Below are 55,059 nucleotides of genomic sequence, written 5' to 3' on the forward strand. Positions count from 1 at the left end.
GAGGGCGCGGTGGGGTCCCACTCCCACAGACGCTGGCTGGCGCTCGGGCGGATGCAGTTCGACTACCTGAGGGAGCACGGGCTCAAGCCGGAGTTCCGGATGCTCGAGATCGGCTGCGGCAACCTGCGCGCCGGCCGGCTGTTCATCGACTATCTCGACCACGGCAACTACTACGGCATCGACATCTCGCCCGACATCCTGATCGCCGCCCAGGACACCATCGTCGAGCACGGCCTGCACGACAAGCTGCCGCACCTGACCGCGGTGCGCGATCTGCGCTTCGCGTTCCTGCCCGACGGCCACTTCGACGTCGTGCACGCCCACAGCGTCTTCTCGCACTCGCCGCCGGAGGTCATCGAGGAGTGCTTCGCCCACGTCGGGCGGGTCATGCGGGCGGGCGGTTGGTTCGACTTCACCTTCGACCGCACCGTGGGCAAGGAGCACCAGGTGCTGCGCGAGGACTTCTACTACCGCACCGAGACCCTCGTGGCCATGGCCGACCGCCACGGCCTCGACGCCGTCTTCATGGACGACTGGGAGCGGCTGCCCCACAAGCAGTCGAAGATCCGCGTCACCAAGAGAATGTGACGTTCTCGCGCGCCGCTGTCGATTCCGGCCCGGCTCGTCGGTCGTAGGGGAAGAAGGGGTTCCGTCAACGACGTATGGAGGCGTACGAGATGTCCGAGCGGTTCGAGGTGCGGTGGGAGGGCGAGCTGCCCGCCAGCCCGCGAGAGGTGTGGGACGCGTTCACCGTCCACACCGCCGGCTGGTGCTGGAAGATCAGTTATGAGCCGTGGGCCGGTGGCGCCGAACAAGGACTGACCAGCGGAGGCACCGTCAGCGTCTGGGATCCGCCGCGCCACTTCACCACCCGGTCGGCCGACGGCTCCAACGAGCTCGACTACGTGCTGGAGCCGAGCGCGGCCGGTGCCTTCCTGCGCTACCGGCATCGCGGCGAGACCGCCGAGAATCACGAGCGGGAGCTCGACGCCTGCCAGCGGCACACCGCGTTCTACTACCACTCGCTCGGCGAGTACCTGCGGCATTTCTCCGGGCGTGACGCGGCCTACGTGAGCGCGGAGGCGCCCGAGTCGTCGGCGAAGGGCGGTTTCGCGGCGCTACGCCGGGCGCTGGGCCTGCCCGGCGACCTCGCCGTCGGCGACCGGGTACGGCTGAGGCCGGCCGGGCTGGAGCCGATCGACGGCGTCGTCGACTACGTGACCTCCGCCTTCCTCGGCGTGCGCGGTGACGACGCCCTCTACCGCTTCTACGGCCGCGACGTGTGGGGGTGGCCGGTCGGGGTGGCGCACCATCTGTTCGCGGCCGGGGCCGACGAGGCGCACCACACCCGCGCCTGGAGTGCCTGGCTGGACGGCGTGTTCGCGACGGAGGCGGGGTGATGGCGCGGTGAGCGGTGCTCATCTTCGGCGGTCCGATTTATGACATCATGTCGGAATGACTTGGACTGCTCCTGAGGTGACCCGGGCCGGTGGGTCACTGGTCGCACCCGAGCCCGAGCTGTTGCGGGGCCTGCTCGACTGGCATCGCTCGACGCTGCCGTACAAGTGCGCCGGGCTCACCGGCGAGCAGCTCGCCCTGACGCCCATCCCGCAGTCCAACCTGTCCCTCCTGGGGCTGATCCGGCACCTGTCGAAGGTGGAGCGCAACTGGTTCCGGCGCTTCCGCGGGGAGCCGATCGACAACCTGTACTCGACCCCGGAGCGGCCCGACGCCGATTTCGAGGACCTCGACCCGGCGCGGGCCGAGGCCGAGTACGCCACGCTGCTCGCCGAGCAGGACCTGGCCCGCCAGGCCGTGGCCGGCGTGCCACTCGACTCCACGCTGGTCCGGCCCGGCGGCGGCACGTACTCGTTGCGCATGGTGTTCGTCCACATGATCGGCGAGTACGCCCGGCACAACGGGCACGCCGATCTGGTGCGGCAGTGCGTGGACGGCGTCACGGGAGCCTGAGTGACCACTCCCCCGGCGCCTGACCGGACTCGCGCCGGGCCGGCTGCGCCCGCCATCGGGTCTGGCACCCATATGCGCTGGTGGACGGCATGTAGACAACGTCTGAGCCGTCGTGTCAGCGCGGCGCGCAATGCGGTGTGGCCCGCATGGACAAATACCCTCACCAGCGGTGAGGCTGGATACATGACCGCACCAGCGAACAGGCGCACGATGCTGGGGGCCCGCGCGAGCCGGCTCGCGCGCACGCCTGCCTCGGCCTTGTTCTGGCGGATCGTCGTGATGAACGGCCTGCTCTTCACCATCGGCCTGACCGTGCTGGCGCTGTCGCCGGCGACGGTCTCCTCCCCCGTGCTGCTCACCGAGGTGCCGATCCTGGTCATCGGACTGGCCCTGATGATCATGGTTAACGCGTTCGTGCTGCGCAACAGCCTCGCGCCGCTCAGCGCCCTCACCACGCTGATGGAACGGGTGGACCTGGTGCGTCACAGCGACCGCATCGCCCACAACGGCAACGGTGACCTGACCACGCTCATCGCCACGTTCAACTCGATGCTCGACCGGCTGGAGGCCGAACGCAGCGCCAGCACCGCCCATACCCTGGCCGCCCAGGAGGCCGAACGCCAGCGCATCGCCCGCGAGCTGCACGACGAGATCGGACAGAGCCTCACCGTCGTCCTGCTCGGCCTCAAACGCGCGGTGGACCGTGCCCCCGACGACCTGCGCGAGGAACTGCACACCGTGCAGGAAACGGTCCGCGCCAGCCTCGACGAGGTCCGTCAGGTCGCCCGCAGGCTGCGGCCAGGCGTGCTGGAGGACCTGGGGCTGCTCAGCGCCATGAGCGCGCTGGCCAGCGATTTCTCCCAGATGAGCGGCGTGCCGGTGGCCCGCGTGTTCGACCCGCGACTGCCCGAGGTGAGCGGTGACGTCGAGCTGGTGATCTACCGCATCGCGCAGGAGGGCCTGACCAACGTCGCCCGCCACGCCCACGCCTCACGCGTGGAGCTGTCGCTGTGCGCCGACAACGGTCACGTGGTGCTGCGCATCACCGACGACGGCGACGGCGGGCCGATCCGCGAGGGCGCCGGCATCCGCGGCATGCGCGAGCGGGCCCTGCTCGTCGGCGCCGACCTGACCGTCGAGGAGGCGCCGGAGGGCGGGCTCCGGGTTCGCCTGGCCGTACCGGTCACGAAGGAGCGAGCGTGAGCGAGATGAAGGTGAGCCCGGAGCAGCGGCAGACCCGGATCCTGCTGGCCGACGATCACGCGCTGGTCCGTCACGGGCTGCGGCTGATCCTCGACGCCGAGCCGGACCTGACGGTGGTGGCCGAGGCGGGCGACGGCGCCGAGGCCATCGAGATCGCCACCCGCTCCGGCATCGAGGTCGACCTGGCCATCCTCGACATCGCCATGCCCCGCCTGACCGGCATCCAAGCGGCCCGCGAGATCTCCCGGCGGGCGCCCGGCATCCGGCTGCTCATGCTGTCGATGTACGACAACGAGCAGTACTTCTTCGAGTCGCTCAAGGCGGGCGCCTCCGGCTACGTGCTGAAGTCGGTCGCCGACCGTGACCTGCTGGAGGCGTGCCGGGCCGCGATGCGCGGCGAGCCGTTCCTCTATCCCGGGGCGGTCACCGCCCTCATTCGCGACTACCTGCAGCGCCACGAGCAGGGCGAGACCGTCCCCGACAGCCTGCTGACCCCGCGCGAGGAGGAGATCGTCAAGCTCATCGCCGAAGGACACTCCTCCAAAGAGATCGCCGACCTCCTGGTGATCAGCGTCAAGACCGTCGACCGGCACCGGGCCAACGTCCTGGGCAAACTGGGCCTGCGCGACCGCCTCGACCTGACCCGGCACGCCATCCGCGCCGGCCTGGTCGAACCCTGACACCGGCTCAGCGGAGCAGGCATGTCACCAAGGATGACTCCACCAGCCGCCGGCTCCCGTTGACGCGCCTCAGTACGATCAACACCGATGCTCTGGGCTCCGTCTTGCAGGCTGTGGGCGACCTGTGGCCGCGTGTGTCGTGAAGGGAGTGTCAATGCTCACCATTGGCCAATCGACAGAACGCTGGCGAACGAAATGCGCGAGCTTGGCCGGCACCGCCGGCGCATCGCCGAGCTGGCAGCGGGTGACCGGCTGTTCGTACCTGACGAGGTGGCGCAGATCCTCGAACGTCAGCGTGCGCTGGGCTTAAGTGAACGGATGGTACGCATCGAACGCGACATATGGATCATCATTGCCGCCCCTTCCCCGGAGTCGATCCACGAATCCGTCGCGACGAAGAACGCCGCTCTCGACGACCCCGAATTCGTCCGTCCGCATCTACCAGGCCAGCGACGGGCTGTCGCACATCAGGTGGTCGACCGCTACGTTCACGCGCCGAGTGAGGTCAGTGCCCGGCGAGTGACGCCGGCCGGGGCTGCGGCGATGACGCCGTTGAGCGCGTCCATGGAGGCCTGAAGGTCGGTGATGGCCCGAGCGATGCGGTCGCGCTCCTGGTAGAGGTCGGCGAGCAGGTCTGAGCAGGTGGGGACGAGACGGTCGCCGGTGTCCCGCAGGCACGGCAGAACCGTGGTGATCGTTGAGGTGCTCAGGCCGGCAGCCAGCAGGCTGCGGATGCGGCGGACGATGGCAACGTCCTCCTCGGCGTATTCCCGGTAACCGCTGGGGCGCCGCTGCGGGTGGAGCAGACCTTGCTCCTCGTAGTAACGCAGCAGGTGCACGGCCACGCCGGTCCGCCGGGACAGCTCACCGATGCGCACGAGGACCTCCTGATGGCCGGGCGGACATTGTCCGCCCGGCTTGACTCTCATACCGATATGAGACTTTAACTTATGCGGCATGAACGTGAACAAGGGTTTCGCGACGCTTGCGGCATTGTGCGCGAGTGTCTTTGTCGTGGGTACCTCGGAGTACCTGATCGCCGGGCTGCTGCCCCAGGTCGGAGCCGATCTGGACGTCTCCGTGGGAACCGCAGGACAAGCGGTGACCGCATACGCGCTCGGAGTGGTGGCCGGAGGGCCAGTCATGGCGGTTCTGACCGCGCGACTGCCGCGTAAGGGGCTCGCCATCAGCCTGATGCTGCTGTTCGCGGCGGGCAGCGCGATCAGTGCCGTGGCGCCTTCGTTCGGCCTGCTCCTGGTGGGCCGCGTGGTGTCCTCGCTCAGCCACGCCGCCTTCCTGGCCCTGGCACTGGTGACGGCGACCCGGGTGGTCCCGGCCGAGAAGACGGGCTCGGCCATCGCCACTGTCGCGTCCGGCTTCACCGCGGCCACGCTGCTCGGGGTGCCTCTGGGGGCGCTGCTCGGGCAGAGCGCCGGGTGGCGGGCTCCGTTCGCCGTGCTGACCGCTCTTTCTCTGGCGGGCGTCGTGCTCCTGGCCGCGGTGCTGCCCAGGCAGGAGGCGCCGACCACGCGACTGCGTGACGAGATACGCGTGGTGGCGCGTCGGCCGGTCCTGCTTGCCATCGTCACCACCGCGGTGGGCTTCTCCGGGGTCGCCACAGTGTTCACCTACATCGCCCCGCTGCTGACCCGTGTATCCGGCTTCTCCGCCGCGGCGGTCTCCGGTCTGCTGCTCGCCTACGGCGCGGGTAGCTTCCTCGGCAACCTCACTGCCGGAAAGCTGACCGACAAGTCGATGAGCGCAACCGTACGTGGGGTCTTCGGCGGGCTGACGGGGACGCTCCTGCTCATCCCGTTCGCCGCGGTGTGGCAGCCCACCGCCGTGGCCGTGGTCCTCGTGCTCGGGCTGCTCGCCACCGCGACCATTGCCCCGCTGCAGGGACTGATCCTGCACCACGCGGGCGCCGCTCCGACTCTGGCCGTGTCCGCCAACGTGGGTGCCTTCAACCTCGGCGCCGCAGCCGGCTCGGTTATCGGCGGCGTGATCGTCACCGCCGGTGCTCTGCGCTGGACCGGCCTGGCGGGTGCGGTGCTGAGCCTGATCGGATTGGCCCTCACCTATCTCGTCCTGCCCCGGACACGGACGTCAGCGCGGGACGCCGAACCCGAAGTCCCCATCGCTGTCTGATCCCCATCTACTCACTCCGCAAAGGAGGTCGCCATGCACGCGATCCAGATCGCTCGCCACGGCGGGCCCGAAGTCCTGTCCGTCCGGGAAGTTCCCCAGCCCGCTCCAGGAGCTGACGAGGTGCTCATCCGTACCGCCGCAAGCAGCCTGAACCCGGTGGATTGGAAGACCCGCGCATGGGAGGTCGGGCCCGAACTCCCCGCCACCTTGGGGTGGGACCTGGCCGGAGTCGTCACCGCCACCAACCACCCCGGCTACCGCCCCGGGGACCAGGTGATCGCGATGTCCGCGCAGATCGCCACCGACCCGTGGTACCTGGGCCGGGCAGGTCGCCCTGCCCGCCCGGCTGCTGGCGGCCGCCCCCATCACGGTTTCGCTGGTGGATGCCGCGGCACTCCCGCTGGCCGGAGTGACGGCGCTGCAGGCCCTCCAGCGGGCAGCAGTCACCGACGGAGACCACGTTCTGATCACCGGCGCGGCTGGTGCCGTGGGCGGCATGGCCGTCCAGCTCGCCCGCCACACCGGGGCCACTGTCGACGCCCTGGTCTCACGCTCCGAGCACCTCGAAGCGGCCCTGGAACTAGGCGCCGAACGCGTCTGGCACACCCTGGCCGATCTCCCTCGCCGTACGCCGTACCTATACGGCAGTACTGGACATCGCAGGAACCGCCGCGGGCCGCGTCAAGCTCTGACGGTCACCGGCGACGCGTCCTCCGGCTCAGCCAGGATCGCGGCCGAGGGCGTCCGGGGTAGCGGCCGGGGGCGTCCGGGGCATCGTGGCGGCGGCCACGAGAAGGGCGGCCAGGTAGAGGCCGGCACCCGCCAGCAGAGCCGTGGTGTAGCCGGTCGTCAGTGACGCCGGGAGCGCGTGGTCGGCGGTGGCGGCGGTGGCGGCGGTGGCCACGGCGGCCAGGACGACGAGGCCGAGGGCGCCGCCGATCTGCTGGCTGGTGTTGACCAGCCCGGAGGCGATGCCGGTGTCGCGGGCGGCGACGCCCCGTACGCCGCCGATGGTCGTGGTGACGAAGCCCAGGCCGAGCCCGACTCCGGCGACGAACTGGGCGGGCAGCAGGACGGCGGCGTAGCCGGTCTCCGGGGTGAGCAGGGCGAGCCACGCCATGCCGGCGGTCGCCAGGGCCAGGCCGATGACGGTGACCGTACGTTCGGACAGGCGGCTCAGCAGGCGGGGGCCGATCGCGCCGGCCGCCCCGCCGATGCCGAGCGCGAACGGAAGGTAGGCCAGCCCGGTCTGCATCGGGCCGTACCCCTTGATCGTCTGCATGTAGAGGGTGAGGAAGTAGAACGTGGCCATCATGCCCGCGCCCATCAGGAGCATGACGGCGTTCGCGCCGGCTCGGCCGCGGTCGCGCAGGATCGCGGGCGGGAGCATCGCGGCCGGGCTGCGTCGCTGCACCAGCAGGAACACGGTCAGGAGCAGCGCCGCGGCGGTGAAGAGGCCGACGGTGACCGGCTCGGTCCAGCCGTGGGAGCCGGCCCGGTTGATGGCGTAGACGAGGGAGCCCAGGCCGAGGGTGGCGGTCAGCGCGCCGGGCAGGTCGACGCGGCCGCGATCACGCCCGCCGTCGACCAGCACGCCGGTGCCGGCCAGCACCGCGATCGCGATCGGCACGTTCACGTACAGGACCCAGCGCCAGTCGAGGTATTCGGTGAGGGCGCCGCCGAGCAGCAGCCCGACGACCGAGCCGAGGCCGCCCATCGCCCCGTAGACGCCGAGCGCCCTGGTGCGGGCCGGTCCGGCGGGGAAGGTGGTGGCCAGCAGGGACAGCGCCGTGGGCGCGGCGATGGCGGCGCCGACGCCCTGCAGCGCCCGGGCGGCGATGAGCACCGCGCCGGTGGGGGCGAGTCCGCCGAGTAGCGACGCCACGGTGAACACGACCAGGCCGAGGCGGAAGACGCGGCGGCGGCCGAACAGGTCGCCGGCCCGCCCGCCGATGAGCAGCAGGCCGCCGAAGGCCAGGGCGTAGGCGGTGAGCACCCAGTTCAGGTCGGCCTGGGCGATGCCCAGGGAGCTCTGGATGCTGGGCAGGGCGACGTTCACGATGGTGCCGTCGAGGACGAGCATGAGCTGGGCGGCGGCGATGACCAGCAGGGCCAGGCCGGGGCGCTCGCGGGCGGGTGCGCCGGGCAGGGCGCGAACTTCGTCGTGCACGGACATGAAAGGGCTCTCTCGGAAGTGAGGTGTCAGGGGGTCAGGAGTAGAGGCGCAGGCCCGCGTACGCGGCGCGCCACTCGTCCTGGTAGGCGGCCACCACCGGGGACGGCATCCGGCCGAGAACGCGCGCGACCGTCTCCGGGCCGGCGTCGTCGAGCAGCCAGGGCAGGTAGCGGGGCGCGTTGCCGCCGACCCGGTCGCGGTGCACCTCGGCGAAGTGCTGCCACTGCTCGCCGGTCAGGGTGGCGTCGATCAGCGCGAGGCCCTCGGACTCCTCGTGGCGCAGGTGCCCGCCCAGGCTGGTGACCAGGGCGTCGACCAGTCCCCCGAGCCGGTCGGCGCCGTGGTCGCGGTCGGTCAGCGCCTCGTCGACACCGGCCAGCAGGGGGTCGATGGCGGCGTGCTCGTCCTCCATGGCGTCCAGCAGGGCGAGGTCGTCGGGACGGCCGGCCAGCGCCTGCCGCATGGCGGGCCACAGCGTGATGTCCTCGGACGTGTGGTGGACCACCAGGAAGGTCTTGAACAGCTCCCAGCCAGCGGCGGTCCGCAGCACCTGCCGGGGATCGTCGCCGGTGCGGGCGGCGACCTTGGCGATGCGCTCCAGCTCCCGCCGGAGGGCGTCGTGCATCGCGAACATCATCGTCATGTCGAGGGTGAAGGTCATGCCTTGGCTCCGTAGGGCATGGGCGCGCCAGGTCCGGCGCGCGGCGAGGGTCAGGGGGATTTCCGCGCCCAGACATCCGGCGCGGTATCAAGTACGCTAACCATCCACTATTTAACTGTCAATCTGCCAACTGTTTTTCCGCTTAACCATCACCGCTTCGGTAAGCTGCCGGGCGGAGGTGCACCAGTGGACGACAGGCCGGCCACGACGGCGACCCAGGAAGCGGTCGGCAAGCTGCTGCGCCGGGTCTACGCCCGGTTCACCGCCGAGGCGGTGCGCGACGACCCGCAGGCCCGCGACTACGTCGTCCTCGACACGCTCGCCGACCAGGACGCCGACTCCCAGCACGAGCTGGCCGAGCGGCTCGGCATCAACCGCACGATCATGGTCCGGCTGGTCGACCGGCTGGAAGACGCCGGCCACGTGACCCGCACCCGCAACCCGGCCAACCGGCGCTCCTACATGCTGTCGATCACCGAGGAGGGCCGCCGGGCCCGGGACGCCATGCGCCGGCAGGTCGCCGAGCGCGACGCCCGCATCACCGCTCCCCTGACACCGGCCGAGCGGCAGCGTCTCAACGAGCTGCTGAGCCTGCTGCTCCCCGAGCCCGAGCCGCTCCAGACCACCGCCTTCCTCGTCGCCCAGGCCCACTACCGCCTGCGCCGCATGGGCGACGCGCTGCTGGCCGGCTCAGGGTTGCGCACCCGGCACTTCGGCTCCCTGACGGCGATCGACGAGCTGGGCCCGTGCCCCCAGCAGCGGTTCGCCCAGCACCTCGACATCACCGAGCCCGCCGCCGCCCAGGTGGTCGACGAGCTGGTCCAGCTCGGTCTCGTCGCCCGCGGCCGCGACCCCCACGACCGCCGCCGCTACGCCCTGGAGCTCACCGACCTCGGCAGGCAGCGTCTCGTCGTGGTCCACGACGCGCTGGACCGCCTGCAGGCCGAGATCCTCGACGTCCTCGGCGCCGCCGCCGAGCGCGAGCTGCGGGCCCTGCTCGGCAAGCTCCTGCCTGAGGAATGAGAAGCCTGCCGCTTCAGCAGATCCGGGACGCTTCAGGCACGGCGTACCAGAGCGCGAACGCTGATCGCGAACCCGAGCGCGCACCAAACCAGCAGCACGGCGAAATCCTGCCAGTGCACGCCGTGGCCGCCCGACAGCAGCCCCGCGCGGAGCAGGTCGGCGGCGGGCCGGAACGGGAGCACGTCGTGGACCGCCTGGAACCACTCGGGTAGCTGGCTCGCCGGGAAGGTGATCGGCGAGAACAGCATCACGAAGAACACCAGCACCTGCGTGATGAGCTGAGCCAGCAACGGGGGCAGGAGCACGGCGATCGCATAGCCGACCGCGGCGGCCATCACCGCGGCCAGGACGGATGCGGCCACCAGCACAGGCCAGTCGAAGGTGTAGCTGAAGCCGTATCGCAGCTGGGCCACCACCATCGCGACGGGGATGCCCGGCAGGGCGACGGCCAGCCACACCGTCAGGTCGGACAGCAGCAGCAGCGGGCGCGGCACCGGCAGCGCGCGCATGTAGGTGAACGTGCCGCTGGTGCGTGCTTGTGCCACGCCCTGGGGGACCATGACGAAGCCGATGACCATCAGCAGCACGGTGGGCGCGCCCGTGGACAGGAACCGGGCGGCGGGGGTGTCGATGTCGGGGATGAGGAATCCGAACCCGATGATGATGCCCGCGGCGAGCAGCGCCTGGACGACGATGAACAGCGGAAGCATCACGCCGATCTGGGCCATCGTCCAGCGCAGCAGGCTCCCGTAGGTCGTCCAGAGGCCGGTGCGCGGCGGGACGCCGGCGGGCACTCGCGCCGGCGGCGCGGAGGTGATCGACTCATACATCGGCGGCTTCCTTCGTGGTGGTGGCCGCGCTTGCGGCGGCGCTGGTGGTGACGGCGAGATAGACGTCTTCGAGGGTGGCGGGGGCCAGTGCGTAGCCCTCGATGCGCCCGTCCGAGCGAAGAGTCGTGGCCCAGGCGACGGCGGCCTCGGCGTCGGCCGCGCCGAGGGTCAGCAACACCCGCCGGCCGGCGCGGACACGGCGAGCGATCGGGATCGGCACATCGGCGGGGAACTCGGATGGGTCGGCACCATCCGGATGCAGCGAGAGTTCAAGCCGCAGGTCGTGGTCGCTCGCCCCGCGGAGCTGACTCGGCGACCCGGCGGCGACGACCCTGCCTCGGTCGAGCACCACGAGCTCGTCCACCACTCGTTCGGCCTCCACGACGTTGTGGGTGACGAGCAGCACCCCCGCACCGTCGTCGCCGAGCCGGCGGACGGTCTGCCACAGGAGCCGCCGCCGGGCCGCGTCGACATCGTTGGTCGGTTCGTCGAGGATGACCAGCGGCACCGGGGCGACCGCGGCCATGGCGAACGCGGTCAGGCGGCGCACGCCGCCGGACAGTCCACCGCCGTCCGGTGTGGCCCGCCGGTCGAACCACTCGCGGATGTCCAGCTCGTCGGCCAGAGTGCGCGCGGCAGCCCTCGCGTCCGTTGCGGACATGCCGCGCAGTCGGCCGGCGATCTCGATCGCCGCCCTGGGCGTCAGGCCATCTATCGGCGCCTGCGCCTGCGCCTGGAGTGCCACGCAGCGGCGCGCCGTCGCCGGATCCGCGATCGCGTTCACATCGGCCACCCGGATCGACCCGCTGTCGGGCCGGAGCAGCCCGACGACCTGCGAGACCAGCGTGGTCTTGCCGGCGCCGTTGTGCCCCAGCAGCCCGACGACCTCTCCCGCCCTGACCCGCAGCCTGACCTGCTCATTCGCGACAACCGAGCCGAACCGTCTCGTGAGGCCCTCGACCTCGAGCACTGTGCCACTCATAGCGATCCTTCCATCACCGGTCATTGAGATACCGTTGGTATTAAGATTCCATTGGTATCGTGATGCCGACGGTACGTCAATTAGGATGTCGGTCATGGATCGACGCCACTCCACGCCAGCACCCCGGGTGCGGCGCAGCCGTGCCGAGCTGAAGCAAGAGACCCGCGATGCGCTCACCGCGGCGGCGCTGGCAGCGTTTTCCCGCGACGGCTATCACGGAGCGAGTCTGGAGGGCATCGCCAACGAGGCCGGGTTCTCCAAGGGGGCGGTCTACTCCAACTTCGGCGGCAAGGCGGAGCTGTTCTTGGCGGTGATGGACTACAACCTGGAGGCGTTGCGTGGCGAGGGCTGGGATCCGTTCGCGACGCCGGCGACGAGTGACGCCGGCGCGCCGGAGTCGAGAGCCACCCGTGACGAGGACGCAGCGGAGATGGTGCGCGGGTTCGGGCTCGCGACGCTGGAGTTCATCACGACCGCCGCCCGCGACGAAACGCTCACCCACCTGCTCCGCGAACGGGTTCAGGTGCTGCTCGACGCCTACGGCCGGGTCGCGGCCGCAGGCCGGCCTGCGGGCGAGGATCTGCCGGTCGATGATGTCGCGCAGCTCATGACCGCGCTCGATCAGGGAGTGTCGGTGCTCGCGCTCAGCGGCGTCGCCTCCATCGACGGTGCGCTCTTGCGTGCCGGCCTGCGCCGGCTCGCGGATCCGGCGAGCGCCGCGAACGAGCCGTCACTGGCGCGAGACGACCACGCCGCGCCGCTGCCGGACGTCGAGCGGGTGCGGCGACTGATCCGCGACACGCTCGACTCCTGAGTCTCCGTGGCAGCTCGCGCGCTTCGCGTCCCGCTTCTGCCCGTATTCCGGTGGCACTCCGAGGGTTCGGATGGGACCGTGTGCGAACTGCACGGTGATGGACAAGCCGCATTCGGGGCGTGCGCTGGTTCGAAGGAGTACATCGAGAACCAGAAGCGGCCAGGCTGAGCTACCCACAGAGACCGACCGTCAGAGCGCCGCTCGCCTGGAGGCCCTCCCGCGCCGGCGTTTCCTCCCGGGCGTAAACGCCTGGGGTTCCACGCCAGATCACGCTGAAATTCTGCCGTCGGCCACGGACACGTAGGAAGTGAAAGCCCGCAGCGTTCGGAAGGTCTGACGAGGATGACGCGTGAGTGAACAAGACGACCGGTCCCGGTTTGAGGCGGTGTACCGGCGAACCTATGAGCAGATCCTCGGATACGCCGTGCGGCGGTGTTCCTCTCCCGAGGACGCCGCCGACGTGGTGGCCGAGACCTATGTGGTCGCCTGGCGGCGGATGGCCAAGCTCCCCGATGGCGAGGCCGGCAAGCTCTGGCTGTACGGCGTGGCCCGTCGGGTCCTGGCCAACCACCGCCGTAGCGAGCGGCGCAGGCTCACCCGGCACACCGAACTCACCGACGAGATCGAACACCTTTATGCCGCCCCCTCCCACCACAGTGAGCGAAACGGCGTGGGCGAAGCCATGGACATGCTCGCCGACAGCGATCGTGAACTGCTGGCACTGAACCTTTGGGAGGGGCTCGACCCCGGCGAGATCGCCACAGTGCTGGGCTGTTCCCGTAATGCCGCCCGAATCCTCCTGCACCGGGCCCGCAGGCGCTTCGCCAAGGCTCTGGAGAAGACCCGCCCATCGGCCGCTGGTTTCACATCACGGCCGCTCATCGAGAAGGAGTCAGGGTGAACAACGACCAGATCTTCAAGGACCGGGCCAGGGTGCTGGATGAGGACCTGGCCGGCCGGGCGTCCATCGCGGGGGCGGACGCGCTGCTGGCGGAGATCGTATTGCTGGAGCACGCCCCGGCCCGGCGACGGCTCTTGCCCTCTCCTCGCCGCGCCCTGCTCGGCCTGGCCGCGGCCGCCGCCCTGGCCGGAGCCATTGTCGTCGGGCCGTCCCTGTTCGGGGCCTCCGAGCAGGTGTACGCCAGTCAGGCCGTGACGATCGACCGGGTCGGCGACGAGTACGCCTTCTACATCACCGACGGCGATCCCGACCCCGCCGAGTTGGAGAAGGCCTTCCGCAAGGTCGGCCTGGACAACGTCACGGTGAGGCTGATCCCCGTCTCGCCGCAACAGCGAGAGCCCGTCGTCGGATTCGACCTCGGCAAGGCCGAGCCCGGTGCGCATATGTCGTCCACCCTCTCCAACTGCGCCGAGCGGGTCGAAGGGTGCCTGACGGCCTTCCGCGTCACCGCGGACCTCAAGGGACCCGCGCAGTTCCAGTTGGGTCGCCCGGCGAAGCCCGGCGAGAAGTACGCCCACCCGGCCGACGCGAGCTGGCCGGGTGAGGCGCTGGCCGGCGTGAAGCTTCAGGGACGATCCGCGGGTGAGGCGGCCCGCGTCGTGCGCGAGCACGACCTGAAGGTGGCTTACGCGCTCGACTGGCCCCTGAGGAGCGGGGAAGAAGGCTTCAAGGGCGAGGAGAACGTACCCGCTTCCCGTATCGATCCCGGCTGGTCGGTGGCGACAGCGGAAACCTACAACGACGGAGTGATCATCCTGCACGTCACGCCGGGCCCGGACGCGACCCCGCCGCCCGGATTCTGACCAACCCGGTGTGATCGATACGCACGCGCGGACATGACGTCCTCCAGGAGTGAGGCTGAGCCAGAGCAGGTGGGTAGTCGTTCGCGCGAACGACTACCCACCTCGGCACGCTGATGGCACGGGCACTCTGCGTGCCATAGGTGCGCAAGTAGCAGCTTGTCGACAGCGGCCGCGACCCCACGACCGCCGCCGCTACGCCCTGGAGCTCACCGACCTCGGCAGGCAGCGTCTCGTCGTGGTCCACGACGCGCTGGACCGCCTGCAGGCCGAGATCCTCGACGTCCTCGGCGCCGACGCCGAGCCCGCTGCGCGGTTTGCTAGGCGAGCTCCTGCCTGAGGAATGACAAGGCTCCCGCCCGAGGAGTCCTCCTTTTCACCGGCGATTCGCGATGGGGCGCCAGAAGCACAGGGGCACGCGTGGCTCCGGCCTCACGCGTGCGCCCGCTTCGGCAAGGTGAGGATCTCGGCTCCGTCGCCGGTGATGGCGATCGTGTGCTCACTGTGTGCCGTCCGGCAGCCTGTGGCACTTCGGAGCGTCCACCCGTCGGCGTCGGTGACGAGTTCGGCGGTGTCCGCCATGACCCACGGTTCCAGTGCCAGCAGCAGCCCAGGGCGCAGTCTGTATCCGCGGCCGGGCCGTCCGGTGTTCGAAACGTGCGGGTCCTGGTGCATCGTTGATCCGACGCCATGACCTCCGAACTCGGTGTTGATCGAATACCCCGCGTCGTTGAGGGTTGAGCCGATGGCATGGGAGATGTCGCCGATGCGAGCCCCAGGGCCGGCAGCGGCTATCCCCGCGTACAGCGCGCGTTCGGTCGCGCTGATCAGCGCGACGCTCTGCGGGGGCTTTGAGTCGCCCACGATGAAGCTGATGGCGGAGTCTGCGACGACTCCGCCGCTGGAGACGGCGAGGTCGAGCGACAGCAGATCGCCGTCGGCGAGCGTGTAGTCGTATGGCAGTCCGTGGAGCACGGCGTCGTTGACGGACGTGCAGATGTAGTGGCCGAACGGCCCGCGTCCGAAGGATGGCTCGTAGTCGACGTAACAGGACAGCGCACCAGCCTCGACGATCATGGTCTCGGTCCACCGGTCGATGTCCAGGAGGTTGGTGCCTACTGCGGTGCGGCTCTTCAGCGTCTGCAAAATGTCAGCGACCAGGGCACCTGCCTCCTTCGCTCGGGCCAGTTCGGTGGGGTTCAAGATCTCGATCATGTGGCGCCTTTCTCACCCAAACCAATAACTATCCCGGCCATATTATCCCGGTACTAGTAGGATCAGAGCCATGGTCAGGTTGCCGCTCACACCCGCAGAGGTCGAGCGCGGACAGCGCCTCGGTGCCCTGTTGCGTCGCGCCAGAGGGGCGCGTTCGATGCTCGATACCGCGCTGGACGCAGGCGTCTCGCCGGAGACCCTCCGGAAGATCGAGTCGGGCCGCGTAGCGACCCCCGCCTTCCCGACCATCGCGGCGATCGCTGATGTCCTCAGTCTTTCCCTTGATGCGGTGTGGGCCGAGATCAAGCAGCCTGACGGCGGGACCGAACCCACGAGATCAGGTCGCGACGCACGCGAACGGTTGGCCTCGTGAGCCCCGAGCCCACAGCGGCGTAGCGCAAGATCTTCGCCTGCCCCGGAGCCGTTCTAGCGCGGAAGCACCCAGCCCGGCGCCCAGGTCCCGGCGGCGTCGTGGCCGGTCGCTGTGGCGGCGAGGTGGGCGCGGAGGGCGGCCAGCCCTGGGGGGGGTTGTCGCGGTGCCACAGGAGCGAGTGCGGGTAGACGGGCGTCGGGTCGGTCACCGGGATGCGGCGCAGGCCGTGGTCGGCGGGCCAGACCAGGCGGGTCTGCTCGCTCTTGACATCCTCCCGGCTATGAAGAACCGGGATTCCAACCGTCGCCGGTTGGGCTTCCTGCTTCACCGCCGGTCGCCCGCCCGAGAGAGGACTCTCGTTGAGGTCTTACACCGGCGCCACAGGCGTTTCACCTCTCCGCAAGCCCTGCGGCGAGGATGCTTCTGATCGTTCGCCCGGTGGCTTGGTCATCGCCACCGTCGAACACACTACCGAACCCTGCGGTGTCGGGCGGCGTTTCGACGGCGGTCCGCCTGGCGGCGAATCGCCTGCCCCTGCTCTGCTCCGCAGGGGGTCCGATTCCTCCCCCGCCTGAAGGCGGGGGTCTCCTCGGGTTCCCGATGAAAGTGGCCAGGGCCGGGGTGTCGGCGATGGTGCCGGGCATCCAGATCCGGTGCCCGGCGAGCTGAGCGACGGTCACCGACCGGGCGCCCGCCAGCGCGTGGTGCTCGCCGTCCTCATGCTCGGCGACCTCGGGTTCGCACCCTGGCAGTACGGCCTCGCCGGCCTCACCGGTCCCCGCACCGCGATCGCTATCGCCGGTCTCCTCCTCCTGACGACCCCGTTCCTCCTCCCTCGACACGACCGCACGCTCCAACTCAAGAACGCCGACGAGGTGCCGCCGGAAAGGCGACCGCTCACATGAGCACCGCCCCCGCGCTCGACCCCGCACGAAACCGCCGAGTCGCACACCCTCCTGCGGGCCGCCTGACGCCGGCCACGCCCGCCCGGCGTGGCACGGCCCGTGACTTCCGAGGACTGTCCGGGGTGGAGAGATTACTCTATGTAAAGGGTTTTGGCCGGTTGCCTGTCACCGCCGTTGGTAGATACACGACATGGTCAACGAGCGAACGGCCGAGGAACCCAAGGAGGGGGCCACGACGGCCCTCCTGCAGATCGGACACTTCTTCAGCCGGGGCACCTACTCCGACGACCTGAGGGACGTGTCCTACCGGGGTGGGCGGGCGGGCGAGGTCTTCTACCGTGACCGCTGGGCGCACGACAAGATCGTACGGTCCACCCACGGAGTCAACTGCACGGGCTCCTGCTCCTGGAAGGTGTACGTCAAGGACGGGATCATCACCTGGGAGACCCAGGAGATCGACTATCCGACGGCGGGCCCCGATCGTCCCGAGTACGAGCCCCGGGGCTGCCCGCGCGGCGCGGCGTTCTCCTGGTACACCTACCACCCGACGCGGGTGCGCTACCCGTACGCGCGCGGCGTGCTCGTGGAGATGTACCGCGAGGCCCGCAGGCGGCTCGGCGACCCGGTCCGGGCGTGGGCGGACGTCGTGGGCGACCCGGAGCGGCGGCGCCGCTACCAGCAGGCGCGCGGCAAGGGCGGGCTGGTGCGCACCACCTGGGACGAGGCGCTGGAGATGATCGCCGCCGCGCACGTGCACACCCTCAAGGAGCACGGCCCCGACCGGATCGCGGGGTTCACCCCCATCCCCGGCCAGTCGATGCTGTCCCACGCGATCGGGACCCGGTTCCTGTCGCTGATCGGCGGCCAGGCGCTGACGTTCTACGACTGGTACGCCGACCTGCCGGTGGCCTCCCCGCAGGTGTTCGGCGACCAGACCGACGTTCCGGTGTCCGGCGACTGGTGGGACGCGGCCTACCTGATGATGTGGGGCTCCAACGTCCCCGTCACCCGCACGCCCGACGCGCACTGGATGACCGAGGCCCGCTACAACGGCCAGAAGGTGGTCGTGGTCTCCCCCGACTACGCCGACAACAGCAAGTTCGCCGACGACTGGCTGCACCCCCATCCCGGCACCGACGGCGCGCTGGCCCACGCGATGGGTCAGGTGATCCTGCGCGAGTACTTCGTCGACAGGCAGGTGCCGTACTTCCTCGACTACGTGCGCCGCTTCACCGACATGCCGTTCCTCGTCCGGCTGGAGGAGAAGGACGGCGCGTACGTCCCGGGACGGTTCCTGCGCGCCACCGACCTCGGCGGGGCGCACGCCGCGGCCGAGCACGCCGAATGGCGAACCGTGCTGCTGGACGAGGCCACCGGCAACGTGGTCGTCCCCTCCGGCGGCGTCGCCGACCGCTGGTCGCACGAGGACGGACGCTGGAACCTCGACCTCGATGGCGTCCTGCCCCGGCTCACCCTGCACGGCCTGCCCGACGCCGAGGGCGCCGAGGTGCTGCTGCCGCGGTTCGACACCGCCGACGGTTCGGGGGCGGTGCTCCGGCGCGGCGTTCCGGCCAGGCGGCTGACGCCCGGCGGGCCGCTGGTCACCACCGTGTTCGACCTGATGCTGGCCCGCTACGGCGTCGGCCGGGACGGCCTGCCCGGCGACTGGCCGTCCGGCTACGACGACGCGGCGTCCCCCGGCACCCCGGCCTGGCAGGAGACGATCACCTCGGTGCCGGCCGCCGCGGCCATCCGGACCGCCCGCGAGTTCGCCATGACCGCCGAGAGCACCAACGGCCGGTGCATGATCCTCATGGGCGCCGGCACCAACCACTGGTTCCATTCGGAGACCACGTACCGCAACTTCATCACGCTGCTGCTGATCACCGGCTGCATAGGACGCAACGGCGGCGGCTGGGCCCACTACGTCGGCCAGGAGAAGTGCCGCCCGCTCACCGGGTGGACCACGCTGGCCACCGCGAACGACTGGAAGCGGCCGAGCCGGCAGATGATCGGCACCGGCTTCTACTTCCTGAACACCGACCAGTGGCGCTACGACCACTTCCGCGCCGACGGCCTGTCCTCGCCGCTCGGCAAGGGACTCTTCGCCGGGATGACGGCGGTCGACATCCTGGCCCAGTCGGCCCGGCTCGGCTGGATGCCCTCCTACCCCACCTTCGACCGCAACCCGCTGGACCTGGCCGACGAGGCCCGCGCCTCCGGCCGGGACCCGGGCGAGCACATCGCCGGGGAACTGGCGGCAGGCCGGCTGAAGTTCTGCGCCGAGGACCCGGACCATCCTGACAACTGGCCACGCATCCTCATCGCGTGGCGCGCCAACCTGCTCGGCTCGTCCGCCAAGGGCGCCGAGTACTTCCAGCGCCACCTGCTGGGCACGCTCAGCAACCTGCGGGCCACCGAGGCGCCCGAAGACGTCCGGCCACGCGACGTGCGCTGGCGCGACCCCGCGCCCGAGGGCAAACTCGACCTGCTGCTCTCGCTGGACTTCCGGATGACGTCCACGACCCTGCTGTCCGACATCGTGCTGCCGGCCGCGACCTGGTACGAGAAGCACGATCTGAACGCGACCGACATGCACCCGTTCGTGCACTCGTTCAACCCGGCGGTGGAGCCGCCCTGGCAGGCCCGCACCGACTTCGAGATCTTCAACGACATCGCCGACGGCGTGTCAGATCTGGCCGGCCGGCATCTGGGCACCCGGTACGACCTGGTGGCCACCCCCTTCCAGCACGACACACCCGGCGAGCTGGGCAACCCCACGGGCGCCGCGCAGGACTGGCGGGCCGACGGATCGACGCCGGTCCCCGGCAGAACGATGCCGAGCGTGACCATCGTCGAGCGGGACTACACGGCGATCGCCGCCCAGATGCGCGCCCTCGGCCCGCTCGCCGAGTCCAAGGGCGTGCCCTGCAAGGGCGTCAACTACCAGGTGGATCACGAGGTCAGACTGCTGGGCCAGGCGAACGGCGTGGCGCGCGGCGGCCCCGCCGACGGCCTGCCGCTGATCGATACCGGCAAGAAGGCGTGCGAGGCGATCCTGGCGCTGTCCGGCTCGACCAACGGGCGCCTCGCCGACCAGGGATTCCGCACCCTGGCCCGGCAGGTGGGCGCCGGCAACGGGCTGGCCGACCTCGCCCGCTCGGACGCGGACCGCCGCATCACCTACGCCGCCACCCAGGCGCACCCGCAGACCACCATCACCAGCCCCGAATGGGCGGGCATCGAGACCCCCGAACGCCAGTACAGCGCCTTCACCATCAACACCGAGCACGACAAGCCCTGGCACACCCTGACCGGGCGCATGCACTTCTTCCTCGACCACGACTGGATCGCCGAGTTCGGCGAGAACCTGCCGACGTACCGGCCGCCGCTGAACATGCACCGGCTCTTCGGAGAGCCCGTACTCGGCTCGGACGGCTCGCGCGAGGTGACCGTGCGCTACCTCACCCCGCACAACAAGTGGTCCATCCACTCGGAGTACCAGGACAACCTGATCATGCTGTCGCTGTCACGGGGCGGCCAGGTCATCTGGATCAGCCCGCAGGACGCCGAGGCCATCGGCGTCGCCGACAACGACTGGATCGAGGCGGTCAACCGCAACGGCGTGGTGGTCGCCCGGGTCATCGTGTCCTACCGGATGCCGGCCGGGACGGTCTACATGCACCACGCCCAGGACCGCGTCATCGGCGTCCCCAAGAGCGAGACCACCGGACGGCGGGGCGGCATCCACAACTCGCTGACCCGGGTGCTCGTCAAACCCACTCATTTCATCGGTGGTTACGCCCAGCTCTCCTTCTTCCCCAACTACATGGGTCCGGTCGGCACCCAGCGTGACGAGATCACGGTGATCCGGCGGCGGGCGCAGAAGGTCGAGTACTGATGCGAGTCATGGCCCAGATCTGCATGGTGATGAACCTCGACAAGTGCATCGGGTGTCACACCTGCTCGGTCACCTGCAAGCAGACGTGGACGAGCCGGCCCGGCGTCGAGTACGTGTGGTTCAACAACGTCGAGACGCGTCCCGGGCAGGGCTATCCGCGCCGCTACGAGGACCAGGAACGCTGGCAGGGAGGCTGGAAGCTGACCTCGCGGGGCCGGCTGGTCCCCAAGGCGGGCGGCCGGATGCGCCGGCTGGCGAGCATCTTCGCCAACCCGCTGCTGCCCAACATCCGCGACTACTACGAGCCGTGGACCTACGACTACAACGACCTGTTCGACGCCCCCGCCGGTGACGACTTCCCGGTGGCGGCGCCCCGCTCGCTCATCAGCGGGAAGCGGATGGACAACATCACCTGGTCGGCCAACTGGGACGACGACCTGGGCGGCATGCCGCAGCACCAGGAAGACGACGTCGTCCTGCAGCGGATCCAGGACAAGGTGCGCATGGAGCTCGAACAGACCTTCATGTTCTACCTGCCGCGCATCTGTGAGCACTGCATCAACCCGTCGTGCGTGGCGTCCTGCCCGTCGGGCGCGCTGTACAAGCGCGTGGAGGACGGGATCGTGCTGGTCGACCAGGACCGCTGCCGCGGCTGGCGGATGTGCGTGACGGGCTGCCCGTACAAGAAGATGTACTTCAACCACCGCACCGGCAAGGCCGAGAAGTGCACGTTCTGCTTCCCGCGCATCGAGGTCGGCCAGCCCACCGTCTGCTCCGAGACCTGCGTCGGCCGGCTGCGCTACATCGGCGTGCTGCTCTACGACGCCGATCAGGCGCCGGCTGCCGCGGCCACCCCCCGCGAGCAGGACCTCTACCCGGCGCAACTCGGCCTGTTCCTCAACCCGCACGACCCGGAGGTCCGGCGCGCCGCCGAACGGGCGGGCATCCCGCACGACTGGATCCAGGCGGCCCGCCGGTCGCCCGTCTACGACCTGATCGCCACCTACGGCGTGGCGCTGCCGCTGCACCCGGAGTACCGCACGCTGCCGATGGTCTGGTACGTGCCTCCGCTCTCGCCCGTGGTGGAGGCGATCACCGCCTCGGGCCACGACGGCGAGGACTACCAGAACCTGTTCGGCGCCATCGACACGCTCCGCATCCCCGTCTCCTACCTGGCCGAGCTCTTCACGGCGGGTGACCCGGCGCCCGTCGAGCTGGCGCTGCGGCGGCTGGCCGCGATGCGCTCCCACCGCCGCCGGATCAACCTCGGCGAGCCGGTCGACCCGGAGATCGCCGCGTCGGTCGGCTTCAGCGTCGAGAAACTGGACAGCATGTTCCGGCTGCTCGCCGTGGCGAAGTACGAGGAGCGCTACGTCATCCCGACCGCCGCCGCCGGAGACGTACGGAACCTGGAGGAGACCGCGCTGAGCGGATGCAGCCTCGACTACGAGGGCGGCCCGGGGATGGGCGGCACCGAGGCGTCGGGGCCGTTCGGCGAGGCGTCCGGACGGCCGGCGCCCCTGTCCGTGGAGACCTTCCACGGCCTGCGCGAACGCCAGACCTCGGAGTCGTCCGCCGACACCTCCGGGCACAAGGGCCGGATCAACCTGCTCAACTGGGACGGCCGCGGTCTTCCCGAGGGGCTGTTCCCGTACCGGTCGAGAGGCGGGGACAGCCCCCGAGGCGGTCAGGTGGACAACGTCGAGGGGCTGGGCGCCGAACCGGGCGAAATCAGCGAGCGGCGCAAGCGCGGGGAGTCGTGATGAAGCCGCCATGGACCTCGCGACGACCCCGGTTGTCCGCCGACGGCGTGGCCGTGGTGCGCCGGGCGGCCGGGCTGTGCCTGCGCTACCCCGACCAGACCCTGCTCGACCGGCTGCCGCTGATCCGGGCCGCGCTCGCCGAGACCGGCACCCATCCGCCGGTGGCCGCCGTCAGCGAGTTCGCCGAGCACCTGGCGGGCCAGGAGTTGCTGCGGGCCGAGGAGCACTACGTGTCGATCTTCGACACTCGCAACCGCCGCTCGCTGCACCTGACGTGGTGGACCGACGGCGACACCCGCCGCCGCGGCTTCTCACTGGCCGCGATCAAGGCTCGCTACCGGGCGCACGGCCTGACGCCTCCGGGCAGTGACGAACTGCCCGACTACCTGCCCGTCGTCCTGGAGTACGCGACCCTGGAACGTGAGGACGGGGCGGAGCTGCTCCAGGAGCACCGGGGCGGGCTCGAACTGCTGAAGTTCGCCCTGATCGGGGCCGCCACACCGTACGCGCGGCTGCTGGAAGCGGTGTGCGGCACGCTGCCCGGGGACTCCCCTCGCACCCGCGAGGAGGCCGCCCAGATGGCCCGCCGCCCGCTCGACGGCGGCCCGGAACTGGTCGGGCTGGGCACCCTCGGACTCCCTTCGTCTGAACTCCCCTCATATCCCATCGCCACCACCGGGGGTCTCCAGTGATCTCGTCCGCGCCGGGCCGGAGCCGCGAGCTTCCGCCCTTTTCGATGGTGAAGGTGCACGATGCCGTCACCCATTGACATCTTCCTGTGGGGGGCGTTTCCCTACATCGCCGTGGCGATCCTCGTCACCGGCCTCATCTGGCGCTACCGCTACGACAAGTTCGGCTGGACGACCCGCTCGTCCGAGCTGTACGAGTCGCGGCTGCTGCGGTGGGGCAGCCCGATGTTCCACATGGGGCTGCTCATCGTGCTGATGGGCCACCTCCTCGGCCTGTTCATCCCGCAGAGCTGGACGAGCGCCATCGGGCTCAGCGAGAACATCTACCACTCCCTGGCGCTCTGGCTCGGCATCGCCGCCGGTGTGCTCACCTACGCCGGCATCGTCCTGCTCGTCTGGCGGCGGCGCACCACCGGGCCGGTCTTCCTGGCCACCACCGTCAACGACAAGATCATGTACATCTTCCTGGTCGCGGCGCTGACGTTCGGGCTGGCCGCCACCCTGATCAACGCCGCGGCGCTGCACTACAACTACCGCGTCGACCTCTCGCCCTGGGCGCGCAGCCTCTTCGTGCTCCAGCCCGAGGTGGCGCTCATGGCACGCACGCCGATCGAGTACCGCATCCACGCGATCTCCGGGCTGCTGCTCTTCGCGATCCTGCCGTTCACCCGGCTGGTCCACGCGTTCGCCGCGCCCGTGCAGTACCTGTTCAGGCCGTACATCGTCTACCGCGCCCGCGACCCGCAGAACATCAGCACCGCCGCGCTCCGGCCGGGCTGGAAACGGAGCGACGTTTGACCCGTGGGGCGAAGGCCTACCACCTGGAGTCGCTGGAGGAGCGATATCCCACCTGGGCGGTGCGTTCGCTCTACACGGGCGTCAACAGCTTCATCTCGATCTTCCTCATGGCGATCATCGCCTACAACACCGACGCCCCGTTCGTCTTCCCGTCCCTGGGTCCCACGGCCTTCCTGCTCTTCTACACCCCGCTGGCGGCCGCGTCCTCGCCGCACAACGCCCTGGTCGGGCACCTGATCGGCGTACTGGCCGGATGGTTCTCGCTGGCGGTCACCGGCCTGCTCGCCGTGCCGCCCGACCTGGAGAAGATCGACTGGCAGCGGATCCTGGCCTGCGCCATCGCGCTCGGACTGACCTGTGGGCTGATGCCGATCTTCCAGGCGGCGCATCCACCGGCCGGCGCCACCACCCTGATCGTCTCGCTGGGGCTGCTGCGGACCCCCGAACACCTGCTGATCATGATGGTCGCGGTGTTCGTCATCGTCCTGCAGGGCTTCGTCATCAACCGGGGGGCCGGCCTGCCCTATCCGGCGTGGCGAAAGCCCACGAAGAACGCACCGCCGGACGACTGACACGTCGACGGGGGCCGCGAGGTGAAGCAGCCCTCGCCGGCGAGGCCATGGGCGACCTGCTCAGGCGGTTCGCCGCGTGACCGGATGAGCTTGCGCCGGTCGGTCGTCGCGGACGATCAACCCCCTCCAGGAGATTGCGGGCCGGAGTTCACTGACGCGGGCGGCGTGCTCGTTGCTCGGCGGCGTCGAGCGCAGGCGCGAGTGGCGCGAGCGTGGCGCGGAGTAGGTCCGGTAGCGAGCCGGACACCACGACGAGCCCACCGGTCGCGGACGACGCGGCGGTCGTCCGCAGCCACTGTTCGAGCGCGACGCGAACTGCGGCGTTCTCGGCCGTGATGTCACCCGGACCGCTCCTCCAACCGGTAATACACCGTGAGGCGGAACGGATCTGGAGGACGTGATGGCGGATGGGTTCGCCGAGTATGTCGGGCAACGACACGAGCGGTTGTGCCGTACGGCGTACCTGCTGACCCGAGACTGGCAGGCGGCCGAGGACCTGGTGCAGACGACGCTGGTCAAGGCATGGACGGCGTGGCGCAGAATCGAGGCCGACCCCGACCCGTACGTGTACCGGATCCTCGTCAACACGCACGCCTCCTGGTGGCGGCGGCGCTGGCGCGGCGAGGTGCCGACCGAGGCGCTGCCCGACGGCCCGACCGGGCCGGACTTCGAGACGGGTGTCGCGCGGCGCTCGGCCCTCTGGACGGCGGTCGGCGGCCTCCCGGCCCGGCAACGCGCCGCGCTCGTCCTGCGCTACTACGACGATCTGACCCCGCAGCAGGTGGCCGACGCGCTCGGATGCTCGGTCGGCAGCGTGAAAAAACAGCTGAGCAGGGCACTGGCGCGGCTTCGCGTGGATCCTGCACTACACGATCTGAAGCTGGAGGCGCTTCGATGACTCAGTACACCGAGGACGACCTGCGTGCGGTGTTCGCCGAGAACAGCATCCGCGAGGACGGGCTGCCTCCCCAGGTGAGCGAGATCAGGCGCCGGGGAGCCAGGACGCGCCTGCGCCGCCGGGCGACGGCAGGGGCGGCGTTGGCGGGCGCCGCCGCGACGGTCGTGACCCTGGCCGGAGTCGTGCTGCCGTGGCCCGGTGGGAACCCCGGTGAGCCGGCCACGGGCGTCACGGCGCACTTCCTGACGGGGGTCGAACTGCCACGGACCGTGGAGAGCAGGTACGGGCCGGTGTCGTTGATCTTCGGTCGGACCTATCAGTCCATGGGAGAAGGGGTACGGATTTCGTTCCGGCCGACCAGCGTCCACACTGGGGTCGCGATCCGGTGCCCCGACCCAAAGGCGTGGGTGCTGGTCCGGGACGCGAAGGGCGGGTGGCACGATCTCACCCCGTGCGTACGGCTGGGCCCGGGTCTCCAGGTCCAGCACGACGAGAGGTCCGTGACACCGGACTGGCTGCTGGCGCCCCAGGCTCTGGAGGTCTGGGTCTTCCCCGCCGGCGCGCCGATCGGATCGGCCGGGCTGGCTGACAAGTGCGCCCTCGCCGACCGGCGGGCGGGGAAGTGCGACGGACCATGGGATCGCGAGGCGATCACCGCGATGCCGGAGCGCCTGGCGGCCGAGACCGGCCCCCAGCCGGGGCTCTGGTCGATCGGAGTCTACGACCAGGAGAGGTTCCGGTAGTCGTCGCCGAAAGTCCGGTGATCAACGAGGGGCGCGACGGCACGGTCAACCACCTCGCCCTCGACGTCGGCGGCTGCCGGGCAGGTCAAGTCCGGTGATGCCCGCGCCGGAAGAGCACCAGGGCGACGTCGTCCTCCCGGGCGCCGAAGCTCTCGATCAGCCGGTCGGCGAACTCGTCCACGTCGTCCCCGATCGACTCGGCCGCCTTCCTGGCGATCTCCAGGCTCTCGTCGAGGTACTTGTCGCGGTCCTCGATGAGTCCGTCGGTGAACATCAGCACCGTTCCGCCGGGCGGCACGGTCACGCGGTCGACCCGGTAGACCTCCTCGGCCACGCCCAGCAGCAGGTTGCCGAGCTCGTGGTAGCGGGCCGTGCCGTCGGGGGCGATCAGCAGCGGCGGGATGTGACCGGCGTTGGCGACCAGCGTCTCCCCCGTCGCCGGATCGACGAGCGTCAGGCACACGGTGGCGGTCATGCGCGGGTGGTAGCGCCGCAGCACGTTGTTGAGCAGCGCCAGCGACCGGGCGAGATCCACCGAGTCGATGAGCGAGGCCCGCAGCGCGTGGCGCAGCTCGGCCATCACGGTCGCGGCCGCCAGCGAGTGCCCCTGCACGTCGCCGATGCCGATCAGGACCTGCTCGCCGAGCTCCAGCACCTCGTAGAAGTCACCGCCCACCTCGACGTTGTCGACGGCCGGCTGGTAGCGCCAGCCGATGTCGAGCCCGGCCACCTCGGGCACGCGGGAGGGCAGCAGGCTGCGCTGGAGGGTGAGCGCGATCGCGTGCTCCTCGGCGTAGGCGCGCAGCGCCTCCACCGCGAGCGCGACGGCCTGGCCGAGCTGCCGCAGGATGCTCAGCTCGTCCTCGTCGAGCTCGGAGTCCTGCTCCACGCCGAGGCAGATGGCCGGCCGGTTGAGCTTCGTGCGCGACATGACGGCCACGATGTCCTGGCGGGCCGGGGTGTCGGGCGCCACCTCCGACCAGTAGTCGTACGGGATGGTGAAGATCTCCGTGCCCGCCCGGTCGCCCAGAGCCAGCTCGGTCAGCCCTTCCAGGGCGGCGGGCGGCGCGCTCCTGGCCGTGGTGGCGCCGCTGGGCGGCCTGGCGGTGAACCTGCGAGGCCGGCCGTCGGGGTGCAGCGTCAGCGCTCCGGCACGCCTGCCGAGGATCCGGCTGGTGCCCTCGACGGCGGTGGACAGCAGGTCGTCGAACGTCTCGGCGGCGTTCAGCGCCAGCGTGAGCTCGGTGAGCGCGCCCAGCCTGCCGGCCAGGCGTTCGGCCCGCTGCCGTGCCCGGTAGTAGCGCAGGGTCGCCTCGACCGTCGCGGCGAACTCGTCCGGCTCGATGGGCTCGGCCAGGTAGGCGTCGGCGCCGCGGTGCAGCCCGAGCGCCCGGTCGGCGGTGGTGATCGCCGCTCCCGAGATCTGGATGACCGGGATCGAGGACGAGGCGGGATCACTCTTGATCTGCTCGCAGACCTCGTACCCGGAGATGTCCGGCAGGCGGACGTCCAGCACGACCAGGTCGGGGTGGATCTCCCTGACCTTCCGCAGCGCCTCCAGCCCGCCGGTCGCCTCGGCGACCTGGTGGCCGGCCCGTCGCAACCAGCTGGACAGGATGTAGAGCTTGGTCGGCGTGTCGTCCACGACGAGGACCACCGCCTGGTCTTTCCCGCTTTCAGTCATCATGGCTCCCCAACGCCTGCCGGATGGCGCCCAGCAGCACGTCTCGGCGCAGGCCGTTCTTGGCGAGCACCGCGTCGGCCTGGTTCGGGTGGTGAGTGGACGCCGCCGCGGTGACGATGATCACGGGGATGTCGCGCAGCCGCGCGTCGTCGGCCATCCGCTGCCGGAGCGCCGCGCCGCCGAGGCCCGGCATCAGCAGGTCCAGCAGCGCGAGGTCGGGCGGCGCGGCGGCCATCGCCTCCAGCGCGGCCGCGCCGTCGGGGGCCACGTCGATGTGGACGGCGAACCCGGTGAGCATGCGGCGCAGCCCGGCGCGGAAGTTCTCGTCGTCATCGGCGATGAGGATCCGGTTCACCACAAAGCCGTCCTGCGCGTGGTGGGGAAGCCGGAGCGTCGCCGTGGTGCCCTCCCCCTGCGTGCTGATCAGCTCAAGGGTCCCGCCCATCGCCTCGGCCAGCCTGCGCGCGTACGGCAGGCCGAGCCCGGTGCCCTTGGCCCGCAGCTGCGCCGGACCCGGCACCTGGTAGAACTCCTCGAAGACGTGCTCGAGGTGCTCGGCGGGGATGCCGATCCCGGTGTCGGTCACGGTGAACACCATCTCGCTGGCCGCGGCGTCGTGGGTCACCCGCAGCGCGACCTCGCCCTCGTCGGTGAACTTCAGGCTGTTGGCCAGCAGGTTACGCAGGATTCTGATGAGCATCGCCTCGTCGGCCAGCATCGTCGGCGCCGGCTCCGGCACGTGCGCCGTCAGCCTGACCCGCTCGGTGCCGGAGGTCGGCCACAGCGTCAGCCGCAGCCGCTCGGTCACCGCGACCAGGTCGACGGTGGTCGGCTGCGGGTCGAGCCGCCCGGCTTCGGCCTTGGCCAGGTCGAGCAGCTCGCTGACCAGCGCCAGGAGGGTCTCCGCCGATGAGCCGATGAGGCCGATCTGGTGCGCCTGCTCGGCGCCCAGCGGCTCCCCGCCGGTGCCGGTCAGGAGGCGGACCAGGCCGATGATCGAGTTGAGCGGGGTGCGCAGCTCGTGGCTGACCGTGGCCCAGAACCGGTTCTTGGCCTCGCCCGCCTCGCGCAGTTGCAGCGACTTCTCATCCAGCTCGGCGTAGAGCGCGACGACTCCGCGGTTGGTCTCCTCCAGTTCGGCCGACAGCTGGTTGTACAGGGCCATGACCCCCTGGTTGGTCTCCTCCAGCTCGGTGTTGAGCTGGCGCACCTCCTCCAGGGTCGTGGCCAGCTCACGGTTCTGCTGACGCAGCTCTGCCAGCGCGCTCGTGGGCGTCAGCGCGTCGATCCGGGCGCGGATCTGCCTGATCGGCAGCACCGGCGGCCCCGACGAGAGCCGCTTGCGCATGATCACCTGGCCGGGGCCGTCCGCCTCGACCACGTCCATGAGCCGTCCCGCCATCACCACGCCGTCGGAGGACGAGTAGCCGTCCCCGGTAGGGAAGCTCAGCGAGACCACGAGGTCGTCCTCATCGAGCAGGAAGGCGACGCCGACATCGGCGTGGCCCTCGACCACGATCTCGCGCCCCACCTCGCTCAGCGCCGTCGCCACCCGGATCTGATCCTGCTCGGACATGCCGGACGCCGCGGCGACCTCGCGCCCCACCCTGCGCATGGCGAAGACGTCCTGATCGTTCCTGACGCTGATCCTGGCCAGCTCCGCCGCGCTCACGCGGTGCGCCTCATGACGAGAACGCAAGCGTCGTCCCTGCGCGTGCCGGCATCCCTGAGCAGCGTGGCGGCCACGACCGTCGGGGAGCGCGTCGTCAGCCCGGGGAAGGAGGAGACGTCCCACCGGTCGGAGAGCCCGTCGGAGTGCATCACGACCAGGCTGTGCGGCGGCGCGGTGTATTCATACTCGCGCAACGTCCTGCTCTGATGGCCGGCGATGCCCGGGACGGAGATCATGCCCTGCCTGCCCTCGGCGTGCACGATCCAGCCTGAGACGTTGCCCACCCCGGCGTAGCGGACCAGCCCGCTCCGGCGGTCGAGCCTGGTCACCGCCACGGCGCCGCCTCGGGTGCCGGCCAGCGCGCGGTGAATACGCTCCAGCAGGGACACCGGCGGCAGATCGCTGTGCTCCTGGAAGACCCGCACCGCCTGCCGGGAGGCGATGGCCGCCAGCTCGCCGTGGCCGAGCCCGTCACACAGCATCGCGACCGCCGTGTCGGAGCTGTCCACGCAGGCGAACGCGTCGCCGGACACGCTCTCCTCGCCGATGGGCCGGGTCAGCCCGCTCACCCGGGAGGCGGGCGCCGGGTCCGCGCCGGCGGTGAAGCACATGCTGATCACTGTTCCGCGTCCGGGGACGGAGTAGACCTCGTGAGAGGAGGCCATCCGGGCGATGCCGCCGAGCCCGACGCCGAGCGTGCCCGTGGTGGAGTAGCCGTCGCGCAGGGCGCGGGTGAAGTCGCGGATGCCCGGCCCCCTGTCCAGGGCGATGACCTCGACGGCAGCGGCCGGCTCCGGAAGGGGCCGGATCAGCATCATGCCCTCCGTGGCGTGCTTGACCAGGTTGGAGGCCGCCTCGCTCACCGCGAGCGCCACCCTCCCGCGGTCGTGCTCACCGAAGCCCGACGCCTCGGCGAGCGCCGCGGCGGCGCGGCGGACGGCTCCGATGGCGCTCGCGTCCTCGATCCGGACCCATGCCTCATCCCTGGACCGGATCACCTGGCCCACTTGACCACCGTCACCCGGGTGCCCTCGCCAGGTTTGGACTCCAGGTCGAACTCGTCCACGAGGCGACGGGAGCCGCTCAGGCCCAGCCCGAGCCCGCCCCCCGTGGTCCAGCCGTCGGTGAGCGCCAGCTCCAGATCGGGGATGCCGGGGCCCTCGTCGGCGAAGGTGAGCCGCAGCCCGCCGCGTGCGCCGTTGTTGACGACCTCGATTCGCACCCGGCCACCACCGGCGTACACCAGGGTGTTGCGGGCCAGCTCGCTGGCGGCGGTCACCACCTTCGTCTGGTCGACCAGCGACAGGCCGACCTCCTGGGCGCTGGTGCGCACGCGCTGGCGCACCACGACCACGTCGCTGTTGACGGCGATGGGCAGCTCGATGGCGTCCGTCACTTCGGCACCGCGACCGTGCCGGCGTTGTCGCGGTCTTCGAGCAGCGCGACGCCCTTCTCGAGATTGAGTGCGGTGCGGACGCCGCCGAGCGATAGGCCGAGCTCGACGAGCGTGATCGCGACCGCGGGGCGCATGCCCACGACGATCGTCTCGGCGTCGAGCACACGGGAGATGGAGGCGATGGTGGCCAGCATGCGGCCGATGAAGGAGTCGACGATCTCTACGGCGGTGATGTCAATGATCACGCCGCGGGCGCCGCTCTCGACGACCGCGTCGGCCAGATCCTCCTGCAGCGCGAGAACGCCCTGGTCCTGCAGGTCGATCTGGATGGAGACGATAAGGATGTCGCCGAGTTTGAGGACCGGCACACGCTCCATCAGGCCCGCTCCGTCGCAACCACGACGCGCTTGCCTGCTCCCCGCGTCACCTGCACGCCGCTCTGCCGCAGCGCGTGTGCCAGGGCGTCGGACAACGAGGACTTGGTGACGATGTCACCGAACTCGATGCCCAGGGTGACGATGGTGTGGGCGATCTGCGGGCGGATGCCGGAGACCACGCACTCCGCGCCCATCAGCCGCGCGGCCGCCACGGTCTTGAGCAGGTGCTGGGCCACCTGGGTGTCGACCGCGGGCACGCCGGTGATGTCGATCACCGCGTGCTCGGAGCCGGTCTCGACCAGCGCCTGGAGCAGCTTCTCCATGACCACCTGCGTGCGGGCGGAGTCGAGCGTGCCCACCAGGGGCACCGCGAGGATGCCCTCCCACAGCTTGACCACCGGCGTGGACAGCTCCAGCAGCTGCTCGGACTGGTCCGTGATGATCTTCTCGCGGGCGGTGACGTAGGTCTCGAACGTGTAGAGCGCCAGGTCGTCGACGTACTTGGAGAACCAGACGTAGCCGCGCAGGGCCGAGGAGTCCTCGTCGGCCTCGACGGCCTCGTACAGCGCCTCCTTGAGGCTGAGCATGAGGACGGCGGTGTCGGACGGAGTGAACCCCTCCCGAGCCTGGGCGCGGGACAACTCGGCCAGCAGCCCGCGCAGGTCGCTGGAGTCGCCTCCCTCGGACAGCGACCTCAGCAGGGCCTGGTAGATCTCGCGCAGCCGCCCGGTCAGGACTCCATGCTCCGCGCGGCCCCCGGCGGTGGCTCCGGCGATGTCGAGCCAGCGCTTGAGAATGCGTTCTTCCTGCTCCCTCAGCAGCATTTCGATGCGGAGCCGATCGGCGTCTCCGTGGACGGTCAAAATATGCTCCCATGGGATGCTTGTCTCTGGTGGAACGCCAGAAGGCTACCTGCACTTTCTGCCCTAACTCTATGGATGAACGAAGCTGGCGCAGCCACATCCCTTCGGCCGGCCGGTGCCGCCCGTCATCGCGGGCGGGACGTTTGCCGCGCGATGGCTGGGTAGCCGAAGCCCTGTCACACCATCGACGACAGGGAGCAACCCCCATATGACTCAGCCGTGGAGCTACCGCGAAGGCGTCGCCTCCGACACCAGCGTGAGCCTGATCGGGTTCGACGTCGAAGCCGTCGACGGGAAGATCGGATCGGTCGACGAGGAGAGCAACGCCGTCGGCGACAGCTATCTGGTCGTCGACACCGGTTTCTGGATCTTCGGCAAGAAGGTCATCCTGCCGGCCAGCACCGTGACCGAGGTCGACCCCCAGAACAAGAAGGTCTTCCTGGCTCGTACCAAGGAAGAGATCAAGGACGCGCCCGAGTTCGACGAGGCCACTCACAAGGACCCGGGCTACCGCCAGCAGGTCGGCGACTACTACGGTCGCTACCCCGATCTGCCCTGACCCTCAGCGGTTGGATCGTGTGGGCTCCTCCCGGTTCTCCGGGAGGAGCCCACACGCGTTTCTCCCCGTTCGGGCCGGCGAGGCGGTCGAACAGGACGCGTCGCGAAGCAGGTGACCGAACCGATCAGGAATGGAGAAGCGCCGGTCATCGAGCCCCATCTAGCCTGGCCGCCTGACATCTCCGGCCAGGCTCCCCGCGTGGCCGGAGTCCAGTCGCAATGACGAAGAAACCGACATAATGTTCGAAGCTCGTTAGATCGAGCCAAGCGACGAAGACGGAGACCGCGAAGGCGGCCCCGCGTAACAGATGGAGAGCCGATGAGCACGGCCACGAGGACGGACCTGCCGTCGCCCGCGCCGCACATTGCCGACAGCCACGAGCTGATCCGCGTGCACGGTGCGCGCGTGAACAACCTCAAGGACGTCAGCGTCGAGATCCCGAAGCGACGGCTCACGGTGTTCACCGGCGTGTCCGGCTCGGGCAAGAGCTCGCTGGTGTTCGGCACGATCGCCGCGGAGTCGCAGCGGCTGATCAACGAGACCTACAGCGCGTTCGTCCAGGGCTTCATGCCGACGATGGCGCGGCCCGAGGTCGACGTCCTCGAAGGGCTGACGACCGCGATCATCGTCGACCAGCAGCGGATGGGGGCCGACCCCCGCTCCACCGTCGGCACCGCCACCGACGCCAACGCGATGCTGCGCATCCTCTTCAGCCGGCTCGGCCGGCCGCACATCGGCTCACCCCAGGCCTTCTCCTTCAACGTCGCCTCGATCAGCGGAGCGGGTGCCGTCAAGATCGAGCGCGCCGGAAAGACCGTGAAGGAGAAGCGCGACTTCAGCATCACCGGCGGCATGTGCCTGCGCTGCGAAGGCCGGGGCGCGGTCACCGACATCGACCTCACCCAGCTCTACGACGACTCCAAGTCGCTCGCCGAGGGCGCGTTCACCATCCCCGGCTGGAAATCGGAGAGCTTCTGGACGGTGCGGGTCTACGCCGAGTCGGGTTTCGTCGACCCGAACAAGCCGATCCGCGACTACACCAAGAAGGAACTGCACGACTTCCTCTACCGGGAGCCGGTCAAGGTGAAGGTCGACGGCGTCAACCTCACCTACGAGGGCCTCATCCCGAAGATCCAGAAGTCGTTCCTCTCCAAGGACCGGGAGGCGATGCAGCCGCACATCCGGGCGTTCGTGGACCGGGCGGTCACCTTCACCACCTGTCCCGAGTGCGATGGCACCCGGCTCAGCGAGGGGGCTCGCTCCTCGCGGATCGGCGGGGTCAACATCGCCGACGCCTGCGCGATGCAGATCAGCGACCTGGCCGAATGGGTCCGCGGCCTTGACGAGCCGTCGGTCGCGCCGTTGCTCGCCAAGCTGCTGCACACGCTCGACTCGTTCGTGGAGATCGGGCTGGGCTACCTCTCGCTCGAGCGGCCCGCGGGCACGCTGTCGGGCGGCGAGGCGCAGCGCGTCAAGATGATCCGCCACCTCGGCTCCTCGCTCACCGACACCACCTACGTCTTCGACGAGCCCACCATCGGCCTGCACCCCCATGACATCCAGCGGATGAACGACCTGCTGCTGCGGCTCCGGGACAAGGGCAACACGGTGCTCGTCGTGGAGCACAAGCCGGAGACGATCGCGATCGCCGACCACGTCATCGACCTCGGCCCCGGCGCCGGTACGGCGGGCGGCACCATTTGCTACGAGGGCACCCTCGAAGGGCTGCGGGCCGGCGACACCATCACCGGCCGCCACCTCGACGACCGGGCGTCGCTCAAGCCGAAGGTGCGCATCCCCACCGGCACGCTGGAGATCCGCGGCGCCACCCGTCACAACCTTCAGGACGTCGACGTCGACGTCCCACTTGGCGTCCTCTGCGTCGTCACCGGCGTCGCCGGCTCTGGCAAGAGCTCGCTGATCCACGGATCGATCCCCGCCGCCGCGGGTGTCGTCTCGGTCGACCAGAGCGCCATCCGCGGCTCGCGGCGGAGCAACCCGGCGACCTACACCGGACTGCTCGACCCGATCCGCAAGGCGTTCGCCAAGGCCAACGGCGTGAAGCCGGCGCTGTTCAGCGCCAACTCCGAGGGCGCCTGCCCCACCTGCAACGGCGCCGGCGTCATCTACACCGACCTGGCGATGATGGCCGGCGTCGCCAGCACCTGCGAGGAGTGTGACGGCAAGCGGTTCGAGGCCTCGGTGCTGGACCACCACCTCGGCGGCCGCGACATCAGCGAGGTGCTCGCGATGTCGGTGACCGAGGCCGAGGAGTTCTTCGGCGCCGGCGAGGCGCGCACGCCGGCCGCGCACGCCATCCTCGACCGGCTCGCCGACGTCGGGCTCGGCTACCTCAGCCTCGGCCAGCCGCTCACCACGCTGTCCGGCGGTGAGCGGCAGCGGCTCAAGCTGGCGACCCGCATGGCCGAGAAGGGCGGCGTCTACATCCTGGACGAGCCGACCACCGGCCTGCACCTCGCCGACGTCGAGCAACTGCTCGGCCTGCTCGACCGGCTCGTCGACTCCGGCAAGTCGGTCATCGTCATCGAGCACCACCAGGCGGTCATGGCGCACGCCGACTGGATCATCGACCTCGGCCCCGGCGCCGGGCACGACGGCGGCCGGATCGTCTTCGAGGGCACACCCGCCGACCTCATCGCCGCCCGCTCCACCCTCACCGGCGAGCACCTGGCGGCCTACGTCGGCGCCTGATCCAAACCCTCACGGGCACCCGGGGCGCCGGGGGCAGGCAACCGGCGGACAACGGTCCTCGCTGACAACGATCATGGGGCGGGCTGCCCACGGACCATCCGGGCAGTCCCCCAGACGCTATGGCGTCCTCAGATAGGCGTCGAGCGCGGCCGCTCCCGCCAGCATCGCCAGCCCGCGCGCCGTCAGCCGGTCGCGCCACTCCCGCAGCGTCGCCCGCAGCGGCTCCGGGCCGCCCGCCGCCCGCACCTGCTCCAGCACCCGCGCGATCTGCTCCAGCCCGTGCCCGCCCCGCCGCAACTGGTGAGCCAGCAGCACGTCGCGCACGTCGGCGGAGGTGTAGACGCGGTAGCCGGTGCGCGGGTCGCGCCGGGGCACGATCAGCCCGGCCTGCTCCCATTTGCGCAACGTCGCCGGCCGGATGCCGAGCCTGCGCGCCAGTGGCCCGATGAACGTCACACCCGGCTCCAGCTCACGCGGCGGCTCCAGGTCACGCAGCGCTCTTTCCACTGCCTCCAGCGTGTGCCGGTCGCCGGCCAACTGCGCGTGGCTCTCGTCGATCAGCCGCAGCGCCTCCTCGACCGTGCCGCCGTTCGCCGCCCGCATGATCGCCCCCGCGGTCGGGTGGCCGTGCGCGGGGATCAACGCCAGGAACGTCCGCAACGCCGCCGCATGGCGCGGAGCGTAGACACGGTAGCCGTGCGGAGAGCGCTCGGCCGGCTGCAGGATCCCCGCCTCTTCGTAGTTGCGCACCGCCTGCGTGGACAGGCCGTGCTCGCGCGCCAGATCGATGGGCCGCAACCGCATTTGAAGGTTCATCCTCGTCAACAGCCAGAAATGCCAGCAAAACTCTACACAGAAGATCCAACGATTCAGCGCCGGGCAGGTCCGGCACGGTCGCCGCGTACAGGGAAGTCTTCGCCCCTTCCTGGGTGGGACGGAAGGCCACGCGCACCATCAGGCGCGTGAGGGTCGCATACAGCCGTCCCCTGCTGCTGTTGGCGCCGCCGGTGAGCACGTTCGTGCAGGTGAGTCCAGGTGCGACGGCCATGCTGCGGAGTTCGTGCCCGGCGGCGTCGGCCCGGCGCTGCAGTTCCATCGCGAAGTACCGGTCGGCCGTGGCGCCAAAGTACGTGCCGCCGTGCACGCCGCCACGTTCGCCGAGCTCGTGGACAAGGGCTACGCCGCGTTGAGCGTCGAGGCGGGTCGGATGGCCACGGTGCGGACGCTTCCGGTGCCGGCGGCGAGCGTGCGGCTGGCGGACGCGGTGGCCACGTTCCTGGACACGATCGCGGTGGCGAACACCCGCCGCGGCTACGCGGTCCCCCGGTCGGTGGTGCTCGAGCCCGCCGAGTACGCCGTGCTGAGTCCGGAACGCGAGGACTACCTGCGGACGCAGATCGCGCACCGATTGGGTTTCCGCGCCGCGCCCGTCTGTACGTGTGAGATCGACTCACGGGAGGCTGGCACGATGCGGAAACTGATCTCCGGCATGAACGTGACCCTGGACGGCTACATCGCCGCGCCCGGCGACGACCTCGGCTGGAGTGGCGGGGAGGGACCGGACTCGTCGCCGAGCGCCGAGCTGTTCCAGTGGTGGTCCGACCGGGTGGAGGCGACGGGCCTGGCGCTGTACGGGCGCAAGCTGTGGGAGACGATGAGCTCCCACTGGCCGACCGCCGACAAGCAGCCGGGTGCCACACCGGCGGAGATCGAGTTCGCGCGCCGCTGGCGGGACATGCCGAAGGTGGTGTTCTCATCGACGATCGGCAAGGTCGACTGGAACACCCGCCTGGTCACCGGCGACGCGGTCGCCGAGATCACCAGGCTCAGGGCCGACGACGGCGGCCCGATGGACATCAGCGGCGCGACGCTCGCCGGGGCGTCGCGGGCAGACTCAGCCATGGTTTGGCGGTGGCGTCGAATCCGGTGAGCTCGGCGATTTTCCCGTCGACGATGTGCAGGACAGCGATGTTGAACAAACGGTATTCCGGGTCGTCGGGGGTGCGGAGGTACAGCACGGCGGCAGGCATGCGGTTGACCGTCGTGGGGATGCAGCGCCAGTCGTCGTAGCCGCGCTGGAAGAGCCCATTGGAGACCCAGCCGTCCACCGCGTCCTTGGCCGTGACGATCAAGGTGCCCGGCTCGGGCAGCATCGCGAAGCGCAGGTCGTCGCGCAGCAGGGCCATCAGCCCGTTGAGGTCGTTGCGCTCATGGGCGTCCATATACGACTTCACCACGCCGCGCTCGTCATCCGACAGCTCGTGCGTGGCAGGGCTCCGCCAGTCGAGGCGGCGGTCGGGCAGCTGCTCGCGCATCGTCACGCGCGCCCGCTGCAGTGCGCTGGTCACCGATGCGACGGTCAGCTCGAGGGCGTTGGCGGCCTTCGACGCCGGCCAGCCGAGGACGTCGCGCAAGATGAACGCCGCCCGCTGCCGCGGCGGCAGGTGCTGGACGGCGACGATGAACGCCAGCTCGATCGTCTCGCGCGCCACCACCGATTCCTGCGGGTCCTCCGGGAGCATCCGGTCCGGGTAGGGCTGCAGGTAGTGCACTTCCGAGCCCGCGCCCGGCAGCTCGGCAGGCACGGGTGTGCGGTCGTTGCGCTTCTCCAGGAAGTCGAGGCAGGCGTTCGTCGCGATCCGGTACAGCCAGGTCCGCAGCGCAGCGTGGCCCTTGAACGACTCCCGCTTGTTCCACACCCGCAGGAATGTCTCCTGCGTCATGTCCTGGGCGTCCTCGTAGTTCGCGAGCATCCGGTAACAGTGCACCTGCAGCTCACGCCGGTAGCGCTCCGTGATGAGCGCGAACTGTGCTGCGTCGTTTGAGCGGGCCGCCGCGATGAACGCGGCGTCGGTGTCGCCTAGCAGTCTGGCGTCGGTCATGGTCGTCAATCCTTCCGCGGGTGGCGAGGGGCTACCAGAACTGACGACGTGGCGGAGGATTTCTGAGCGGTGAAGCCGCTCACACCAGGCCGTTCGTCAGGCCGGATGGGTCGGGTGCCCAGCTGCTCGGCCAGGTAGTCCACCAGCTCGACCGGCACGTCCAACGGATCGGCCAGGAACATGCCCAGGTGCCGAACCGTGACGACCTGGAGGGCGAAGCCCAGGCGCGAGTGATCACCACGTCTTTTGCCGATCAGCCGCCGATCCTCGTCATCAGATGGAAGAACCGCTCCAGTTCCACCCGCGACGGCGACCCGAACCGGCCGTAGTCCTCCGGCCTTTGGCTGATCACGGCGACGTGATCGCAGACCTGCCTGAATAGCCCACAACGAGGGCCCTTACCGCCGGATCTCGCGGACTTGTTCCTCACGGGCCAGTCCCCAGGGTCGAGCACGGACTGACGATCAGTGCGTCGCGTTGCGCGGAGCTCAGGCGGTCAGGCCTCGGGGTGATGGCGTACGCGCCGCGCCCGATCTGCTCCACGGTGAGCGGGTCGGAGAGGATCGGACGACAGCTGATCGCGTCCAGGGCGCCGGCCGCCCGCTGGATGGACCAGTCCAGTGCCGTGGCGAGTTCGTCCACGGTGAGTGGCCGAGCTGCGTACACCAGCGCGGCCAGTACTGTCAGCGCGTCATGCGCGACGGCGTCGGTGAGGCCGCTGCCATTCATCTGCTCGCTGATCCAGGTGAAGAACTGAGCCATCTGGCCCAGCCGGGTGCCGGCGGGCGTGCCGGCGCCGAAGATCTCGATCCCGTGCCGCGCGGCCGTCGCGACCTCGGCGTGTGCCCCGGTGTCGGCTTTGAACGCCCGGAGCCAGACGTCGTCGTCGATGACGTACCGCTCGCGGCGGCCGGAATCCTGTGTGCGCCTGACCAGCTCGATCGCCTCGAGGTAACCGATGGCCTTGGACACCGAGGCCGGGCTGACCTGTAGCCGGCGTACGAGCTCGGCGGACGTCAGGCCCCCGGAGTCGGAGGTGAGCAGGCAGACGAACACGCGAGCGGCCATCCGGGGAAGGCCGGTCCCGACCAGCAGCGTCGCGAACTGTTCCACGAAACCGCGCACGGACTCGGCCGGCCGCCCGTCGGCTGGTGGCTCCGTGGCCTGAACCGGTCCGCGGCGGCGGGCGCGCTGCCCGGCGGCCTGCTGGGCGCGGTCGGCCAGGTAGCCGCTGGACGCGCTGTTGCGTGCCACTTCGCGGCTGATCGTGGATGTGGGTCTGCCCAGCCGCCTGGCGATCTCGGCGTAGCCCAGCCCTTCGGCCAGCCAGAGCGCGATCTGCCGGCGATTCTCGTGGGTCAGCCTGCCTCCGGGCATCGACTCCCCCTTTCGGGTCGGGTTCACGAGTGCGTTCACCAACAGTACATTGCAACGGCTGTCGGTGTGGGTTGCATTTATCCACATTTCTGTTGCAACGATCAGCACGAAAGCCCAGCATTTTCGCCCATCCTTGGAGGTCTTTCGTTGACGAGACTTGAAATGCAACGTAGCCTTTTCGCATATGGAAAGAATCGGACAAGACGATGAACCCCGTAGGGCAAGAGCATTGGATGTGACCCGGATACGAGCGCGCGTCTCGGAGTTGCTCGCGGAGTACCGGATTCCGAGTGCCGCGATCGGCGTCCTCAGCGACGGGGAGATCACCGACTTCGCCGTCGGCGTCAAGAACATCTCCACGCGGGAGCCCGCGAGGACCGACACCATCTACCAGTGCGGCTCCGTATCCAAGACCTGGACCGCCCTCGCCTTCATGCAGCTCGTCGACGAGGGGAAAGTCGCCCTGGACGAGCCGGTGCGGACCTACCTTCCTGATTTCCGGGTCGCCGACCCCGACGTCAGCGCCAAGGTCACACCCCGCCATCTCCTCAACCACACCAACGGCATCGAGGAGAACTACGGAGATCCGGGCGAGGACGACGACGTGTACAAGCGCATGGTGGAGAACATCGCCGACGCTTGCCAGGTCCACCCCCTGGGCCACACTCACGGCTACAGCGCGGCCCTGGGCTACGCGATCCTCGCCCGCGTCATGGAGGTGATCGACGGCAAGCGGTGGGACGACATCATGAAGGATCGCCTGTTCGACCCTTTGGGACTCACCTCGACGAGCAGCCGGCGTGAGCACGCGGACCAGAACCGGGCCGCGACCGGATACCTGATCCGATCCCTCGAAGAGGGACCCATCCTCTCGCCGCTGGGCCACCTGCCGCGCTTCTTCGGCCCCGGAGGCAACGTCAACACGACAGCCCGGGAACTACTCACGATGGCCTACGTCTTCCTCAACGAAGGAAAGGCGCCGAACGGGACCAGAATCGTCTCACCCGGCATCATCCGCGAGATGACGGAGTCGCGGGTCCCCGTACCTGACCCGTACATGTTCGGGCCGGAATGGGCACTCGGCCTCATCGTGTGCGATTGGCACGGCCAGACCGTCTACGCCCACGACGGCAGTGCGGTCAGCCAGAGCGCCCGCCTGCGGATCCTGCCGGAATCGAACATCGCCGTCTCGATGCTGGCGAACGCCGGGCCGCGCGACAGCTTCTACCGGAAGGTGTTCAACGAGATCCTGGCCGACCTCGGCGCGGTCACGATCCCCGGCCTGCCGGAGCCCGACCCGGCCCTGGCCCTCGATCTGTCCAGGTACGAAGGCTCCTACGAGCGCCCCGGCACCCGCTACGAAGTGGCGGCCGAACGCGGAAAACTCCACCTCACATTCACCCTGAACCCCATGGAGGCACAACTCCTCAATAAGCCGGAACAGCTCGACTACGAGCTGTCCCCGGTCAGCGAGACCCACTTCTTGATGCCTTCAAACGATCCGCTCGAAGACCCTCAGACAGTCGCGATCTACGACTTCAAGAACGGTGCCGCACAGTATCTCCACATCAATTGCCGAGTGAATCCGAGAGTCAATGAGGAGGGTGCCACAGTGCACGTCATGGCTGTTTCCACGATTTCTGACAACGATGCTTTCTGGGATTCCCTGAAGAAGGCGTACGGCCGGCTTCCCAAGGGTGCCAAGTGGACGCTGGCGGTGGCGAGCACCGACGGGGCCAAGGCGGTGAACGTCATCGTCCATGACTCGATCGACGGCGTCAGGAGCTTCTTCGAGGATCACACCGGCCCCTTCGCTACGACGGAATACTTCGAGGCCGACACGTCCAACGCGGTCGGCCTCCCGACGTAGCCGCTTCCGATCTCGGCGTCGGCGTCGCCGGCCCGGAGGCCGAGCCTGCGCGCCGGCGGTCCGATGAACGTCACGCCCGGCTCCAGCCGGGGGGGCAGACCAAGTACGGGAGAAAGGGGCAGTGGCCCCTACCCTCCGCGGAAAAGAGCTGGTCAGTGGATACGGCGGGGCGGGGCGAGGTGGGTGGTGATGGCCGCGATGGCTTCGGCGCTGGGCTTGACGTAGCGCATGGTGGTGCGGGGGTTCTTGTGTCGGGTCTTGCCCATGATGAGTTGCAGGGGGACTTCTGCTTCGCCGAGGTGGGTGGCGGCACTGTGGCGCAGTTGGTGCAGGTCGAGGCTGGCGTACTTCTCCAGCAGGACGCGGGCGCGGTCGTAGCCGAGCCGGGCGTGGCCGGTGTGCGGGCAGATGTCGGCGGCCGCCGGACGGCGGGCCGGGACGGGACGGCGTTCGGACAGGAACAGTGGGCCGTGGGTGCGTGAGGTGCCATCGGGCAGGCGGAGCAGGCGGAGCAGTAGGTGGGCGGTGCCGCTGTCCCAATACACCCACTCGACGGCGCCGCCCTTGGACCGGATGGGGGCGCGGCGGTGCTCCAGGTCGAGGTCCTCGACGTTCAGTGCTAGGATCTCGGCCGCTCTGGCCGCCGTTTCATAGAGCATCCGCCACAGCGCCCGCTCCCGAAGGGGGATGTCGCGGCGCGACAGCAGCCGGTGGATTGTGGTCTTGGTGACGGCGCGGGTCTCGTCGGCAGTTTCCTTGCGGCGTTCGGCGTCGGCCGGGACCGACGGCGCGGCCCAGTGCTTCTTGGTCTGGCACCAGATGAGCCAGGAGGTGACGGCGGCGCGGTTGCGGTTCCAGGTCGCCGGCGCGCTCGTCCCCCACAGCTCGGTGAGCGCTTGGCCGATCTCGGCGTCGGTCACCTCGGCGAGCGGCCGCTCGCGGCCGAGGCGGTCGATGACGCGGTCGACGGCCGAGGCGTAGGCACGGTGGGTGTTGGGGTTAGCCGTGCGCGGGGTGGCCAGGAAGGCGTCGGCGGCCGCGGCGAGGGTGACGTGCCCGCCGCGCAGAGCGGCGATCTTCGGCGCGGTGCTCATGTCGGCCGCCGGGCGACGTCCGCCACAATGTACCGGATAACGTGCCGGAGTCGCGCACCACCGCGGCCGGTGCATCTCCTGGTCGCCGCTTCGCCGTGATCGCTCATGTACGTGATAATAGATCATTATCACGTACATGAGCAATCACGTTTCGTGTTGGTGGATCAGGCGGTGAGGACCACCTTGCCGCGCACGTGGCCGCTCTCGACGAGGCGATGAGCGGCGACGGCCTCGCGTAGAGGAAACGTCCGGACGGGCAGAGTCAGCCGACCGGTTACCGCCTTGCCGACGATCTCGCGCAGGGCGGGAAGCGAGCGGCCTCCGACTCGCCGCACCCCGTGTTCCTCGACGGCACGCTGGTCGACGGTCGTCCCGATGCGGTGGCGGTCCTGGACCATGGCGAGGCTGGTGGTGATGGCTTCACCGCCGATGAGGTCTAGGACGACGTCGACTCCGTCCGGTGCGAGAGCGCGGACGCGGTCGAGCAGCCCAGGACCGTAGGTGGTGGGGGTGGCGCCGAGGCTACGCAGGTAGTCGTGGTTGTTCTCGCTGGCGGTGCCGATGACCCGTGCACCCAGCTCGCGCGCGAGCTGGGTGGCGATGGTGCCGACACCGCCGGCCGCGGCATGGATCAGGAGGACATCGCCGGGTCCCACACCCAGCTGAGACAGCGCGGTGTGGGCGGTTTGCCCGGCGGCGGGCAGGCCTGCGGCCATCTCCCACGGGACCGATGGCGGTTTCACGACCAGGCCGGTGGCGTCGAGGACCAGGACTTCCGCATAGGCCTGCGCGGTGGCCGAGCCCACCACGTCGGTGCCGACGGCGATGGCACTGTCGGCAGGGACGTCGGGGCCTAGGGCGATGACCGTTCCGGCGAACTCGTTGCCCAGGCGTTGCGGGAAACTGGCGGGGTGGGTGCCGGCGAAGTCGCCGCGGCGGAGCTTGCAGTCGACCGGGTTGACTCCGGCTGCGCGGATCCGCACGAGTGCCTGGCCGGGCCCTGGCCGGGGCGTCTCGATCTGCAGGGGCCGCAGGACTTCCGGGGGGCCGAAGCGGGTCAGTGCGATGACGGTCGGCATGGAGGTGGGCTCCTTTGGGCGCGTGGTGGTGACCGGCGCTCAGCCGGTCAGGGCGTAGGGGTGGGCTGTGCGGGCGGCACGTAGGGCTGTCCCCCACCAGGTCAGCCGGTCGAACAGGGTGTGCGCCGCGGCCTCGGCGGATTTGGCGGTGGCGGGGTCGGTGACGCGTCCGTTCTGGTCCACGTGGTCGTGCGGGGAGTGGAAGCTGACCGTGTCGCGCAGGGTGACGGCATGGAGCTCGGCAAGGACCTGGCGCAGTTGTTCGACGGCGCGCAACCCGCCGGCGAGTCCGCCGTAGGAGACGAACCCGACGGGCTTGGCGGCCCACTCGTTGCGCACGGTGTCGATCGCGAGTTTCAGTGAGGCAGGGTAGCCATGGTTGTATTCGCAGGTCACGACAAGGATGGCGTCGGCGTCGCCGATGCAGCCGATGAACTCCGCTGCGTGAGCCGAGCCGCTGAGGTCGGCGGGCAGGTGAAGCTCGGCCAGGTCGATGACGTCGGTGGCGAACTCCGGCCGCCCGGCGGCGATGCCGGCGGTCCAGCGCCCGATGGCTGCGCCGAAGCGGCCCTGGCGGGTGCTGGCGATGATCAGTGCCAGGCGCAGAGGCTGGTCGTTCACGAGCGGGTTTCCTTGTCCTCGTGGTGGGCGTCCTCGTGGTGGGCGTCCTCGTGGCGGGCGCGTGCGGCGTCACGCACGGCGGTGAGGCCGGCCGCCAGTTGCTCGCGCTGCGGGTGTGAGAGCCGGCCGAAGGAGAGTCGTTCCAGTTCGGCCCAGGCGGTTCGGATGCGGGGGCACAGGGCGCGTCCGGTGCCGGTGAGATCGACGTTCATTGCGCGCTGGTCGGTCTGGGAGGGTGTCCGCACGATGAGCTCGGCGCGTTGCATGGCCTGCAGGGTCGCGGTCACCGTGGAGCGGTCGCGACCCAGGAAACGGACGAGCTCGGCCTGCGGCGTCCGGCCGTGGTCCTGCAGGTACAGCAGGACCACCTCCTGTGGGGCCACCAGGCCCAGGTCGGCCAGGAGCGAGGCGGCCAAGGCGGCGTGGGCCCGCACTGCCTGCAGCAACAGCGAGCCAAGGGGGGCCTCGGCGATCTGAACTCCCGGGTGGGACCTCGCCGCCTGCTCGGAGCTTCTTGTTGGCATGCCAACATCGTAGCGCGCATACTGCTGGCATGCCAACAAAGTCTGGTGACCTCGATCCGCTGGAGCCGGCTCTGATCCGTCATGCCGTGATCTTGATGATCGGCGGCCTGGCGTCCCTGCTCAACACCACCATCGTGGGAGTCGCCCTGGAGGATGCCCGGATCGCCCTGGCCGCCGACACCGAGCAGATCCAGTGGGTGGCGACCGCCCACCTCCTCACGCTGGCCGTGGTCGTCCCCGCGATGCCCTGGGCGCTCAGCCGCGTCGGCCCCCGGGCACTGTGGCGGAGCAGCCTGCTCATCTTTGCCGTGGCCTCGCTGCTGTGCGGAGCTGCATGGTCCACCCCTAGCCTCATCGTCTTCCGCATCCTGCAGGGGATCGGCAGCGGGCTGATCCTGCCCGTGTTGCAGACGATCCTTGCCACCATGGCGGGACCACGGCGGCTGGGTCGGGTGATGGCACTGGTCGCGGTGCCCGGCCAGCTCGCGCCACTCCTCGGACCGGTCCTCGGCGGCATATTGATCGACGGTCCCGGATGGCGGTGGGTGTTCTGGGTCAGCGTTCCGCTGAGCATCGCCGCTCTGGTCCTGTCCTGGCATGGACTTCCCGAAACGGTGCCCGCCGATCCGCGGCCCTTCGACCTGCGCGGACTGCTCCTGTTGTGCCCTGGACTGGCGGTACTGCTGTACGGCGGCACCCGGCTGGCGGCCTCCACCGACGTCCTCAGCGCCGGGCCGCCGATCGCGCTCGGTACCGTGCTGCTGCTCGGCTACACGCACCGAGCCCTCCGCCGTCGTCATCCCCTGGTGGACCTACGGTTGTTCGGCGAGCGGGCATTCGCCCTGTCCTGCGGGCTGATGATGCTGGCCGGCGCGTCAATCTTCGGCCCCATGGTGCTGCTGCCACTGTTCTACCAGCAGGTACGCGGTGCCACCGGCGTGGAAACAGGTTTGCTGCTGGCTCCCTTGGCACTCGGCACCATGGCCGTGCTGCCCCTGGCCGGGCGGCTCACCGACCGCTTCGGACCTCGCGTGCTGCTCATCGTCGGCACGGTCGTGGCCGCCGCAGGCACTGTGCCCTACGTGGCCGCGCTCGACGCGATCGATCCGGCGCTGAGCGTCGCTCTGTTCTTGCGTGGTGTCGGGCTCGGCCTGGCCACCGTCCCCATCGCCGCCGCCGCGTACATGCGGTTGTCACCTGAGGCCATTCCCGAGGCGACCACCCTGCTCAGCGTCATTCAACGCATCGGTGGCTCCTTCGGCACGGCTTTCCTCCTCGCCATCGTGGCCCGCCACCTCGCCACCGGTGGCTCTGCCCCGCAGGCGTACGCGATCGCCTTCGGCGCCACCCTCATCCTTTCCCTGCTCGCGCTCGTTCCAGCGGCGCTGTTGCCGCGGCGAGAGCCAGTGTCCCCGGACTCCGACACCACGGGCTCAGCCGCTCGGCCAGTTCGTTGAGCTCGGGTTTGTGCCATCGAGTGCCGCGGTGTCGTGACCGAAACCCGAGTCGCCGCTCAGGCCTCCGGCTGGTAGCACAGGGTGAACAAGCTCATGTGGTGCCAGCCACATGAGCTGGGCAGATTCGAAAATCTCAGGCGGCCAGGTCGACATCAGCGAAGTCGATCTCCTTCAAGAGAGGATCGAACGGGTCGGGCTGGCGCCGCAGGTCCTCGGTGGCATAGGCGCCGAAGCGGCTGATGTGAGCGCGAAGATAGGGAGCGACTTGGCCGAGCTGATCGGCGGTGATCTGCCAGCCTTCGGCGACCAGCTGCCGCACGATGTCGGAGATGTCCAGGGCGTTGTGGAAGACGACCAGGTTGGCCAACAGCGTGTTGAACTTGATCAGTTTCTCCTGCTCTTCGGGGTCGTTGTCGGCCAGCACTGGCCCGACGACCAGCAAGCCGCGCACCAGCTTGCGATGCGCCTTCGCGCTCCGTGACAAGCCATGGTCCGGACAGACGTCGTCGGGCAACTCCAGGCAGCGCCGGACGTGGTCGATCACCACGTCAGGGACCTCGTCCGGAGAGGGGAATCGCGCCCTCTTCTGGAAGCACTTCAACGCCAGCACCAGCGCGAAGCACGACTCCCGGCCGCCAGTGCGCTGTTCGGCCCAGGTCACCTCTTCGGGCGACGGCGTGAAGAACACGTGCAGCACCCTTGCCGACGTCAACCGCTTGAACTGCGGATAGGCGGTGCGCTCGATCCTCTCGTACTTGGTCTGCCCCCCAGCTCGCGCGGCGGTGGTGACCCAGGCGTGCCGATCAGGCCGATGAAGGCCCCGAGGACATGCCGGCCGTCAGCGCGGTGCCCAGCCGGCGGATCACCTCGGCCTCGCCGGGGTTGACCTCGTCGCTGGCTGGCGCGTGCTCGGTGATGGCCGCGCCGACGATGTCATCCACCTGGGAGACGAGATCGATCAGGCGCCTCGGCTGCACGCCGTCCGGCTCCGGGTAGCAGGTCGCGCCGAAGGCGGTGGGCTCCAGAACGTCGAGGTCGATGTGGACGTACACGGGGCCGCGCAGATCGTCGAGGACGCGCTCCAGGTCGTCGACGCCGCATCTGCGCAGGCCGGTCTTCGCGAGGTACTCGTGCTCGGACACGTCACCCGCCCGCTCTCCGGCGATGATCACCTGCTGTGGTGCCAGCGGCTGCTCCAGCGTGAGGCCGGCCGGCCCGTCTCCGAGCAGCGCGCGCACCACCATCCCGTGGAAGGCGCCCGAGGGCAGGGTCTGCGGGCTGTAGACGTCCGGGTGCGCATCGATCCAGAGCACCGTCAACGCGTCCCCATAGCGGGCGTGGGCAGCGGCGATCGGCGGGATGTCGACCGCGCAGTCGCCGCCGATGGTGATCACCCGATCGTCGATGCCGGCCAGTGCCTTCCGCGTCAGCCGCTGGTTTTCCACGAGCACGTCGTAGGCGCGAATCCCGGCGGCCTTGTCACCGCCGGTTTCCAGCACCGGCACGGTCACCACCGCGTCGGCCGGAACGAGCTCGGCGGCGCGGCGGGCACCGGCCATCAGCCGCTGCGCCTTGCTCGACGCCGAGCCTTGCCATTGTGGTACGCAGAGCACAGTGGTCATACGGCGACGATACGAGGCGCGAGCCTCAAAGTTCCAGATCGCTTTCCGGTACGGCCTGCAGACAGCGGGCGGCCTGGGCGCGGAGGGCGTCGGCGAGTGCCGGCGGGCCGCTGACGACGGTGAAGCCGGTGTCCACTGATGTGATCATCCAGACCAGCGCCGACGGGGTTTCGGCGCCAACGTGCAGCAGGCAGGTGTGGTCGTCGACGGCCTCGACGACGCCCATGCCCGGCCACACCCGGTCGGCCACGGCTTCGGCGGATTCGTGCAGCCTGACGGTTGCCCGGCACGGCCAGGTACGTGATGAGAGCTGGTGTGCCAGGTAGGTCGCGACGTCGCCGTCAGGTGGTCGTCTGGGCGCGAATCGCGGGCCGGTCGGCGTGCGCGGCCGTAGCCGGTCCACCCGGAAGGTGCGCCAATCAACGCGGTCGATGTCCCAGGCGACGAGGTACCAGTGCCGGCCGAAGCTGACCAGGCTGTGTGGCTCGACGGACCGGATGGTGTCGCCGCGCTGAGGGCTGGTGTAGTCGAAACGGAGCCGTTCGTGGCGGCGGCAGGCGTCGGCGATGGCCATCAGCGTGTCCGGGCTCACCGCGGGCCCGCTGCCGCCGACCCGGACGGTCGCCGTGTGCAGTGTGTTCACCCGGTGCCGCAAGCGGGAGGGCAGGACCTGTTCGAGTTTGGTCAGTGCCCGCAGCGAGGTCTCCTCGATCCCGGCGACCGAGCCACCCGCCGACGTGCGGAGCCCGACCACCACGGCCACCGCCTCGTCGTCGTCGAGCAGCAGCGGCGGCAGCGACGCACCGGCCCCCAACTGATAACCAGCGGTCCCCCGAACGGCGTTCACCGGATAACCGAGCTTGCGCAGTCGCTCGACGTCCCGGCGGACCGTGCGCACGGTGACGTCCAGACGGTCGGCGAGCTCGGCCCCGGACCAGTCGCGATGGGTCTGCAGGAGCGACAACAGTCTGAGCAACCGCGCGGAGGTTCCCACCATGTTCTCCAGGTTGCCAGACTCTTAGGACCGAACCCGTCCTAAGGGCTTCATAGGTTCACAGGCATGACGAACACCCGCTCTTTTCGTATCGATATCCCCCAGGCCCAGCTCGACGACCTGGGTGCAAGGCTCGCCAACACCCGCTGGCCGGAGGAACTGCCGGGTGTGGGCTGGAGCCGGGGGGTGCCGCTGGGCTACCTGAAGGATCTCGCCGACTACTGGCGCACCGGCTACGACTGGCGGGCGCAGGAGGCGGCGCTCAACGCGTACCCGCAGTACTTCACCACCATCGATGAGCAGAACCTCCATTTCCTGCACGTGCCCTCGCCTGAGCCCGACGCCACGCCCTTGCTGCTGCTGCACGGCTGGCCGGGCGGGTTCACCGACTTCCTCGACGTGATCGGCCCGCTGTCCGACCCCCACGCGCACGGCGGTGACGCGGCCGACGCCTTCCATCTGGTGATCCCGTCGTTGCCGGGGTTCGGGTTCTCCACGCCGCTGGCCGGGCCGGGCATGAACGCGGCCAGGATGGCCGGGGTACTCGTGCGGCTGATGTCCCAGCTCGGGTACCAGCGGTACGGCGTGCACGGCTACGACACCGGCTCGTGGGTCGCTCCCCGGATGGGCGAGCAGGATCCGGACCGTGTCATGGGCGTCCATGTCAACGCCCTGCTCACCTTCCCGATCGGGGCGGAGGGAGAGATGGACGACCTGTCCGAGGTCGAGCAGCGGCGCTGGCAGGCGATGCAGGACTTCAATGACGGTTATCTGCAGTGCAACTCCAAACGGCCGCAGACGGTGACCTATGGTTTGCACGATTCGCCCGTCGGCCAGCTCGCCTGGATCGTGGAGAAGTTCAAGGAACTCACCGACCCCGAGGACGGGCTGCCCGAGGACAGCATCGATCGCGATCGCATCCTGACCGACGTCTGCCTGTACTGGCTGACCGGCACGGCCGGGTCGGCGGCGCAGATCTACTACGAGGAGATCTCCGCGAACGCCTGGAGCGCCGGCTCCGCCGACAGCATCAGCGCGGACTGGGGCGAAGGCACAGAGGAGTGGGCGGCGCCCCAGCGCGGGACGGTGCCGACGGGTGTGCTGGTCTCCAACCATGACGTGACCATCCGCCGCTGGGCCGAGCGCGACCACCACGTCGTGCGGTGGACCGAGCTCGGCAAGGGCGGGCACTTCCTCGCGATGGAGGCGCCGGACCTGCTCATCGGCGACCTTCGCGACTTCTTCCGTAGGGTGCGCTGAGTCGAGGCAGGTGCTCGATCTCGGCGTGTGGTTCGGCGGTTGCCGGTATCGGTTCCGGATGACCGCCGAACGGGGCGGCCTGCCCGGGCATGGGTGGTGCGGATCGCGTCCCAGCCGTCGTCGGTGAGGACGGCCAGCGTGTAGCGGCCGTCGGCAGGGTCGGGCGTGCGGCGTATCCAGCCGCGCTTTTCCAGCCGGGAGACCACATGCGACAGCCGCGACAGCGATCCGTCGGCCAGTTGCGCCAGCTCACTCATCCGCGTGGTGCGCTCCTGGCCGCGCTCGGACTGGTGCTGCCGGCGGCGCTCGGCATCGTCCCGATCCTCACCCCGTTGACCGCCACCGGCCTGGTTCTGCTCATGATCGGGGCTGCCGTCACCCACGCCCGCCGCAAGGAGACCCCGGCGATCGCCGTCAACGTGGTGCTGCTCGTCCTCGCGGCGATCGTGGCCTGGGGCCGTTTCGGCCCCGCTTAACAAGAGCTCCAAGCTATACATCAAACTACTTTGATGTATTGTCGCGGTTATGGTGAGCTCGCTTCAAGCCACCCCGGCCTTCGTCCGGCTGGCCGCCCATCCCGTGCGATGGCGGCTGCTGACTTTGCTGGCCGCCGGCGACCACCGGGTCCGCGAGCTCGTGGAACTGGCCGGTCAACCACAGAACCTGGTCTCCTACCATCTGCGGCTCCTGCGCGGCGGTGGGCTGGTCACCGCCCGCCGCAGCGCCTTCGACGCCCGTGACAGCTACTACCACCTGGACCTGGAACGCTGTGCCCAGGAGCTGGCCGCCACCGGTGCTGTCCTGCACCCCGCACTCCGCCTCGATCCGGCCCCGCCGTCGCCACCGTCTCCACCGTCCACAGCCGCACCTGCGCGCCGGCCCGTCGTGCTGTTCACCTGCACGGGCAACAGCGCCCGCTCACCGATCGCCGAGGCCCTGCTGCGCCACCACGCCGGCGGCCAGGTCGAGGTGACCAGCGCAGGCAGTCACCCACGGCCGCGGCTGCATCCGGACGCCGTGCGGATCCTGCGCGAGCGCCACGGCATCGATCTGAGCGACCAGCGTCCCCGGCATCTGGACACCATGGCCGGTCGCCGCTTCGATTACGTGATCAGTTTGTGCGACAAGGTCCGAGAGGTCTGCCCCGACATCGGCGGCCATCCCCGGCGCCTGCACTGGAGCATCCCCGACCCCGCCACGCCCGGCCGCACTGAGGGGGCCGGCTCTCCCGCGTTCGCCCGCACCGTGGAAGAGATCGACACCCGCATCCGCTACCTGCTGCCCGTCCTCACGCCACAGGAGGTCTCGTCATGACCGCACCTGAACAGCTCGCCGGCGTCCGCTACCTCGTCGATGATGTGGCCGCCGCCGTTGACTTCTACACCACCCATCTGGGCTTCGCCCTGAGCACCAACGCCGCGCCCGCCTTCGCCGACGTGGTACGCGGACCGCTGAGGCTGCTGCTGTCCGGACCGGCCAGCTCCGGCGCCCGCGCCACTCCCCCAGGCCTCACCGCCGGCCGCAACCGCATCCACCTCATCGTCGACGACCTCGACGCCGAGATCGGCCGGCTCCGCAGCGCCGGACTGTCGTCCTTCTCCAGCGACGTGGTCGCCGGCCCCGGCGGACGCCAGATTCTGCTCACCGACCCCGCAGGCAACCTCATCGAACTGTTCCAGCCCGCCCCCGCTCCGGCCACCACCGCCTCAGCCGGGCCCTGATCACCACAATCCCCGCGACCAGCATCGACGGTCGTGCCCTGCAGGCCTCCCGCGCGCCAATCAAGATGCTGCGCCTGGCCGCGAGCGCCGAGCGCGTCTCGGAGCACCCGCGCGGGCGATGGCGGCGGTTCCGGCCGTCAGCCCCTCAGGTGCGTCCGGATCAGATGGCGTTGGTTCGCGCCGCGGTGACCGCCAGCGTGGCGTAGGGCATGGTGAAGCCGCCACCGATCCCGTCGATGGCGGCGCCGACGCCGGCCAGCACCTCGGCCAGCTTGTCCGCCGGGAGCCGGGTGAGGCCGCCGGTCGTGGGCAGCAGATCCAGCCACTCGTCGCGGGTGTAGGAGTGCTCCCAGTCGAATCGCCACTGCTCCGGGTCGCCGAACGCAGCCACCTGTCGGATCCCGTCAGCGAACGTGGTGAACATCGCCTGGTAAATGGCCGAAGCCTGCCCCGGCGGCCGGGCATTGAGCGGCGAGTCGGGCACCACCCGCCGATAGACCGTCGCGAAGGCGTCCGCGACGGCGGGCGGAGGATCGAATACACGCGCGAACACCGCCAGCCGCCCGCCGGGCCGCAGCACCTGGGCCGCCTTGGCCCCGCCCGCGACCGGGTCCACCCAGTGCCAGGCCTGGCCCGCGATGACCGCGTCGAACGCTCGGCCGGCCGGATCCCAGGCCTCGAACGTCGCCACCTCGACGTCGATCCCGCTGCGCCGCGCGAACTCGGCCATCCGCGCGTCCGGGTCGACGCCCAGCACCGTGCAGCCGGCCGCCTGGAACTGCCGGGCCTCGATGCCGGTGCCGCAGCCGACGTCGAGGACGTCGGGCCCGGGGCTGGCGGCGACGATCCGCTCCACCAGGGCGCCGGGGTAGCGGGGGCGGGCCCGGTCGTAGCGTTCGGCGTCCACCCCGAACGACTCCGCCATCTGCCTGACCTGGTGAGGCTCATTCTCGGAAGGGCGTGATCGCCCCTGCGGTATAGTGGGCATGCGCCCACCATAGTGGGCGACCGCCCACTCGACAACACGGTAGCGGTCAGCGGTGAGCGTAAGGAGGAACGCGCGGTGCCGACTGGGGTGCACATCCGCGACGCGCGAAGGCAACTGTTCGACGCCGCCGAGCGCGTCCTGCTCCGGGACGGGCCGAACGCGCTGACCAGCCGCGCGGTCGCCACCGAGGCAGGCGTCGCCAAGGGCGTCCTGCATCGGCACTTCGCCGACTTCGACGCCTTCCTCGCCGAGCTCGTGCAGGACCGCATCGCCCGGATCGACGACCAGGCCGCCGCCCTGCGCGAATCCGCCGGGACCGGCACCGTCGCCGGCAACCTCACCGGCGCGCTGACGGATCTGTTCGACTCGATCGCGGTGGCGATCGTCAGTCTCGTCATCTTCCGGGACGAGCTGCGCGCCCGGCTGCGCCAGGCCAGGCCGGGCCCTGGCATCCCGGTCCTGGCGGAAGCCGCGACCATGATCGCCTCCTACCTCGGCGACGAGTGCGAACTGGGCCGCATCGCAGCCGACGCCGACGTCGACACGCTCGCGCTCTCACTGATCGGGGCCGGCCACCTGCTGTTCGCCGGCCAGGAAGGCGCCCCTCCGGAGCCCGGAGCCGTCGACAAGGTCGTGACCACGGTCATGGCCGATGTCCTGCAAAGACGGCTGCTGTAAGAGCCGCCTCGGAAAGGCTTGGTGTCGCCGCCCACTCCGTGTCCGCCAGGATGATCACATGACCTCAAGGAACGGCAGGCGATGGAACCACACATCCAATCGAATCGAAGGCAGGGGATCGCTCCCTTCAGGGAGCGGGGGAATGCCGGGCGGGAAGGCCCTTTGGGGCCTGAGCGTGCCGTGACCGGAACTTCTTGTCGTCGTATCGGCATCCCGCTGGTGTTATAGCAACCACGATCTTATAATCAGTGTGTGGCTCGTCAGGTGCGTACCTCCCCCGGCGCGGCGTACGACCTCGGCTACCACGTGGTGTGGTGCCCGAAGTACCGCCGTCGCGTGCTGGAAGGCCGGGTCAAGACGCGCCTGGAGGAACTCATCCACGCCAAGGCGGGTGAGCACGGGTGGGAGATCATCGCCCTGGAGGTCATGCCGGACCACGTGCACCTGTTCGTCAAACCCCGGCCGAAGGACTCCCCGTCGTACGTGGCGAACCAGTTCAAGGGGTTCACCTCACATCACCTGCGCGCGGAGTTCGCGCATCTGCGGTCGCAGTTGCCGACGCTGTGGTCGCGGTCGTACTTCGTCGCGTCCGTGGGCGCGGTCAGCGCGGCGACGGTCCAGCGGTACATCGAGACCCAGTACGAGCGCGTCCCCAAGAGCGGGGGCCGGGGTGCGTAGGTCGTTCAAGTTCCTGTTGCGCCCGACCCGGCATCAGCAGATCGCGTTGACGGCGATGCTGGGCGATCATCGGGCGTTGTACAACGCCGCGCTGGAGGAGCGCAGGGAAGCCTGGCGGCGCTCCGGCGTAAGTATCCGGTACGGGGACCAGTCCGCGCAGCTCAAAGAGATCCGCAATGCTGACCCCGGGGGGCAGGGCCGCTGGTCGTTCACCAGCCAGCAGCAGACCCTGCGCCGGTTGGACAAGGCGTTCCAGGCGTTCTTCCGCCGGGTCAAGAACGGCGAGAGACCCGGCTACCCGCGGTTCAAAGGACGCGGCTGGTTCGACACCGTCACGCTGGTCGAAGGTGACGGCGCGCGGTGGGACTCCCAGCCGCACCACCCGACCGCGACCTACGTCCGCGTTCAGGGGGCCGGGCACGTGCGGGTGCACCGGCACCGGCCGATCGCCGGGCGGGTCAAACAGGTCGAGATCAAACGCGAGGGGCCGCGCTGGTATGTGATCTGCTCGTGTGACGACGTCCCCGCCGCTGCGCTGCCCGCGACCGGCCGCGAGGTCGGCGTGGACGTCGGGGTGGCGCACTTCGCCACGCTCAGCGAGCCGATCGACGCCGTCACCGACGCGGGTGGGCACATCCCCAACCCCCGGTATCGGCGCACGGCCGAAGAACGGCTGACCCGTACGCAGCAGGCGTACACGCGGACCCGACGCGGATCGGCAGGCCGCCGCAAGGCGGCACGGCGGATCGAGTCCGTACACCGGAAGATCGCCCGCCAGCGGACCGATCACGCGCACAAGACCGCCCTCGCGCTGGTTCGCAGCGCCGACGTCATCGTGATCGAGG

The 55,059-nt window shown here is 69.8% G+C and carries 54 protein-coding genes and 5 pseudogenes (2 of these 59 cut by a window edge); 33 read left to right on the top strand and 26 right to left on the bottom strand.

Features of this window, described 5'->3' with window-relative positions; all coding sequences use genetic code 11:
• The 6 genes from AB0I38_RS03035 to AB0I38_RS03060 all read left to right on the top strand — a co-directional run.
• Positions 1–588: the 3' portion of a class I SAM-dependent DNA methyltransferase gene (locus AB0I38_RS03035; protein ID WP_358460973.1), read on the top strand. It extends 174 nt beyond the left edge of the window; the window shows 588 of its 762 coding nt (coding positions 175–762); its start codon lies off the left edge, out of view; the stop codon is at positions 586–588.
• An 89-nt stretch (positions 589–677) separates the two neighbouring features.
• Positions 678–1,400, top strand: coding sequence for an SRPBCC family protein (locus AB0I38_RS03040; protein WP_358460976.1), 723 nt, complete (start codon positions 678–680; stop codon positions 1,398–1,400).
• Positions 1,401–1,455: 55 nt separating this feature from the next.
• Positions 1,456–1,971 (top strand): DinB family protein, encoded by a 516-nt coding sequence (locus AB0I38_RS03045; protein ID WP_358460979.1) that lies wholly within the window; start codon positions 1,456–1,458, stop codon positions 1,969–1,971.
• Between the two features lie 183 nt (positions 1,972–2,154).
• On the top strand, positions 2,155–3,174 hold the full coding sequence (locus AB0I38_RS03050; protein ID WP_358460982.1) for a sensor histidine kinase: 1,020 nt from the start codon (positions 2,155–2,157) through the stop codon (positions 3,172–3,174).
• 5 nt (positions 3,175–3,179) lie between these two features.
• Positions 3,180–3,854: a response regulator transcription factor gene (locus AB0I38_RS03055; protein ID WP_358462237.1), complete on the top strand. Its 675-nt coding sequence runs from the start codon at positions 3,180–3,182 to the stop codon at positions 3,852–3,854.
• 87 nt (positions 3,855–3,941) lie between these two features.
• Complete coding sequence (locus AB0I38_RS03060; protein ID WP_358460985.1) at positions 3,942–4,430, top strand: hypothetical protein; 489 nt, start codon at positions 3,942–3,944, stop codon at positions 4,428–4,430.
• On the opposite strand, the gene AB0I38_RS03065 is transcribed toward AB0I38_RS03060, so the two are convergent.
• On the bottom strand, positions 4,343–4,732 hold the full coding sequence (locus AB0I38_RS03065; RefSeq protein WP_358460988.1) for a MerR family transcriptional regulator: 390 nt from the start codon (positions 4,730–4,732) through the stop codon (positions 4,343–4,345). The two genes, AB0I38_RS03060 and AB0I38_RS03065, sit on opposite strands and share 88 nt — an antisense overlap.
• 79 nt (positions 4,733–4,811) lie before the next feature.
• Between AB0I38_RS03065 and AB0I38_RS03070 the strand changes: the two genes are divergently transcribed.
• Together AB0I38_RS03070 and AB0I38_RS40340 are read left to right on the top strand one after the other, a co-directional pair.
• Entirely contained in the window at positions 4,812–6,002 is a 1,191-nt protein-coding gene (locus tag AB0I38_RS03070) for an MFS transporter (protein ID WP_358460991.1), read from the top strand.
• A gap of 33 nt (positions 6,003–6,035) precedes the next feature.
• Complete coding sequence (locus AB0I38_RS40340) at positions 6,036–6,755, top strand: alcohol dehydrogenase catalytic domain-containing protein (protein WP_436838709.1); 720 nt, start codon at positions 6,036–6,038, stop codon at positions 6,753–6,755.
• Here the strand turns inward: AB0I38_RS40340 and AB0I38_RS03075 are convergent.
• Together AB0I38_RS03075 and AB0I38_RS03080 are read right to left on the bottom strand one after the other, a co-directional pair.
• A complete protein-coding gene (locus AB0I38_RS03075; protein ID WP_358460994.1) occupies positions 6,721–8,178 on the bottom strand; it encodes an MFS transporter in 1,458 nt (485 codons plus the stop codon). The two genes, AB0I38_RS40340 and AB0I38_RS03075, sit on opposite strands and share 35 nt — an antisense overlap.
• Before the next feature lie 34 nt (positions 8,179–8,212).
• Positions 8,213–8,839, bottom strand: a complete 627-nt coding sequence (locus AB0I38_RS03080) for a hemerythrin domain-containing protein (RefSeq protein ID WP_358460997.1) — start codon at positions 8,837–8,839, stop codon at positions 8,213–8,215.
• A 186-nt stretch (positions 8,840–9,025) separates the two neighbouring features.
• On the opposite strand from AB0I38_RS03080, the gene AB0I38_RS03085 reads away from it, so the two are divergent.
• Complete coding sequence (locus AB0I38_RS03085; RefSeq protein ID WP_358461000.1) at positions 9,026–9,862, top strand: MarR family winged helix-turn-helix transcriptional regulator; 837 nt, start codon at positions 9,026–9,028, stop codon at positions 9,860–9,862.
• Between the two features lie 32 nt (positions 9,863–9,894).
• On the opposite strand, the gene AB0I38_RS03090 is transcribed toward AB0I38_RS03085, so the two are convergent.
• Positions 9,895–10,692: an ABC transporter permease gene (locus AB0I38_RS03090; RefSeq protein ID WP_358461003.1), complete on the bottom strand. Its 798-nt coding sequence runs from the start codon at positions 10,690–10,692 to the stop codon at positions 9,895–9,897.
• Positions 10,685–11,674 (bottom strand): ABC transporter ATP-binding protein, encoded by a 990-nt coding sequence (locus tag AB0I38_RS03095; protein ID WP_358461006.1) that lies wholly within the window; start codon positions 11,672–11,674, stop codon positions 10,685–10,687. Before AB0I38_RS03095 ends, AB0I38_RS03090 begins: the two co-directional genes overlap by 8 nt.
• A gap of 94 nt (positions 11,675–11,768) precedes the next feature.
• On the opposite strand from AB0I38_RS03095, the gene AB0I38_RS03100 reads away from it, so the two are divergent.
• The 3 genes from AB0I38_RS03100 (at position 11,769) to AB0I38_RS03110 (ending at position 14,252) form a co-directional block, all read left to right on the top strand.
• The gene (locus AB0I38_RS03100) at positions 11,769–12,488 is read left to right on the top strand and encodes a TetR/AcrR family transcriptional regulator (RefSeq protein ID WP_358461009.1); all 720 of its coding nucleotides are present in this window, start codon (positions 11,769–11,771) and stop codon (positions 12,486–12,488) included.
• 349 nt (positions 12,489–12,837) lie between these two features.
• Positions 12,838–13,389 (top strand): RNA polymerase sigma factor, encoded by a 552-nt coding sequence (locus AB0I38_RS03105; protein WP_358461012.1) that lies wholly within the window; start codon positions 12,838–12,840, stop codon positions 13,387–13,389.
• Positions 13,386–14,252, top strand: coding sequence for a hypothetical protein (locus AB0I38_RS03110; RefSeq protein WP_358461015.1), 867 nt, complete (start codon positions 13,386–13,388; stop codon positions 14,250–14,252). Before AB0I38_RS03105 ends, AB0I38_RS03110 begins: the two co-directional genes overlap by 4 nt.
• 429 nt (positions 14,253–14,681) lie before the next feature.
• Here AB0I38_RS03110 and map read toward each other — a convergent pair whose 3' ends face one another.
• A complete protein-coding gene (gene map, locus AB0I38_RS03115; RefSeq protein ID WP_358461018.1) occupies positions 14,682–15,464 on the bottom strand; it encodes a type I methionyl aminopeptidase in 783 nt (260 codons plus the stop codon).
• A 70-nt stretch (positions 15,465–15,534) separates the two neighbouring features.
• Here map and AB0I38_RS03120 point away from each other — a divergent pair, with 70 nt between their 5' ends.
• The 9 genes from AB0I38_RS03120 (at position 15,535) to AB0I38_RS03160 (ending at position 26,106) form a co-directional block, all read left to right on the top strand.
• Positions 15,535–15,837, top strand: coding sequence for a helix-turn-helix domain-containing protein (locus tag AB0I38_RS03120; protein WP_358461021.1), 303 nt, complete (start codon positions 15,535–15,537; stop codon positions 15,835–15,837).
• 653 nt (positions 15,838–16,490) lie between these two features.
• A complete protein-coding gene (locus tag AB0I38_RS03125) occupies positions 16,491–16,742 on the top strand; it encodes a hypothetical protein (protein ID WP_358461024.1) in 252 nt (83 codons plus the stop codon).
• 190 nt (positions 16,743–16,932) lie between these two features.
• Positions 16,933–20,643 carry a nitrate reductase subunit alpha gene (locus AB0I38_RS03130; RefSeq protein WP_358461027.1) on the top strand — a complete coding sequence of 1,237 codons (3,711 nt, stop codon included), beginning with the start codon at positions 16,933–16,935 and terminating at the stop codon, positions 20,641–20,643.
• A complete protein-coding gene (gene narH / locus AB0I38_RS03135; protein WP_358461030.1) occupies positions 20,643–22,406 on the top strand; it encodes a nitrate reductase subunit beta in 1,764 nt (587 codons plus the stop codon). The genes AB0I38_RS03130 and narH overlap by 1 nt, the downstream gene beginning before the upstream one ends.
• Positions 22,406–23,098 carry a nitrate reductase molybdenum cofactor assembly chaperone gene (gene narJ, locus AB0I38_RS03140; protein ID WP_358461033.1) on the top strand — a complete coding sequence of 231 codons (693 nt, stop codon included), beginning with the start codon at positions 22,406–22,408 and terminating at the stop codon, positions 23,096–23,098. The genes narH and narJ overlap by 1 nt, the downstream gene beginning before the upstream one ends.
• A gap of 60 nt (positions 23,099–23,158) precedes the next feature.
• Positions 23,159–23,893, top strand: a complete 735-nt coding sequence (gene narI / locus AB0I38_RS03145) for a respiratory nitrate reductase subunit gamma (RefSeq protein WP_358461036.1) — start codon at positions 23,159–23,161, stop codon at positions 23,891–23,893.
• Positions 23,890–24,465, top strand: coding sequence for an HPP family protein (locus tag AB0I38_RS03150; RefSeq protein ID WP_358461039.1), 576 nt, complete (start codon positions 23,890–23,892; stop codon positions 24,463–24,465). The genes narI and AB0I38_RS03150 overlap by 4 nt, the downstream gene beginning before the upstream one ends.
• Positions 24,466–24,865: 400 nt before the next feature.
• Positions 24,866–25,363, top strand: coding sequence for a SigE family RNA polymerase sigma factor (locus tag AB0I38_RS03155; RefSeq protein WP_358461042.1), 498 nt, complete (start codon positions 24,866–24,868; stop codon positions 25,361–25,363).
• Positions 25,360–26,106 carry a hypothetical protein gene (locus AB0I38_RS03160; RefSeq protein ID WP_358461045.1) on the top strand — a complete coding sequence of 249 codons (747 nt, stop codon included), beginning with the start codon at positions 25,360–25,362 and terminating at the stop codon, positions 26,104–26,106. Before AB0I38_RS03155 ends, AB0I38_RS03160 begins: the two co-directional genes overlap by 4 nt.
• Before the next feature lie 85 nt (positions 26,107–26,191).
• On the opposite strand, the gene AB0I38_RS03165 is transcribed toward AB0I38_RS03160, so the two are convergent.
• Genes AB0I38_RS03165 through AB0I38_RS03190 form a run of 6 tightly spaced genes read right to left on the bottom strand, consistent with a single transcriptional unit; the run spans position 26,192 to position 32,098 of the window.
• On the bottom strand, positions 26,192–27,793 hold the full coding sequence (locus AB0I38_RS03165) for a fused response regulator/phosphatase (protein ID WP_358461048.1): 1,602 nt from the start codon (positions 27,791–27,793) through the stop codon (positions 26,192–26,194).
• A complete protein-coding gene (locus tag AB0I38_RS03170; protein ID WP_358461051.1) occupies positions 27,783–29,489 on the bottom strand; it encodes an ATP-binding response regulator in 1,707 nt (568 codons plus the stop codon). The genes AB0I38_RS03165 and AB0I38_RS03170 overlap by 11 nt, the downstream gene beginning before the upstream one ends.
• On the bottom strand, positions 29,459–30,469 hold the full coding sequence (locus tag AB0I38_RS03175; RefSeq protein WP_358461054.1) for an ATP-binding protein: 1,011 nt from the start codon (positions 30,467–30,469) through the stop codon (positions 29,459–29,461). Before AB0I38_RS03175 ends, AB0I38_RS03170 begins: the two co-directional genes overlap by 31 nt.
• Complete coding sequence (locus AB0I38_RS03180) at positions 30,457–30,858, bottom strand: anti-sigma regulatory factor (RefSeq protein ID WP_358461057.1); 402 nt, start codon at positions 30,856–30,858, stop codon at positions 30,457–30,459. The genes AB0I38_RS03175 and AB0I38_RS03180 overlap by 13 nt, the downstream gene beginning before the upstream one ends.
• Positions 30,855–31,235 carry an STAS domain-containing protein gene (locus AB0I38_RS03185; protein ID WP_358461059.1) on the bottom strand — a complete coding sequence of 127 codons (381 nt, stop codon included), beginning with the start codon at positions 31,233–31,235 and terminating at the stop codon, positions 30,855–30,857. Before AB0I38_RS03185 ends, AB0I38_RS03180 begins: the two co-directional genes overlap by 4 nt.
• Positions 31,235–32,098, bottom strand: coding sequence for an STAS domain-containing protein (locus AB0I38_RS03190; RefSeq protein ID WP_436838710.1), 864 nt, complete (start codon positions 32,096–32,098; stop codon positions 31,235–31,237). Before AB0I38_RS03190 ends, AB0I38_RS03185 begins: the two co-directional genes overlap by 1 nt.
• A gap of 208 nt (positions 32,099–32,306) precedes the next feature.
• On the opposite strand from AB0I38_RS03190, the gene AB0I38_RS03195 reads away from it, so the two are divergent.
• Complete coding sequence (locus AB0I38_RS03195; protein ID WP_358461061.1) at positions 32,307–32,657, top strand: PRC-barrel domain-containing protein; 351 nt, start codon at positions 32,307–32,309, stop codon at positions 32,655–32,657.
• 318 nt (positions 32,658–32,975) lie between these two features.
• The gene (locus tag AB0I38_RS03200; RefSeq protein ID WP_358461064.1) at positions 32,976–35,369 is read left to right on the top strand and encodes an excinuclease ABC subunit UvrA; all 2,394 of its coding nucleotides are present in this window, start codon (positions 32,976–32,978) and stop codon (positions 35,367–35,369) included.
• A 117-nt stretch (positions 35,370–35,486) separates the two neighbouring features.
• Here AB0I38_RS03200 and AB0I38_RS03205 read toward each other — a convergent pair whose 3' ends face one another.
• Positions 35,487–36,173 carry a MerR family transcriptional regulator gene (locus tag AB0I38_RS03205; RefSeq protein WP_358461067.1) on the bottom strand — a complete coding sequence of 229 codons (687 nt, stop codon included), beginning with the start codon at positions 36,171–36,173 and terminating at the stop codon, positions 35,487–35,489.
• 664 nt (positions 36,174–36,837) lie between these two features.
• Between AB0I38_RS03205 and AB0I38_RS03210 the strand changes: the two are divergent.
• A pseudogene (locus tag AB0I38_RS03210) lies at positions 36,838–37,254 on the top strand (dihydrofolate reductase family protein); the annotation flags it as partial.
• On the opposite strand, the gene AB0I38_RS03215 reads toward AB0I38_RS03210, so the two are convergent.
• The 3 genes and pseudogenes from AB0I38_RS03215 to AB0I38_RS03225 form a co-directional block, all read right to left on the bottom strand.
• The gene (locus AB0I38_RS03215; RefSeq protein ID WP_358461070.1) at positions 37,226–38,251 is read right to left on the bottom strand and encodes an RNA polymerase subunit sigma-70; all 1,026 of its coding nucleotides are present in this window, start codon (positions 38,249–38,251) and stop codon (positions 37,226–37,228) included. The pseudogene AB0I38_RS03210 and the gene AB0I38_RS03215 overlap by 29 nt on opposite strands.
• A 113-nt stretch (positions 38,252–38,364) precedes the next feature.
• A pseudogene (locus tag AB0I38_RS03220) lies at positions 38,365–38,603 on the bottom strand (DUF4158 domain-containing protein); the annotation flags it as partial.
• A 74-nt stretch (positions 38,604–38,677) separates the two neighbouring features.
• On the bottom strand, positions 38,678–39,628 hold the full coding sequence (locus AB0I38_RS03225; RefSeq protein WP_436838719.1) for a helix-turn-helix domain-containing protein: 951 nt from the start codon (positions 39,626–39,628) through the stop codon (positions 38,678–38,680).
• Between the two features lie 235 nt (positions 39,629–39,863).
• On the opposite strand from AB0I38_RS03225, the gene AB0I38_RS03230 reads away from it, so the two are divergent.
• On the top strand, positions 39,864–41,498 hold the full coding sequence (locus AB0I38_RS03230; protein WP_358461076.1) for a serine hydrolase: 1,635 nt from the start codon (positions 39,864–39,866) through the stop codon (positions 41,496–41,498).
• A 152-nt stretch (positions 41,499–41,650) separates the two neighbouring features.
• Here AB0I38_RS03230 and AB0I38_RS03235 read toward each other — a convergent pair whose 3' ends face one another.
• The 4 genes from AB0I38_RS03235 to AB0I38_RS03250 all read right to left on the bottom strand — a co-directional run bounded on the left by AB0I38_RS03235 (position 41,651) and on the right by AB0I38_RS03250 (position 44,816).
• Entirely contained in the window at positions 41,651–42,592 is a 942-nt protein-coding gene (locus tag AB0I38_RS03235; protein ID WP_358461079.1) for a tyrosine-type recombinase/integrase, read from the bottom strand.
• Positions 42,593–42,756: 164 nt separating this feature from the next.
• Positions 42,757–43,671 (bottom strand): NADP-dependent oxidoreductase, encoded by a 915-nt coding sequence (locus AB0I38_RS03240; protein WP_358461082.1) that lies wholly within the window; start codon positions 43,669–43,671, stop codon positions 42,757–42,759.
• A 39-nt stretch (positions 43,672–43,710) separates the two neighbouring features.
• Entirely contained in the window at positions 43,711–44,292 is a 582-nt protein-coding gene (locus AB0I38_RS03245; protein WP_358461085.1) for an NADPH-dependent FMN reductase, read from the bottom strand.
• Entirely contained in the window at positions 44,289–44,816 is a 528-nt protein-coding gene (locus tag AB0I38_RS03250) for a MarR family winged helix-turn-helix transcriptional regulator (RefSeq protein WP_358461088.1), read from the bottom strand. The genes AB0I38_RS03245 and AB0I38_RS03250 overlap by 4 nt, the downstream gene beginning before the upstream one ends.
• A 29-nt stretch (positions 44,817–44,845) precedes the next feature.
• Here AB0I38_RS03250 and AB0I38_RS03255 point away from each other — a divergent pair, with 29 nt between their 5' ends.
• Complete coding sequence (locus AB0I38_RS03255; RefSeq protein ID WP_358461092.1) at positions 44,846–46,273, top strand: DHA2 family efflux MFS transporter permease subunit; 1,428 nt, start codon at positions 44,846–44,848, stop codon at positions 46,271–46,273.
• Positions 46,274–46,406: 133 nt separating this feature from the next.
• On the opposite strand, the pseudogene AB0I38_RS40345 reads toward AB0I38_RS03255, so the two are convergent.
• From AB0I38_RS40345 to AB0I38_RS03270, 4 genes and pseudogenes are all read right to left on the bottom strand, one after another.
• Positions 46,407–46,697: pseudogene (locus AB0I38_RS40345) on the bottom strand (Tn3 family transposase); the annotation flags it as partial.
• Positions 46,698–46,709: 12 nt separating this feature from the next.
• Positions 46,710–47,018: pseudogene (locus AB0I38_RS40350) on the bottom strand (DUF4158 domain-containing protein); the annotation flags it as partial.
• A gap of 58 nt (positions 47,019–47,076) precedes the next feature.
• Complete coding sequence (locus AB0I38_RS03265) at positions 47,077–47,895, bottom strand: arginase family protein (protein WP_358461095.1); 819 nt, start codon at positions 47,893–47,895, stop codon at positions 47,077–47,079.
• A 25-nt stretch (positions 47,896–47,920) separates the two neighbouring features.
• Positions 47,921–48,892: a helix-turn-helix transcriptional regulator gene (locus tag AB0I38_RS03270; protein WP_358461098.1), complete on the bottom strand. Its 972-nt coding sequence runs from the start codon at positions 48,890–48,892 to the stop codon at positions 47,921–47,923.
• Positions 48,893–48,955: 63 nt separating this feature from the next.
• Here AB0I38_RS03270 and AB0I38_RS03275 point away from each other — a divergent pair, with 63 nt between their 5' ends.
• Positions 48,956–50,149 carry an epoxide hydrolase family protein gene (locus AB0I38_RS03275; RefSeq protein WP_358461101.1) on the top strand — a complete coding sequence of 398 codons (1,194 nt, stop codon included), beginning with the start codon at positions 48,956–48,958 and terminating at the stop codon, positions 50,147–50,149.
• A gap of 173 nt (positions 50,150–50,322) precedes the next feature.
• Here AB0I38_RS03275 and AB0I38_RS03280 read toward each other — a convergent pair.
• Positions 50,323–50,373, bottom strand: a pseudogene (locus AB0I38_RS03280) (hypothetical protein); the annotation flags it as partial.
• Here AB0I38_RS03280 and AB0I38_RS03285 point away from each other — a divergent pair.
• Genes AB0I38_RS03285 through AB0I38_RS03295 form a run of 3 tightly spaced genes read left to right on the top strand, consistent with a single transcriptional unit; the run spans position 50,356 to position 51,870 of the window.
• The gene (locus AB0I38_RS03285) at positions 50,356–50,625 is read left to right on the top strand and encodes a DoxX family protein (protein ID WP_358461104.1); all 270 of its coding nucleotides are present in this window, start codon (positions 50,356–50,358) and stop codon (positions 50,623–50,625) included. The pseudogene AB0I38_RS03280 and the gene AB0I38_RS03285 overlap by 18 nt on opposite strands.
• A 49-nt stretch (positions 50,626–50,674) precedes the next feature.
• Entirely contained in the window at positions 50,675–51,463 is a 789-nt protein-coding gene (locus AB0I38_RS03290; protein ID WP_358461107.1) for an ArsR family transcriptional regulator, read from the top strand.
• Entirely contained in the window at positions 51,460–51,870 is a 411-nt protein-coding gene (locus AB0I38_RS03295; protein ID WP_358461110.1) for a VOC family protein, read from the top strand. Before AB0I38_RS03290 ends, AB0I38_RS03295 begins: the two co-directional genes overlap by 4 nt.
• Before the next feature lie 160 nt (positions 51,871–52,030).
• Here AB0I38_RS03295 and AB0I38_RS03300 read toward each other — a convergent pair whose 3' ends face one another.
• Complete coding sequence (locus tag AB0I38_RS03300) at positions 52,031–52,795, bottom strand: class I SAM-dependent methyltransferase (RefSeq protein ID WP_358461113.1); 765 nt, start codon at positions 52,793–52,795, stop codon at positions 52,031–52,033.
• 138 nt (positions 52,796–52,933) lie between these two features.
• On the opposite strand from AB0I38_RS03300, the gene AB0I38_RS03305 reads away from it, so the two are divergent.
• From AB0I38_RS03305 to AB0I38_RS03315, 3 genes are all read left to right on the top strand, one after another.
• Positions 52,934–53,536, top strand: a complete 603-nt coding sequence (locus tag AB0I38_RS03305; protein WP_358461115.1) for a TetR/AcrR family transcriptional regulator — start codon at positions 52,934–52,936, stop codon at positions 53,534–53,536.
• Positions 53,537–53,788: 252 nt separating this feature from the next.
• Entirely contained in the window at positions 53,789–54,214 is a 426-nt protein-coding gene (tnpA, locus tag AB0I38_RS03310) for an IS200/IS605 family transposase (RefSeq protein ID WP_358461117.1), read from the top strand.
• Positions 54,207–55,059: the 5' portion of an RNA-guided endonuclease InsQ/TnpB family protein gene (locus AB0I38_RS03315; RefSeq protein WP_358461119.1), read on the top strand. 374 nt of this gene lie beyond the right edge of the window; the window shows 853 of its 1,227 coding nt (coding positions 1–853); its start codon is at positions 54,207–54,209; its stop codon lies off the right edge, out of view. Before tnpA ends, AB0I38_RS03315 begins: the two co-directional genes overlap by 8 nt.

Source organism: Nonomuraea cavernae, from assembly GCF_040655715.1.
Classification (GTDB): Bacteria; Actinomycetota; Actinomycetes; order Streptosporangiales; family Streptosporangiaceae; genus Nonomuraea; species Nonomuraea cavernae_A.

Excerpts from the sequence above, each read along its gene's own strand:
- AB0I38_RS03040 (WP_358460976.1), top strand. The coding sequence starts at position 678 with ATGTCCGAGCGGTTCGAGGTGCGGTGGGAGGGCGAGCTGCCCGCCAGC.
- AB0I38_RS03045 (WP_358460979.1), top strand. The coding sequence starts at position 1,456 with ATGACTTGGACTGCTCCTGAGGTGACCCGGGCCGGTGGGTCACTGGTC.
- AB0I38_RS03050 (WP_358460982.1), top strand. The coding sequence starts at position 2,155 with ATGACCGCACCAGCGAACAGGCGCACGATGCTGGGGGCCCGCGCGAGC.
- AB0I38_RS03055 (WP_358462237.1), top strand. The coding sequence starts at position 3,180 with ATGAAGGTGAGCCCGGAGCAGCGGCAGACCCGGATCCTGCTGGCCGAC.
- AB0I38_RS03060 (WP_358460985.1), top strand. The coding sequence starts at position 3,942 with ATGCTCTGGGCTCCGTCTTGCAGGCTGTGGGCGACCTGTGGCCGCGTG.
- AB0I38_RS03070 (WP_358460991.1), top strand. The coding sequence starts at position 4,812 with ATGAACGTGAACAAGGGTTTCGCGACGCTTGCGGCATTGTGCGCGAGT.
- AB0I38_RS40340 (WP_436838709.1), top strand. The coding sequence starts at position 6,036 with ATGCACGCGATCCAGATCGCTCGCCACGGCGGGCCCGAAGTCCTGTCC.
- AB0I38_RS03075 (WP_358460994.1), bottom strand. The coding sequence starts at position 8,178 with ATGTCCGTGCACGACGAAGTTCGCGCCCTGCCCGGCGCACCCGCCCGC.
- AB0I38_RS03080 (WP_358460997.1), bottom strand. The coding sequence starts at position 8,839 with ATGACCTTCACCCTCGACATGACGATGATGTTCGCGATGCACGACGCC.
- AB0I38_RS03090 (WP_358461003.1), bottom strand. The coding sequence starts at position 10,692 with ATGTATGAGTCGATCACCTCCGCGCCGCCGGCGCGAGTGCCCGCCGGC.
- AB0I38_RS03095 (WP_358461006.1), bottom strand. The coding sequence starts at position 11,674 with ATGAGTGGCACAGTGCTCGAGGTCGAGGGCCTCACGAGACGGTTCGGC.
- AB0I38_RS03100 (WP_358461009.1), top strand. The coding sequence starts at position 11,769 with ATGGATCGACGCCACTCCACGCCAGCACCCCGGGTGCGGCGCAGCCGT.
- map (WP_358461018.1), bottom strand. The coding sequence starts at position 15,464 with ATGATCGAGATCTTGAACCCCACCGAACTGGCCCGAGCGAAGGAGGCA.
- AB0I38_RS03120 (WP_358461021.1), top strand. The coding sequence starts at position 15,535 with ATGGTCAGGTTGCCGCTCACACCCGCAGAGGTCGAGCGCGGACAGCGC.
- AB0I38_RS03130 (WP_358461027.1), top strand. The coding sequence starts at position 16,933 with ATGGTCAACGAGCGAACGGCCGAGGAACCCAAGGAGGGGGCCACGACG.
- narH (WP_358461030.1), top strand. The coding sequence starts at position 20,643 with ATGCGAGTCATGGCCCAGATCTGCATGGTGATGAACCTCGACAAGTGC.
- narJ (WP_358461033.1), top strand. The coding sequence starts at position 22,406 with ATGAAGCCGCCATGGACCTCGCGACGACCCCGGTTGTCCGCCGACGGC.
- narI (WP_358461036.1), top strand. The coding sequence starts at position 23,159 with ATGCCGTCACCCATTGACATCTTCCTGTGGGGGGCGTTTCCCTACATC.
- AB0I38_RS03155 (WP_358461042.1), top strand. The coding sequence starts at position 24,866 with ATGGCGGATGGGTTCGCCGAGTATGTCGGGCAACGACACGAGCGGTTG.
- AB0I38_RS03160 (WP_358461045.1), top strand. The coding sequence starts at position 25,360 with ATGACTCAGTACACCGAGGACGACCTGCGTGCGGTGTTCGCCGAGAAC.
- AB0I38_RS03165 (WP_358461048.1), bottom strand. The coding sequence starts at position 27,793 with ATGATGACTGAAAGCGGGAAAGACCAGGCGGTGGTCCTCGTCGTGGAC.
- AB0I38_RS03185 (WP_358461059.1), bottom strand. The coding sequence starts at position 31,235 with ATGGAGCGTGTGCCGGTCCTCAAACTCGGCGACATCCTTATCGTCTCC.
- AB0I38_RS03195 (WP_358461061.1), top strand. The coding sequence starts at position 32,307 with ATGACTCAGCCGTGGAGCTACCGCGAAGGCGTCGCCTCCGACACCAGC.
- AB0I38_RS03200 (WP_358461064.1), top strand. The coding sequence starts at position 32,976 with ATGAGCACGGCCACGAGGACGGACCTGCCGTCGCCCGCGCCGCACATT.
- AB0I38_RS03205 (WP_358461067.1), bottom strand. The coding sequence starts at position 36,173 with ATGCGGTTGCGGCCCATCGATCTGGCGCGCGAGCACGGCCTGTCCACG.
- AB0I38_RS03215 (WP_358461070.1), bottom strand. The coding sequence starts at position 38,251 with ATGACCGACGCCAGACTGCTAGGCGACACCGACGCCGCGTTCATCGCG.
- AB0I38_RS03225 (WP_436838719.1), bottom strand. The coding sequence starts at position 39,628 with ATGCCCGGAGGCAGGCTGACCCACGAGAATCGCCGGCAGATCGCGCTC.
- AB0I38_RS03235 (WP_358461079.1), bottom strand. The coding sequence starts at position 42,592 with ATGAGCACCGCGCCGAAGATCGCCGCTCTGCGCGGCGGGCACGTCACC.
- AB0I38_RS03240 (WP_358461082.1), bottom strand. The coding sequence starts at position 43,671 with ATGCCGACCGTCATCGCACTGACCCGCTTCGGCCCCCCGGAAGTCCTG.
- AB0I38_RS03250 (WP_358461088.1), bottom strand. The coding sequence starts at position 44,816 with ATGCCAACAAGAAGCTCCGAGCAGGCGGCGAGGTCCCACCCGGGAGTT.
- AB0I38_RS03255 (WP_358461092.1), top strand. The coding sequence starts at position 44,846 with ATGCCAACAAAGTCTGGTGACCTCGATCCGCTGGAGCCGGCTCTGATC.
- AB0I38_RS03265 (WP_358461095.1), bottom strand. The coding sequence starts at position 47,895 with ATGACCACTGTGCTCTGCGTACCACAATGGCAAGGCTCGGCGTCGAGC.
- AB0I38_RS03270 (WP_358461098.1), bottom strand. The coding sequence starts at position 48,892 with ATGGTGGGAACCTCCGCGCGGTTGCTCAGACTGTTGTCGCTCCTGCAG.
- AB0I38_RS03275 (WP_358461101.1), top strand. The coding sequence starts at position 48,956 with ATGACGAACACCCGCTCTTTTCGTATCGATATCCCCCAGGCCCAGCTC.
- AB0I38_RS03285 (WP_358461104.1), top strand. The coding sequence starts at position 50,356 with ATGCGACAGCCGCGACAGCGATCCGTCGGCCAGTTGCGCCAGCTCACT.
- AB0I38_RS03290 (WP_358461107.1), top strand. The coding sequence starts at position 50,675 with ATGGTGAGCTCGCTTCAAGCCACCCCGGCCTTCGTCCGGCTGGCCGCC.
- AB0I38_RS03295 (WP_358461110.1), top strand. The coding sequence starts at position 51,460 with ATGACCGCACCTGAACAGCTCGCCGGCGTCCGCTACCTCGTCGATGAT.
- AB0I38_RS03300 (WP_358461113.1), bottom strand. The coding sequence starts at position 52,795 with ATGGCGGAGTCGTTCGGGGTGGACGCCGAACGCTACGACCGGGCCCGC.